The organism is Thalassovita aquimarina, from assembly GCF_018219815.1.
GTDB classification, from domain to species: domain Bacteria; phylum Pseudomonadota; class Alphaproteobacteria; order Rhodobacterales; family Rhodobacteraceae; genus Thalassobius; species Thalassobius aquimarinus.
Window position 1 is genome coordinate 57,672 of record NZ_JADMKU010000007.1, and the last position, 57,671, is coordinate 115,342.

A 57,671-nucleotide genomic window follows, 5' to 3' on the forward strand; every position below is an offset into this window, starting at 1 on the left:
AAGCGCCTTGAGCCTGTCGGCCATCGCGACGATCGGGGTGATCCCGATGCCGCCCGCGATCAGCACGTAGCTGGAAGCGTCTTCGTCGAGCTTGAAATGGTTGCGCGGCCCGGCGATCTGGACGCTGTCACCGGCCTTGAGCGTATCGCAGAAATGCTTCGATCCGTCGCGTCCGTCCTCTTCGCGCAGGATCGCGACTTCATAGCTGCTCGTATCATTCGCATCGCCGCACAGAGAGTATTTGCGGCGAAAACCGCCATCGACCAGGTCGATATGCGACCCGGCCGTGAAGGCCGGCAGCGGACGCCCGCGCGGGTCTTGCAGGACGATGTGTTTCACGCCGTCGCCGGTATCGGAGACCGCGCGCACCGTCACCCGGCGCAGGATATCATCCTTGACCGGCGCGCCGATCGCGAAGGACAGGGATTTGTCGAGGATCGCCGGATCGCGGCGTTCGGGATTTTGCGCCGGGTCCCATTCGACATGCAGCGAGGCCGGCCCGCGGAACGAGATGTTCACGAGGTTTTCGAATTTCTGCCCGGGTTTCAGCCGCATATGCGGCAGGCGCCGGGTGAATTCCTCGAGGAACACGCGCATTTCCATCCGGCCGATATTCTTGCCCATGCACTGATGCGCGCCGTAACCGAAGGTCATGTGTTCCGAGGCATTGTCCCGGTAGATGTCGAAATCGTCGGCGTTTTCCCAGTGCCGCGGGTCCTTGTTGGCGCTGGCCTGCACCAGCAGAAGGCGGCCGCCTTCGGGAATTTCGACGCCGCCGACGGCGGTGTCCGCGGTTGCGATGCGGCGCCAGGCCACGATCGATCCGGCGACGCGCAGGCATTCTTCGACCGCACTGGGGATCAGTGCCGGGTTCTGGCACAGCTCGTCCCAGGCTTCGGGATTGCTGAGCAAGGTCCAGAACGCGTTCGCCGTCGCGTTCGAGGTGGTTTCGTGCGCCGCCGCCAGGATCGCCATCATCATCGAGCGCAGGTAGCTTTCCGGCACGATGTCGGGGTGCTTGAAATGCTGGCGCACGGTTTCGTACATCCAGCCTTCGCCGTCGGGATTGGCGATCATCCGGTCCAGGATGCGGTTCGCCGTCTGCCAGAAGCGACCAACGTTTTCTGCGATTTCCAGCTGTTCCTCGGGCGTCGGGCGGCCCCAGGTGTTCAGCGTGTGCGCCACCGCGAATTCGCGCAGTTCGCTGGCGTCGTCTTCGGAGACGCCAAGGAAATGCAGCGCCACCGTCAACGGGATTTCATAGAAGATATCGGAGACCAGATCGGCATGGCCGCGGTCAATGAAGCGATCCATGTATCGCCGCGTCAGCGCGCGCACCGCCGGTTCGTGCTTGGCCAGGTTTTCCGGCAGGAAATCATCCAGCAGCAGCCGGCGCCGGGCCATGTGATCGGGTTCGTCTTCGTTCACCATGGTCCGTTGCATCGCGTAGCCGTATTTTTGCAGGATGCTCTGCGCCTCGGGGGTGGACGGCGTCATTTTCTCGAGCGCGACCGCGGGCGAAAACAGGATGTTGTCGCGGAAGACCGACTTGATGTCCTCATAGCGCGTCACCACCCAATAGCCGATTTCCGGGCTGTAGAAGACCGGTTCTTCCTCGCGCGCCCAACGCAGCGCTTCGGCCGGGTCGATCTGATACTCCCCCTCGAACGGGTTGAAGGCAGAAGCGCGTGCCGAAACCGGGCATCCGGTGGGTGAAGTTGCGTCTGTGGCAATAGGGCATTGTCCCGCCATGGTGATCCTCCCAACTGCGCGCGGGGCGCGCGGCGCTGTCGTTTGCCGCTTTCGGCACTTTTTACCTCTAAAAGCGTCGAACGGCATAAATTTACTTTTATCGCACACTATGTTGCGATATTGTTAACTTGTGTCCGATTCGACGCCTTCCGTCAACTCCGATGGGCGGCAGGGGATTGGCGCAGGCAGCAGGAGAATGCGCGGATGGCGACGCTTCAGACATTGGATCGGGGCATTAAGGCCTTGTTTCTCATCGGCTCTTCCGAGGACGGTCTGACCGTCGGCGAACTGGCCAAGGAACTTGGCGTTGACCGGGCCATCGCCTACCGAGTGGTTTCGACGCTGGAGGAAAACGGCCTCGTGTCGCGGCTGAAGCAGGGGCGGCTGTTTCTTGGCGCCGGGATTTTGCAGCTCGAGGCGCGGTTCCTGCCGCAGTTGCGCAGCCTGGCTGCCATAGAGTTGCAGGCGTTGGCGGACGCGGCGCAGGCGACGGCGTTCCTGTCGATGGCGGATGGCGATGATGGTGTGGCAATCGCGGTTGCCGAACACAGCACCGATTTCCTGCGCGTCAGCTATCGGGTCGGCAGCCGCCACCCGCTGAGCCGCGGCGCCGCCGGGATCGCGATCCTGTCCGGGCGGCCCGCCAAACCCGGCGACAGCGAAGAGGTGCGACAGGCGCGGGCCGATGGATACAGCGTGACGCACGGTGCCCTGCAAAAAGGCGCGGTGGGCGTTGCCGCGCCGCTTGCCCCGATTGACAGGACCGGACGCCCGATCGAATGTTCGATCGGGGTCGTGGCGATGGAAGACCTTGATGTCGACCTCGCGGCGTCTCTGGTCGTGGCCCATGCGCGCGACCTCAGCCGCGCGCTCACGGGCGGCGGCGCATAGGGACGCGGGAAAAACCGGGGCTAAACAAAGCAGGCGGGACGGGGTGAGGGCCCCGGCGCCTTGTGTTTGGACGCTGCGTGACTGTTGAGAACGCGGACTGCCGCAGTTAGCGTTTGCTTCGACATGCTGGAGGATACTACCTTGACCAATACGCCGACCCTTTTTCGCCCGATGACCCTGCGCGGGCTGACCCTGCGCAACCGGATCGTGATTTCGCCCATGTGCCAGTACACCGCGCATGAAGGCCACCTCGAGGACTGGCACATCGTCCATCTGGGGCGCTTCGCCACCGGCGGTGCCGGCGTGGTGTTCACCGAGGCCACGGCGGTGCAGAAATCCGGCCGCATCACGCATGGATGTGCCGGTCTTTGGGACGACAGTCAGATCCCCGGCCACGCGCGGATCGCCCAGTTCGTGCGGCGCAACGGCGCGGTTCCGGCGGTTCAGCTGGGCCATGCCGGCCGCAAGTCGGGCATGCAGCGCCCGTGGTTCGGCAACGGGCCGCTGAACGACGACGATTTCGCGCGCGGTGACATGCCCTGGACGCCGGTTGGCCCGTCCGCCATTCCCGTCGCCGAGGGCTGGCCGGTGCCGCATGAACTGAGCGTGTCGGAGATCGCCGACCTGATCGAAGACTACGCCGCCGCCGCGCGCCGCGCGCTGGCCGCGGGCTACCAGATCGCCGAGGTGCACGGCGCGCATGGCTACCTGATCCACAGCTTCCTGTCGCCGCTGTCGAACAAGCGCGACGATGCCTATGGCGGCGATCTTGCCGGTCGCATGCGGCTGGCGCTGGAAGTGACCGAGGCGGTGCGCGCGGTGTGGCCCGATGACCTGCCGCTGTTCTTTCGCACCTCGGCGGTCGATGGCGACCCCGAGGGCTGGACGCTGGACGACACCGTCGTTCTGGCGCGCGAACTGAAGGCGCGCGGGGTCGACGTGATGGATTGTTCTTCCAGCGGTATCGCCGGTGCGGCGACCGCAGGGGGCAAGCAGAAGCGGCAACCGGGGTTCCAGGTGCCCTACGCGACGCGGGTGCGGCAGGATGCCGAAATGGCCGCCATGGCCGTCGGCCTGATCACCCATCCCGAACAGGCCGAGGCGATCGTGGCCGAGGGGCGCGCCGATCTGGTCGCGATCGGACGGGAAGCCCTGGTCGACCCGTCCTGGCCGCTGCACGCGGCGACGGTGCTGGGCCATGATGTCGAGTTCAGGACCTGGCCGGAACAATACGGCTGGTGGCTTGCAGGCAGGCAGCGCACCTCGGATTTCTATCAGCCCGCCGACCGCGACTGATCCGGTTCGCGCTTGGTGCTGCGGGTGTCTGAGGTTCAGGCCGGACACCCGCTTGGCGAACTGCGGGTGCGATCATATCCGACCCGCGACCTGTTCGGTTACCCGTTGCCTTATTCCGGTCTGATCCGTGAAACCCTGCGGCAAGGCCCGGCCGGTGCGGAGCAGGGGTCATTGCCGAGCGGATTCGGCAATGCAGCGTGCGGGCGGTTCGGGCTGCATGGCAAGCAGATCGATCAGCCCGCAGTTGCCGCGCACCAGGTCTTCCAGCGTGACCATGTCAAGTTCGTGATAAAACGCTTCGACCGCGCGCTGCACATAGCCCCGCAGGCGACAGGTCTCGGTCAGTGGGCAGGTGTTGTTTTCGGTGTCGAAACATTCTGCAAAGGGGATGTCGGCTTCGAACAAACGGAACACGGCGCCGATCGAAACCTGATCCGCCTGCCGCGCCAGCCGCAACCCGCCGGAGCGCCCGCGCAAGGTGCTGAGATAGCCCTCGGCATGCAGCCGCTGGACCACGACCGCAACGTGGTGGGCCGAGGAATTGCAGATTCCCGCGATTTCCGCCGTCCGGATCAACCGGTCGGGGTTAGCAGCGCAGGCCATCAGCACCCGCGCAGCCAGGTTTGTCCGTGTCGTCAGTCGCATTGGCGCTCCTCTTTGGCGGGATTTCTTATGCCAAAAATGCGAAAATACCTTGAGCCAGGTCAAATCGACGCTGGCAGGTGCTTGCCTGGTGGCTGCATTGCGACTTGGATTTGCCGCATTTTGCCGACAACCGACATTTCCCGCTGGGATCATGCCCCGCGCCGTGAAAAGGTCTGGATCGCGCGGTTGGCTTCGCGGTGCCGGTCTATACCGTGCAATCGCTGATTTCGTCGCCGTCCTCGGGCAAGAAGCGGACCGCGCGCGAAACGCGCTGAAGCGGGCAGGGGGCTTCGGCCCCCGGGGCGAGACAAGGCCGGGCCCGCAAGGGGCCGTGCCTCAGCCTGGTTTGCGGAACAGGCGGGTCAGGTCGAACAGTTCGTCCAGCCGGTCGAACCTTTCGCGCGTTTCCGGCCAGCGTTGTTCCTGTGCCGCCGCGATCAGGGCTTCCAGTAGCATCATCGTCGACACGTTCGAATCCCAGGCCGACGGGATTTCCACCCAGCAGTTGAAGCTGTGGGTGGCGACCGAGGTGATCGGGCTGGACCACTGGTCGGTGATCAGAACCACGTTGATGCCGCGTTCGGCCGCCATTTCGGCAAGCCGTTGCAGGTTGGTTTCATAGCGCCGGATGTCGAACACCAGCAGCGTGTCGCCCTTTTCCATGTCCAGCAGGTAATGCGGCCAGGTGGCCGAGGACGAGGTCAGATGCGTGACCTTGGGCCGGACCGCCTGAAAATGGGTGAAGGCATAATCGGCAAGCGCCCGGGTGATGCGGCCGCCGACGACGTAAAGCGGGTGGCTGCTGTCGGCCAGCAGCCGTGCCGCGGCATCGAATCCTTCGCTGTCGACATTCGAAAAGGTGGTTTCGATATTGCGCGTCACGGCCTTGGCGAAGCGGTTGAGCAGATGCGATTCCGGCGCTTCGGAGGCCCAGTTCGCCCGCCGCTCGGTCGGACCCGATACCTTGGCCTGCAATTCCTTCAGCAATGCCTGGTGGAACTGCGGATAGCCCTTGAAGCCCAGTTTCTGCACCATCCGGGCGATGGTCGGGGTCGAAACGCCCGATTGCTCCGCCACGATGGTGATCGAGGCCAGCCCCGCCGCCGGGTAGTTTTCCAGCAGGGCATTGGCGAATTTGCGCTCTGACTGGGTCAGCGTGCTGTATTGCGCTCGGATCAGTTCTCGGACGGTGGCGGTGGGGTGGTTCAAGATCTCTTCCTGTGTGGGACGTCTATTTCTTCAGCATGCAAAGCGGTGGCGCAAGGGCATTTCGGATTCTATGTCGATCATGTGTGAAGAGATATTGACACAAACATAACCGGTGTGAAAAGAATTTTCCAAAACAGGGAGTGAGAGATGCTGAACAATCAGCATGGCGCGGAAGAAAGCGCGGTCGAGGTGATCAATCCCACCGGCCGGGGCGGCGTGTTGCTTATCTGCGAACACGCTTCCAGCGAAATACCCGCGCGTTATGGCGATCTCGGGCTGCGGCCCGAATGGCGGCAAAGTCATGCCGCATGGGACCCCGGTGCGCTTGCGCTGTCGAAAGCGCTCAGCGCCGCGCTGGACGCGCCGATCGTCGCCAGCCGGGTGTCGCGACTCGTGTACGACTGCAACCGCCCGCCGGAAGCCGAAAGCGCCATGCCGGTGCGCTCTGAAGTCGTCGAGGTGCCGGGCAATGTCGGGCTGACCGAGGCGCAACGCAAAGAGCGGACCGACAGTATCTATCGCCCGTTCTGCGCCGCGGTGACCGAGATGATCGCGAAGGGGCCGCGGGTGTTGATGTCCGTGCACAGCTTCACCCCGGTTTATTTCGGCGAGAGGCGGAAGACCGAGATCGGCATCCTACACGACAGCGACAGCCGCATGGCCGACCTGATGCTGGAAAACGCCGGGGCGCTGCCGCATCGCTGTATCGAGCGCAACCAGCCTTACGGGCCGGAAGACGGGGTGACCCATTCCTTGAAACTGCACGGAATCGCAAACGGCCTGGCCAACGTGATGCTGGAAATCCGAAACGACCTGATCCGTGATGAAGGGGACGTCACCACCATGTCACAAGAGTTGCTGAGCATGATCCGGCCCGCGTTGGAGGCGTTGCCCGGCGCCGGGGAAGGGGGGCGGAATGCCTAGGATCATAACCGGATACGTGCGCGGGATCGACGCGATGAACCGCTTTATCGGGCGGATCGCGATGTACATGATCTTCGTCCTCATCGGCGTGCTGCTGTGGTCGTCGGTTTCCAAGGTCGCCTTCACCCCGTCGCTTTGGACGCTGGAAACGGCGCAGTTCGTCATGGTGGCTTATTACATCCTCGGCGGGCCCTATTCGATACAGCTTGGATCGAACGTGCGGATGGACCTGTTCTATGGCGGCTGGTCGCACAAGACCAAGGCTTGGGTCGATGCCTTCACCGTGCTGTTCCTGATGTTCTACCTCGGGATCCTGCTGTACGGCGCGTTGGGGTCGCTGGCCTATGCGCTTGGCTATTTCGGCATGACGCCGCTGGAATACTTCCGCGACCTGTTCGGCGCGCTGTTCACCGGCGGGTTCGACGCGGCGGCGGAAAAGATCGGTTTCCTCGAACGCAGTTCGACCGCCTGGCGGCCGATGCTTTGGCCGGTCAAAACCCTTCTTACCTTCGGTATTTTTCTGATGCTGCTGCAAACACTTGCCGAATTCTTCCGGGATATCGGCCGCATTCGCGGAGTTGAAATCTGATGTCCTATGAAATGATCGCCATCTTGATGTTCGCCGGCATGATGCTGATGCTGATGACCGGCCAGCGCGTGTTCGCCGCCATCGGCTTCGTCGGCGCCTTCGCGGGGCTGATGCTATGGGGCACGGGGGGCGTCGACATGCCGTTCTCGGCCGCGATGAAGCTGATGAAATGGTATCCGCTGCTGACCCTGCCGATGTTCATCTTCATGGGCTATGTGCTGTCGGAGTCCAAGATCGCCGATGACCTCTACAAGATGTTCCACGTCTGGATGGGGCCGGTCAAAGGCGGACTTGCCATCGGGACGATCGGCCTGATGGTCCTGATCTCCGCCATGAACGGACTGAGCGTGGCCGGCATGGCCATCGGCGCCACCATCGCGTTGCCCGAACTGCTGCGCCGCGGCTACGACAAGATCATGGTCACCGGTGTGATCCAGGCCGGATCGTCGCTGGGTATCCTGGTGCCGCCCTCGGTGGTGCTGGTGCTTTACGCGATGATCGCGCGGCAGCCGGTCGGCCAGCTGTGGCTTGCCGGGGTGGTGCCGGGGCTGCTGATGGCGACGCTGTTCATCATCTACATCTATGTGCGCTGCCGGATCCAGCCCGAGCTCGGCCCGGTCCTGCCCGAAGAAGAACGCAACGTGCCGATGTCGGAAAAGCTGCGCCTTCTGCGCGCCGGGCTGCTGCCGCTGATCATCTTCGCCTCGATGATGTTTCCCTTCGTCAAGGGCTGGACCTCGCTTGTCGAAAGCTCGGCCATTGGCGCCATGGCCGCCTTCGTCGCCGCGATCCTGAAGGGGCGGATGACCAAGCAGGTGTTCGAAGTGTCGGTGCGCCAGACCTTGGCGGTGTCGTGCATGTTCATGTGGATCATCCTTGCCGCGCTTGGCTTCGGGGCGATCTTCGACGGGCTGGGTGCCGTGAAGGCGATCGAGAACCTGTTCACCGAACAGCTGGGCCTGAGCCCCTGGATGATCCTGATCCTGATGCAGCTGAGCTTCATCGTCATGGGCACCTTCCTTGACGATACCGCGATGCTGGTGATCGTGGCGCCGCTTTACGTGCCGCTGGTCGGCCATCTGGGCTTCGATCTGATCTGGTACGGCGTGCTTTACACCATCACCACCCAGATCGCCTATATGACGCCGCCCTTCGGCTACAACCTGTTCCTGATGCGCGCCATGGCGCCGCCTGAGATCGGGTTGCGCGACATCTACCGCTCGATCGTGCCTTTCGCGGCGGTGATGGTGCTGGCCCTGACGCTGGTGATGATCTTCCCCGAGATCGCGCTGTGGCTGCCGAACACGGTTTACGGAAAATAATCCACATAAGAGCCCCGTCAGGGGGCCATCCCATCCACAAGGAGACTATGAAATGACTAGCAGACGTAAGTTCCTGAAAACCGCCGGTATGGGCGTTGCCGCGGCACCGCTGGCCGCGCCGGCGCTGGCGCAATCCACCATCAAGTGGCGGATGCAGACCTATGCCGGCGCGGCGCTGGCCGAACACGTGGTCAAGCCCGCCATCGACACCTTCAACAAGATCGCCGGCGACCGGATGCAGATCGAACTGTACTATGCCGACCAGCTGGTCCCAACGGGCGAACTGTTCCGCGCCATGCAGCGCGGCACCATCGACGCGGTGCAGTCGGACGACGATTCGATGGCGTCGCCCACCGAAGTCACGGTGTTCGGCGGCTACTTCCCCTTCGCATCGCGCTATTCGCTCGACGTGCCGGTGCTGTTCAACCAGTACGGCCTGAACGAAATCTGGGCCGAGGAATACGCCAAGGTCGGGGTCAAGCACATCTCGGCCGGGTCGTGGGATCCGTGCCATTTCGCCACCAAGGACCCGATCAACAGCCTGGCTGACCTGAAGGGCAAGCGCGTCTTCACCTTCCCGACCGCCGGCCGCTTCCTGTCGCAGTTCGGCGTCGTGCCGGTCACCCTGCCGTGGGAAGACATCGAGGTCGCCGTGCAGACCGGTGAACTTGACGGCATCGCATGGTCGGGCATCACCGAAGACTACACCGTTGGCTGGGCCGACGTGACCAACTACTTCCTGACCAACAACATCTCGGGCGCCTGGATCGGTCACTTCTTCGCCAATATGGGCCGCTACGAGGAACTCCCCGAGGACCTGAAGCTGCTGCTGGCGACCTGCATGGAACAGTCGCATTATTACCGCCAGTGGTGGTATTGGGGCGGTGAGGCGAACCTGCGCGTCGACGGCACCAAGATGCAGCTGACCTCGATCCCCGACAACGAATGGGACCAGGTCGAAAGCGCCGCGCACAAGTTCTGGGATGAAATCGCCGCCGAAAGCCCGACCAAGGCCAAGGTTGTCGAGATCTTCAAGAAATACAATGCGGACATGGCCAAGGCCGGCCGCCCGTATCGTTACGGCTAATTTGTAAAGCAATAGCCCCGGCGCTTTTTCGTGCCGGGGCGCTACACAGGAAAGGATGCGCCCAATGGCCGGCACTCTCAGTTTTGATGATCTCAAGGCACAGGTTGCCTCGGGCGAGGTGGACACGGTCCTCGTCTGTCTCGTGGATATGCAGGGCCGCCTGATGGGCAAGCGGTTCCATGCCGGGCATTTCATCGCCAGCGCATGGGAAGAAACCCATTGCTGCAACTACCTTTTGGCGACCGATCTGATGATGGCAACGCCCGATGGCTATGCCTCGACCTCGTGGGAAAAGGGGTATGGCGATTACGTGATGAAGCCCGACCTCAGCACCCTGCGCCCGATGCCCTGGCTCGAAGGGACGGTGATGGTGCTGTGCGATGTGCTTGATCATCACACCCATGAAGAGGTGCCGCATTCGCCGCGCGCCATGTTGAAGAAACAGATCGCGCGCGCCAAGGCGATGGGCTTCACCCCGATGATGGCCAGCGAGCTGGAATTCTTCCTGTTCGCGAAAAGCGTCGATGAAATCCGCAAGGGCGGCTTCCGCAATCTCGAACCGATTTCGGCCTTCAACGAAGACTACAACATCTTACAGACCAGCCGCGAAGAACACGTGATGCGCCCGCTGCGCAATCACCTGTGGAACGCCGGTCTGCCGATCGAGAATTCCAAGGGCGAGGCCGAGACCGGCCAGGAAGAGCTGAACATCAAATACGCCGCCGCTCTGGATACCGCCGATTACCACACCATCGCCAAGCACGCGACCAAGGAAATCGCCTATCAGCAGGGCCACGCGGTGACCTTCCTGCCGAAATGGCACCACGACAAGGTCGGGTCGTCCAGCCACGTGCACCAGTCGCTTTGGAAGGATGGCGAGCCGGTGTTCTATGATCCGAACGATCCGCTGGGCATGTCGGACACGATGAAAAGCTACGTCGCGGGGATGCTGAAATACGCCGCCGACTACACCTATTTCTTGGCGCCCTACATCAACAGCTACAAGCGGTTCCAGAAGGGCAGCTTCGCGCCGACCCGCATCATCTGGTCGATCGACAACCGCACCGCCGGATTCCGGCTGTGCGGCGACGGCACCAAGGCGATCCGGATCGAATGCCGGGTCGGTGGATCGGACATCAATCCCTACCTCGCCATGGCCGCGATGCTGGCCGCCGGGCTGAAGGGGATCGAGGAAGGGCTGGAACTGCAACCGGCCTTCAGCGGCGATGCCTATGAGGGCGAAAACGCCCATATCCCGCACACGCTGCGCGACGCGCGTGAAACGCTGCTCGGTTCGGGCATGCTGCGCGAAGCCCTGGGCGATGACGTGATCGCCCATTACGCGCGCGCCGCCGAGTGGGAAATCGAAGACTTCAACCGCATCGTCACCGATTACGAAGTGGCGCGCGGGTTCGAACTGGCCTGATTTCGAGGATGAAATGACCAAGACTTTGCAATGCATCTCGCCGATCGACGGATCGGTATTCGCCGAGCGTCCGGTGCTGACACCGGACGAAGCGCGCGCCGCGACGGCACGCGGCAAGGCGGCGCAGGCCGCGTGGGCCGCGCGGCCCCTGCAGGAACGGATCGACCTGGTGATGGCCGGGGTCGCCGCCGTGGGGGACATGAACGACGTGATCGTGCCGGAACTGGCGGGCATGATGGGCCGCCCGGTCCGCTATGGCGGCGAATTCGGCGGTTTCAACGAACGCGCCAGCTATATGGCTGAAATCGCCGAACGTGCGCTGGCCGACATCGAGGTCGGCGAGGACGCCACCTTCAAGCGCTACATCAAGCGGGTTCCGCTTGGGTTGGTTTTCGTGGTGGCGCCGTGGAACTATCCCTACATGACGGCGATCAACACCGTCGCGCCCGCCCTTATCGCGGGCAACACGGTGATGCTGAAACACGCGACCCAGACGCTTGTGGTCGGCGAACGGATGGCCAAGGCGTTCCATTCCGCCGGCATTCCCGAGGACGTGTTCCAGAATGTTTTCCTCGACCACGACACCACCAGCGTGCTGATCTCGGAAAACGCCTTCGACTTCGTCAATTTCACCGGCTCGGTCGGCGGCGGTCAGGCGATGGAACGCGCCGCGGCGGGCACCTTCACTGGTGTCGGGCTGGAATTGGGCGGCAAGGATCCGGGATACGTGATGGAAGACGCCGATCTCGACGCTGCGGTGGCGACGCTGATCGACGCGGCGATGTTCAATTCCGGCCAGTGCTGCTGCGGGATCGAACGCATCTACGTGCATGAAAGCCTGTTCGACGCCTTCATCGAAAAGGCGGTCGCGGTGGTGAACGGCTACAAGCTGGGCAATCCGCTGGACGCCGAGACCACCATCGGCCCGATGGCCAACGTCCGTTTCGCGACCGAGGTCCGCGCCCAGATCGACGAGGCGCTGGCGATGGGCGCCAAGGCCCATATCGACACCTTCGCCGAAGACGACGGCGCCGCCTACCTGACGCCGCAGATCCTGACCAACGTGACCCACGACATGCGGGTGATGCGGGACGAAAGTTTCGGCCCCGTGGTGGGGATCATGCCGGTCAAGGATGACGAGGAAGCGATCGCGCTGATGAACGACAGCGATTTCGGCCTGACCGCATCTCTCTGGACCTCCGATCTGGACCGCGCCGAACGGGTGGGCGACCGGATCGAAACCGGTACCGTGTTCCTCAACCGGGCCGATTACCTCGATCCCGGCCTGTGCTGGACCGGCTGCAAGCAGACCGGGCGCGGCGGCGGGCTGTCCGTCATCGGCTATCACAACCTGACACGTCCGAAATCCTACCATCTCAAGAAGGTGACACAATGACACTGACTGGTAACTGGTCCTACCCGACCACGATCAAATTCGGCGCTGGCCGGATTACCGAACTGCCCGATGCCTGCGCGGCCGCCGGGATCAAGCGCCCGCTGCTGGTCACCGACCGGGGGCTGGCCGATCTGCCGATCACCGCGCAAACCCTCGACATCATGGAGGCCGCCGGCCTGGGCCGGGGCCTGTTCGCCGATGTCGATCCCAACCCGAACGAAAAGAACCTCGATGCCGGCGTCGCGGCCTACAAGGCGGGCGGCCATGACGGCGTGATCGCCTTCGGCGGCGGGTCCGGGCTCGATCTGGGCAAGATGGTGGCCTTCATGGCGGGGCAGACCCGTCCGGTGTGGGATTTCGAGGATATCGGCGACTGGTGGACCCGCGCCGATGCCGACGTGATCGCGCCGATCATCGCGGTACCCACCACCGCCGGCACCGGGTCGGAAGTGGGGCGCGCCAGCGTCATCACCAATTCCGAAACCCACGCCAAGAAAATCATCTTCCACCCCAAGGTGCTGCCCAGCGTCGTGATCTGCGACCCGGAACTGACCGTGGGCATGCCGCAATTCATCACCGCGGGCACCGGGCTCGATGCCTTCGCCCATTGCGTCGAGGCCTTCAGTTCGCCGCATTATCATCCGATGAGCCAGGGCATCGCGCTGGAAGGCATGCGGCTGGTCAAGGACTACCTGCCGCGCGCCTATGCCGACGGCACCGATATCGAGGCCCGCGCCCAGATGATGAGCGCGGCGATGATGGGGGCAACGGCGTTCCAGAAGGGGCTTGGCGCGATCCACGCGATGAGCCACCCGATCGGGGCGCATTTCAAAACCCACCACGGCACCACCAACGCCGTCTGCATGCCCGCCGTTCTGGACTTCAACGCGCCCGCGATCGCGGATCGTTTCGAACAGGCGGCGGCCTATCTGGGCATCGAGGGCGGCTTCGAGGGCTTCAAGACCTTCGTGCAGGAGCTCAACGACAGCCTGGGCATCCCCAAGCGTCTGTCCGATCTGGGCGTGACGGCGGAAAGCATCCCGGAACTGGTCAAGGGCGCGATCATCGACCCGTCCTGCGGCGGCAACCCGATCGAGCTGACCGAGACCAACCTGACCGAGCTGTTCAACGCGGCTCTCTGAGGCTTTGACAAAGAAAATGCGGGCGGCCCGGTCAGGGCCGTCCGTTGCCGTTCTTGGGGCAGGGGGCCTAGGAATAGGTGCGTTCGTCCATCGGTACGCTGAGGATTAGTTCATCGATAAGGGCGAGAAAGGCCGCCTCGGGTGGCGACAGGCTGCGCCTTGGATTGGTCAGCAGGTAGATTTCCACCATCGGCAATTGAGAATAGGGCGGCAACTGCCACAGCTGACCCAGTTGCACGTCGCGCTTGGCGACATGGACGGGCAGGGCGCCGATACCGATATTGGCCATGGTCAGGCGGCGCACCTCGGACAGGTTCGACGACACCCCGCGCAGATTGGCGGCCAGCCCGGCCCGGTCGCGCAGCTGCGCCACCGATCCTAGCGGACCGCCCTCGATTTCGGTCTGGAACGAAACCGAGGCCTCGCCTTTCAGGTCCGACAGGGCAATGTCGTTCCTGCCGAACAGGCGATGCCGGGGGCCGCAGTAAAGCGCGAAAAATTCCCGGCACATCACGCGGGCATCGATGTTCTTCGGCTGCTCGCTAAGCAGGCAGATCCCGAAACTCGCCTGGTTTTGCCGGATGCGCACCGCGACTTCTGTGCTTTCTTCGACGACCATGGAATAGGTCACTTTCGGGTGTCTTTGTGCGAATGTTTCCAACACCTTGTCGAAATGCGGCGACACCACGTGGCTGGTCATGACGATGCTGATATGGCCGCTCAATTCTTCCTCTTCGGCCGCCAGGAGTTGCGGTAATTGCGATACCGCGCCGAAGATGTTTGCGCATTCGGCATAAAGGGTCTGACCGGCATCGGTGACCGCGAAGCGGTTGGGTTTGCGGTCGATCAATTGCCGTCCGGTCGCGTCTTCCAGACGCTTCAGGGCGCTGCTGATCGTGGGCTGTTTCAGCCCCAGGAAATCCGCCGCCTTGGATATGCCGCGCTGTTCCACCACAACCATGAAGGTGCGCAGAAGGTTCCAGTCCAGGTTCCACGGAAAACGCTGTTCATAGGGTTTCAGCATAGATTTCATCAATCATTACAATTTTGTTTATCTATTTGCATGATGATTTAGCTCTATGCAAGCCTTCCCTCCAAGCGTCCGGCCCCATCGCCGGCGTGGTCTGAACACAGAGTCTAAAAAAGTGTAAGACAGGGAGCTTCACATGAATACGCGCAGGAAAGTCCTGACAACCGCAGTTATGGCCGGCGTGGCCGCCATGGCAACGTTCGGCGGGGCCAGCTTCGCCGCAGCCGAGGAACTGGACGCCATCAAGGAAAAGGGCGTGATCCGCATCGCGATGAGCGGCGCTTACCCTCCGTTCAACTTCGTCAATGAACAGAACGAAGTGGTCGGCTTCGACCCGGCCATCGGCACCGAGATCGCCAAGCGCATGGGGCTTGAGGTGGAAATCGTCACCACCGCATGGGACGGCATCATCGGCGGTCTTCTGGCCAACAAGTACGACGCCATCGTCGGGTCGATGACCATCACCGAGGAACGCGACGAAGTGGTCGATTTCGTTGGCCCTTACTACACCACCAAGCGCGCCGTCTTCACCAAGCCGGACAGCGGCATCACCAGCGTATCGCAGCTGGGCGACGTGAAAATGGGCGTGACCCTGGGCGAGACGCACGAGGAATGGGCCCGCGAGCAGGGCTACAACGTGCGCACCTACAAGGGCCTGCCCGAACTTCTGCTGGAATTGCAGAACGGCCGCGTCGACGTCATCGCCAACGACTCGATCGCCGCGATCCTGGCAATGAAGGAAAACGGCTATGACTTCGTGATGCTGCCCGATCTCGAGACCGAGGCCTTCGGCGCCGGCATCGCGATCCGCGAAGGCAGCCCCAAGCTGGCCGCCGAGATGCAGGCAGCGCTGGACGCGATGATGGAAGACGGCACCTACGTCAAGATCGCCGAAAAATGGGTCGGCGGCGACATCCGCTGAACTTCCTGAATTCAACTGGCAAACTTGTGGCACGCCGGATGTCCGGCGCGCCACGCGGACAGGTGTGGGCGAGATGCAAACAGACTATGGAAAACTGACTTGGGAAGAGGTGCGCGACGCCGACAAGGATCGCGTGGTGATCCTTAACGTGTCCGCCACCGAGGACCACGGGCCGCATATGCCGCTCGATACCGATACTGTGCTGGGCATGGCGGTGGCCAACGGCGTGGGGGAACTGGCGCCCGAAGAGGTGCTGGTCATGCCGCCCATCGCCTATGGGTTCAACGAACACCACAAGGATTTTCCCGGCGTCATCTGGATTCAGCCCGAAACCCTGATCGCCTTCGTCACCGACGTGACCAAATCGCTGGCCCATCACGGGTTCCGCCGCATCCTTTTGCTGAATTCGCACGGGTCCAACCACCCGGTGCTGGATCTGGCGGCGCGCAAGACGGTGATCGAGAATGAAATCATCTGCGTTTCGGCCTCCTACTGGAATCTGTGCGGCGACCGGATCAACGAGCTGCGCAATTCCGAGGTCGGCGGCATCGCCCATGCCGGCGAGTTCGAGGCCGCGATGTACATGCATCTGCACCCCGAACTGGTCGATCTCAGCAAGGCAACGAACCAGAACCTGCACGATCCGAATACCAAGTTTTTCAACCTCGACCTGGCCAAGGGCGGTGGCAAGGCGATGCTGATGCGCTGGTGGTCCGAGGCCTCGCCCGACGGCACGATGGGCGACCCTACGGTTGCCGATGCCGAAACCGGGCGCAAGTTTCTTGAAGCCGCGGTCGAGGAAACCACGGCGCTGGTGCGCGAAATCCGCGCCCTGCCGATCCTCGAACGCAAAGATCACCACTGAAAAAGAAGGACGGGCCGATGGATGTCGAACTGATGCTTAAAGTCTACCCCTTCTTCGTGAAGGCGGCCTGGGTGACGATCCAGCTTTCGGTGCTGACCACGATACTGGGACTGATCTGCGGATCCCTTGGCGCCGCGGCGCGGCTGTCGCGACTGCGGTTGTTTCGCATCATCGGCGCCGCCTATGTCAGTTTCATCCGCGGCACCCCGGCGCTGATCCAGCTGTTCATCCTGTATTTCGGCGGTCCCCAGGTGGGCATTCAGCTTGACGCCTTCGAGGCGGGGGTGATCGGGCTGGGCGTGAATATCGGCGCCTACATGACCGAAACCATCCGCGGCGCGATCATCGCCATCGACAAAGGCCAGGCCGAGGCGGCGCGCACGCTGGGCATGAGCCGTTACCAAAGCATGCGCTACGTGATCCTGCCCCAGGCCGCCAGGCTGATGATCCGGCCGCTGGGCGTCAACATCAACGCGCTGATCAAGGGCACCGCTCTGGTCGCGGCGATCTCGGTGATCGAACTGACCTACACCGCGCAACGCTATATCGGGTCGACCTACAAGCCCTTCGAGATGTTCCTGATCTCGGGCGTTCTTTACATGATCATCATCTACGTCACCGGCCGCGGCATCGCCTGGCTAGACCGCAAGGCGCGCATCGTCTGAGCGCCGCGAAGGAGAGGATAAAACGACATGGGTCTGGATTTCTCAGTCATCCCAAAATACCTCGATGTGGTCATGCTGGGCGCGTTGTGGACCATTGCGATCACCGTCGCCGCGGCCTTGTTGAGCTTTTTCGGCGGCATCTTCCTGGCCGTGGTCGCGCTTTACGCCCCGGCGATCATCCGGCTGCCGTTCCGCTTGTTCGCATGGCTGTTCATGGGCACGCCGCTGCTGCTGCAACTGTTCCTGATCTATTTCGGGCTGGTGCAGATCGGTATCGACCTGCCGGCCTTCGTGGCGGGCGTGATCGGGCTGGGGCTGCATTTCGCGGTCTACAATTCCGAACTGATCCAGACCAGCATTCTGGCCGTCGACAAGGGCCAGATGGAGGCGGCCCGCACGCTTGGTCTCAGCCGGGGGCAGGCCTTGCGCAAGGTCGTCGTGCCGCAGGCGGTGCGCGACGTGATCCCGCCGATTGGTAACAACATGATCGCGCTGCTGAAGGACTCGGCGCTGGTGTCGGTGATCGGGGTGTCGGAACTGACCCTGTCGGCGCAGCTTGCCATCGGGCGGACCTACCGGCCGTTTGAATTCTACGTCCTCGCCGCCGTGTTCTACTACATCATCAACCTCGGGATGGAGGCCGTTCTGCGGCGCATCGAACGTAAGGTTCAGGCCGCCCGCTGATGCCGAAGGAGATTATACAGATGACCGAACAGAAACCCTTCGTCGATATCCGTCATGCGCAGAAGAGCTATGGCGCTCTTGAGGTGCTGAAGGATATCAGCCTGCAGGTCCACCGGGGCGAAATCGTCGCCATCATCGGACCATCGGGATCGGGCAAGAGCACGCTTTTGCGCGCGATCAACGACCTCGATCCGCTGTCGGGCGGCGAGGTCTGGCTTGAGGACACCCAGGTCAACAAGACGCTGCCGCATCGTCAGTATGAAAAGCACATCAACCAGGTGCGTCAGAACATCGGCATGGTGTTCCAGCACTTCAACCTGTTTCACCACCTGACCGTGCGTGAAAACATCACGCTGGCGCCGAAGCTGCTGAAAGGGATCAGCGACGAGGAAGCCAACAAGCTGGCCGAGGAACAGCTCAACAAGGTCGGGATGATCGAACGCATCGATTACTACCCGTCGCAGCTGTCCGGCGGGCAGAAACAGCGCGTCGCGATCGCTCGCGCGCTGGCGATGAAACCCAAGGTGATGCTGTTCGACGAGGCGACCTCGGCGCTCGACCCGGAACTGGTCGAGGAAGTGAACCAGGTGATGAAGGCGCTGGCCGAGGAACACATGACGATGATCATCGTCACCCACGAAATGGGGTTTGCCGAAAGCGTCTGCGACCGGGTCCTGTTCATGGATCAGGGCGTGGTGGTCGAGGAAGGCCCGCCCGAGGTGATGTTCCGCAACCCGCAGAACGAACGCACCAAGAATTTCCTTCGCAAACATCTGGCCGACGCCAACAAGTGAGCCGCAGAATGTCCCACCTCTTCTATCAGTCCAAATCGCCGCGACCGTTCCTGGAACGGGGCGAAGGCATCTACATGTATGACGTGAACGGGCGCCGTTACCTTGACGGGTCGTCGGGTGCGATGGTGTCCAACATTGGCCATTCAAACCCCGCGGTTCTGGCCGCGATGCGGGCACAGATGGACAAGTCGACCTTCGGTTACCGGCTGCACTTCCAGACCGAGGCGTCCGAGGCACTGGCCACCAAGTCCGCGGAACTGAGCCCGGCGGGGCTGGACCGGGTGTTCTTCGTTTCCGGCGGATCGGAAGCGGTGGAAAGCGCGCTGAAACTGGCGCGCCAGTACAAGCTGTCCATCGGGCAGGGCAGCCGGTTCAAGGTGATTTCGCGGATGCCGTCCTACCACGGTTCGACCCTGGGGGCGCTGGCGGTGACCGGATACGACCCGCTGACCGTGCCGTTCGCGCCGATGATGCATGAGATGCCGAAAATCCCGGCGCCGCGTGCCTATCTTGACGGGCTGAACGCCGACGATCCCGCGACCGGTCTGCATTATGCCAACATGCTGGAACAGAAGATCATCGAGGAAGGCCCCGAAACCGTGCTGGCCTTCATCGTCGAACCGGTCGGTGGCGCCTCGACCGGGGCGCTGGTGCCGCCGGCAGGCTACATGCAGCGCATCCGCGAGATATGCGACGCTTACGACATCCTGCTGATCCATGACGAGGTGATGTCGGGCGGCGGCCGCACCGGCAGGTTCTGGGGCGCCGAACACTGGGACGTCAAACCCGATGTGATTTCGATCTCTAAGGGCTTCGGCGGCGGTTACGTGCCGCTTGGCGCGATGATCGCGCGCGGCGACATGGTCGAGGCGGTGCTGGAAACGGGCGGTTTCCAGCACGGTCACACCTATGCCGGCAACCCGCTGGCCTGTGCCGCGGGGCTGGCGCTGATCGGAGAGATCGAGCGCAACGACCTGATCGCCAACGCCGCTGCGATGGGGGATCTGCTGAAATCGCGGCTGTCCGGGTTGATGGACCGCTATCCCTTCATTGGCGATGTGCGCGGCAAGGGATTGCTGCTGGCGTTCGAACTGGTCTCGGACCGGGCCACGATGGCCCCGCTGCCCAAGGGCCTGTCGGCGTTTCAGCGGTTGGTCGACATCGCCTATGACGAGGGGCTGATCATCTATTCCCGCCGTACCCGTGGCGGGCTCGAGGGGGATCATTTCCTGGTCTGCCCGCCGATGATCATCGGCAAGGACGGGATCGAGGAAATCATGCAAGGCCTGACTCGCGCGCTGGACAAGTTCGCGGCCGAGGCCGGGCTGGACGTGGACAGCGCGGCATGAGACTGCCCGACAAGACAACCTCGATGGAAGAGGCGGTGTCGCAGATCGAAAGCGGTGCCACCGTCATGCTGGGCGGTTTCGGCGTGCCCGGCACGCCGTTTGCGCTGATCCGCGAACTGCTGCGGCAGGGGCAGCGCGATCTGACCATCATCAAGAACGACGCCAACGAAACCGGGCTCGGGGTCGATCACCTGCTGGCCGAAGGCCGGGTGAAACGTCTGATCACCACCCATATCGGCCTCAATCCCCGCGCCATCCAGATGATGAACGACGGCGAGATCGAGGTTGAATTCTGCGCCCAGGGCATATTGGCCGAACGGGTCCGCGCCGGCGGGGCGGGATTGCAGGCGATCGTCACCGATATCGGGCTGGACACGGAACTGGCCCGGGGCAAGGCGACGGTCGACATCGATGGCAAACCCGCGATGATCGAAACCGCTTTGCGTGCCGACGCCGCCTTTGTCCATGCCGCAAAGGCGGATGTGTTCGGCAATCTCGGCTACTGCGCCACGGCGCGGAACTTCAATCCGATGATGGCGATGGCCGCTGACCTGGTCATTGCCGAGGCCGAAACGGTGCTGCCGCTTGGCGGCGTGGCCCCCGACGAGGTGCATACGCCGGGTCCCTTCGTCGATCACGTGGTGGAACTGGGCGAACTGAGCGAGGAGTATGACATTGTCCGGCGCTAAGGAAAGAATGGTCGCCCGCGCCGCGCGGGAAATCCGCCCCGGCATGGTGGTCAATCTGGGCATCGGGTTGCCGACAAGGGTGGTGAACCACCTGGCCGCCGATTTCCCGGTCTGCCTGCATACCGAAAACGGCCTGTCGGGGATCGGTCCGACGCTGCCCGCTGAGCAGGCCGACCGCAACCTGATCGATGCCGGCGGCGCCTATGTGTCGACCGTACCGGGCAGCGCCTTTTTCGACAGCGCTGCGTCCTTCGCGCTGGTGCGCAGTGGGCGGCTCGACATGACCATGCTGGGTGCGTTCGAGGTAGCCCAGAACGGCGATCTGGCGAACTGGAAGATTCCGGGGCGGTTTTCCCCCGGTGCGGGCGGCGGGATCGAACTGGCGCAGAAGGCGCGCCGGGTTCTGGTGCTGTCGACCCATACCGACCGGCAGGGCAAGCCCAAGCTGGTCGAACGCTGCAGCCTGCCGCTGACCGCCGCCGGTTGCGTCGACCGGATCTTCACCGACATGGCCGTGATCGACGTCACACCCGAAGGATTTGCCCTGCGCGAAATCGCCGACGGGCTGGCGGTTGACGACGTGATCAAGGCCACCGGCGCGCCGCTGATCCTGCCCGAGGGCGAAATTCCCGTTTTCTGAGCCGAGTGATCCCATGGATAAAGACCTGCAAACCCGCATCCTGAACGCCGTCGATGCCCGTTTCGATGCGCAGACCGAATTCCTCAGCGAACTGACCGCGCATCCTTCGACGCGCGGCAACGAACAGGGCGCGCAGGATTTCATGGCGTCGGAACTGGCGGATCGCGGCTACAAAGTCGACCGCTGGGAAATCGACGTCGACGACATCCGCCACATGCCCGGCTTTTCCCCGGTGATCGGCACGTACGAAGAGGCCGTGAACGTCGTCGGCGCGCATGAAAGCGCGACCAGGAAGGGCCGGTCGCTGATCTTGAACGGCCATATCGACGTGGTGCCCGAAGGGCCGCTCGACATGTGGGACACGCCGCCCTACGACCCGCGCGTCGATGACGGCTGGATGTACGGGCGCGGCGCGGGCGACATGAAGGCGGGTTTGGCCTCGAACCTGTTCGCGCTGGATGCGATCCGCGATTGCGGTTTCGCGCCTGCGGCGGACGTCTATTTCCAGTCGGTGGTCGAGGAGGAATGCACCGGCAACGGCGCGCTGGCCTGCCTGCAGCGCGGGTATCGCGCCGATGCTGCATTGATCCCCGAACCCTTCGCCGAAAGCCTTGTGACCGCGCAGGTCGGCGTGTTGTGGTTCCAGGTGCACCTGCAGGGGCTGCCTACCCACGTGGCCTATGCCGGCAGCGGCGCCAACGCGATCGAGGCCGCCGTGCCGCTGATCGCCGCCCTGCACGAGATGGAGGCGCGCTGGAACACCGATCAGGCCAAGCACCCGGAATACGGCCATGTGCATCACCCGCTGAACCTCAATGTCGGCAAGATCGAGGGCGGCGACTGGACCAGTTCGGTGCCCGCCTGGTGCGTGTTCGACGTGCGCATGGGGCTGTTCCCGGGGCAGGATATCGACGCCGCCAAGGCGGAAATCGAAACCGTGCTGACCGACGCCGCGCAAAAGAACGAATTCCTGCGCAACAACATGCCGCAGGTGATCTATAACGGCTTCCAGGCCGAAGGATACGCCCTGGCCGAGGATGGAAGCGACACCGCGACACGGGCGATTTCGGCGCTGGAACTGGCCCATGGCGCGGTGACTGGCGGGGAACTCGACAAGGTGTCGATAACGGCCACCACCGACGCGCGGTTCTTCGGGCTTTATGCCGACACGCCCGCGCTGGTTTACGGCCCCAAGGCCGAGGCGATCCACGGCTTCAATGAACGGGTCGATCTGGAAAGCGTGCGCCGCGTTACCCAGACCACGGCGCTGTTCATCGCCCGGTGGTGCCAACTCGAATCCCTCTGAAGGACATGGACATGAAACAGGCCGTCATCGTTTCCACCGCACGCACACCCATCGGCAAGGCCTATCGCGGCGCGTTCAACAACCTCGAAGCGCCCAGCCTTGCCGCCCTTGCGGTCCGCGCGGCGGTAGAACGCGCCGGGATCGAGACGGGCGAGATCGAGGACGTCACCTTCGGGTCGGCGCTGACGCAGGGCAGCGCCGGGGTGAACGTCGCGCGCCATATCGCGCTGGCCTCTGGCCTGCGGGACAGCGTGGCGGGGGCGACGATCGACCGGCAATGCGCCGCCGGGTTGAACGCCATCGCCATCGCGGCGCACGCGATCACGGCCGAGGGCGCCAAGGTAACGCTGGCGGGCGGGCTGGACAGCATTTCGCTGGTCCAGAACGAACACTGGAATGGCCACCGCTACCGCGATCCGGCCGTGGGCGACAATTACTACCTGTCGATGCTCGAAACGGCCGAGGTCGTGGCGGAACGCTACGGCGTGTCGCGCACGGCGCAGGATGCCTATGCGCTGCAAAGCCAGCAGCGCACCGCCGCCGCGCAGGCGGCCGGGCGGTTCGACGGCGAAATCGTGCCGGTCGAGGCGGTCAAGCTGATCACCGAGCGCGCAACCGGCGTGGTCAGCGAACAGGCGGTGCGGATCGAACGCGATGAATGCAACCGACCATCCACGACGCTGGAAGGGCTGGCGGGGCTGAAACCGGTGCTGGGGGCGGATAAATGCGTCACCGCCGGCAATGCGAGCCAGTTGTCCGACGGCGCCTCGGCCTGCGTGCTGATGGAGGCGGGCGAAGCGGAACGGCGCGGGCTGGAACCCCTGGGCATCTTCCGCGGTTTCGCCGTGGCCGGCTGCGCGCCCGAGGAAATGGGAATTGGCCCGGTCTTCGCCATCCCACGCCTGCTGGAACGCCACGGTCTGGGGATCGACGATATCGGGCTGTGGGAAATCAACGAAGCCTTCGCCTCGCAGCTGCTTTATTGCCGCGACAAGCTGGGCATTCCCGACGACCGGCTGAACGTCAACGGCGGGGCGATTTCCATCGGTCACCCCTATGGCATGTCCGGCGCCCGCATGGCCGGTCACGTGCTGATCGAAGGCCGCCGTCGCGGTGTCCGCTATGGCGTGGTCAGCATGTGCATCGGCGGCGGTCAGGGCGCGGCGGGGCTGTTCGAAATCCTCTGAACGGGGGGATTGCCAAAACGTGGCATCCGCCCGGAAGCGGCACGGATGCCTCTTCGTTTCCATCTCCTTGATCCCGTGCAGACCTGTGGACAACACGTCACTGCCTGCGTCAATGTGAAGCACGGGCCGCGCAGATGACCATCGGGCCGGGGCGCGGATTTACCCGCCCGGCCAAAGGTAGCAAGGGAGATCACCATGATTGTCGTCCTGAAAACCATTCACTTCCTGTCGCTCTGGGCCGCGGGGGGCATCGGGGCAGGCGGGTGGATCATCCAGAGCGTGCACGCCCGCAAGGGCGCAAGGCCGAGTGCCGAAGTGGTGCAATCGTTGCGCTTCATGGGGCTGCTTGCGCTGATTTCCGTGACCCTGCTCTGGATCAGCGGCTACGCCCTTGCCCATGCGATCCATGGCGGGTTGCCGACCGGCTTGGCCTTTCACGTGAAGCTCGTCGCCGCCGCCGCGATCCTGCTGGCGTCGCTCGGCACCAATCTCGAAATGCTGCGATCGATGCGGGCCGCAACTCCGCCCCGGGCCAAGGTCATGTCGACGCTGGCCTGGATTGTCCGGATCGGCCTGGTGATCGTTCTTGTCTCGGCCGCGATTACGTTTTCGGGCAGCGCGTAAGACGGGAACCGGGCCGGCCGTGCCTGCCACCGTGGAAACCTGAATACCCCGGCGCGTGAAGGCCGGCCGCCGATGCGGGGGCAAGACGTGTTGCGGACCCCGCGCATTCCCCCCGACGTGGTGTTGATCGATATCGACAACCCCACCCGCGACGTGCCGAAGGAAACGACGCGCGCCTCGGGGCGCTGGAACGGCCGGTGGCGCTGTTCAACCAACTGCTATGCGAGATTGGCGAGCCCTCGAGGACGGATCGTGAATTTATCAATGATACCAGTGGTTTTGATGGTGTTCGTCAGGGTGTGCTTCGAGGTGATGCCCGGCTCAGCCCGTGCCCGCGGTCCGGCCCGGTGCCGTGTCCGCGCTTCAGGTTGCACATTAATTATATCTCTCAATTTATTGATAAAAAATATTTATTGGCGCATAGTCTATGGCCGCCGCAAGCGGGGACCAAACGAGGATCCTGCCGTACGGAAATCGCGGCCCTTCTGAACGCGGTGCAGCAGCGCGAAGCCGATGAGTGTTTTTACCCGAACAGACCGCGCCGCGAAGAGTTTTCCGTTCTCCAACATTTGTTCATGGCCGGGCTGTGACATGTCCGCCGGCGACCGCTGGCGCGTTGTCCCGGCTGCTTGACCGGTGGATGGCATGGCGCGCTCCGGGGCTTGGCGTGATGAATGAGTTAGTCCGCGTAGTAGTTTGAAAATAAATGAAAAACGGGGCTCTTTCGGGGCCCCGTTTTCGTTGGTGAACTGTCTGTGTGGTCTTGGCGCCTCAGCCGAGGATTTCCTTGACGGCATCGCCCAGCTTGGCGGCGATTTCCTCCGCTTCGGCCCGGGTCAGGCAGAAAGGAGGCGCAAAGCCGAGGGTGTCGCCTTGCGGCATGGCGCGGCTGATGATGCCCCGGTCAAGCAGCGCGGCGTTCACCTTAGCCCCCACGGTGCGGGACGGGTCGAAATAGGTCCGGCTGTCGCGGTCCTCGACGAATTCCACCGCGCAAAGCAAACCTTCGCCGCGCACCTCGCCGACATGAGGGTGATCGCCGACCGCGTCGATCAGCGCCTGTTTGAAATGGGCGCCCATGTCGCGGGCGTTGTCGACCAGCCTCAAGTCGTCCAGCAGCTTCAGGTTGGCCACCCCGGCGGCGGCCCCGATCGGATGCGCCGAATAGGTCCAGCCGTGGCCGATGGCGCCGTTTTCGTCGGTGCCGCGCTCCAAAACCTTCCACACCTTGTCCGACAGGATCGAGCCGGACAGCGGCGCATAGGCCGAGGTCAGTCCCTTGGCGATGGTGATGATGTCGGGCTTGATGCCGTAGTGATCGGACCCGAACATGCTGCCCAGCCGGCCGAACCCGGTCACCACTTCGTCGGCGATCAGCAGGATGTCATGCTTGTTCAGCACGGTCTGGATCGCGTCCCAGTAGCCCGCGGGCGGCGGCACCAGCCCGCCGGTGCCAAGCGCGGGTTCGCCGATGAAGGCGGCGATGGTGTCAGCGCCTTCGCGTTCGATCAGCGCCTCCAGCTCGGCGGCGCAATGGGCGACGAACTGTTCCTCGCTCTGGTCGAGGTTGACGCGGCGATAGTAATACGGCGCCTCGGTATGGATCACCTGGGTCAGCGGCAGGTCGAACTTGCGGTGGAACAGGTCCAGCCCGGTCAGCGACCCGGTCATCAATCCCGACCCGTGATAGCCGCGCCAGCGCGAGATGATCTTCTTCTTCTCGGGGCGGCCGAGGATGTTGTTGTAATACCAGACCAGCTTGATGTTGGTTTCGTTGGCGTCCGAGCCCGAAAGCCCGAAATAGACCTTGGACATGTGATCGGGCGCGCGGTCCAGAACCATCTTGGCCAGCGTGATCGACGCCTCGGTGCCGTGGCCGACATAGGCGTGGTAATAGGCCAGTTCGCGCGCCTGATCCGCGATCGCCTCGGCGATCTCCTGCCGGCCATAGCCGACGTTGACGCAGTAAAGCCCGGAAAACGCGTCGAGCAGCCGGTTGCCGTTGCGATCCTCGATATGGCAGCCGTTGCCGCCGGTCACCACGCGGTTGGGCAGATTGCCCCGCGCGAATTCGGCAAGATGGGTCGAGGGGTGGAAGAAGTTTTCCCGGTCCCACGCGTCCATCTGATCGTTTCTGAGCATTTCATTGTCCTTCATTTTTCTATCCCCAATCCCGGCAGATGTATTTGAGTTCCATGAATTCCTGCATTCCCAGCCGCGCCCCTTCGCGGCCCAGCCCCGATTGCTTGGTGCCGCCGAACGGGATCGGCGCGCCGGTGACCTTGGTGCGGTTCACCGCCACCATGCCGTATTGCAGCGCGCGCGACAGGCGGTAGATGCGGCGCGGATCCTGGCTGTGGACATAGGCGACCAGCCCGTATTCGGTGTCGTTGGCCTTGGCGATCACCTCCTCCTCGGTATCGAAGGGGGCGATGGGGGCGACGGGGCCGAAGGTTTCTTCGCGCATGATCGCGGCATTGTCGGGCACGTCGGTCAACACGGTGGGCTCAAAAAACAGCGGCCCCAAAGTGTGGCGCTTGCCGCCGCAGGCCAGTTTCGCGCCCTTCTCCAGCGCGTCGGCGACGTGTTCTTCCTGCTTGGCGACGGCCTTTTCGTTCATCAGTGGCCCGATATCGGGATCGTCGAAGCCCCGCCCGACGCTCAGCGCCTTGGTCGCCGCAACGAACTTGGCGCAGAAGTCGTCGTAGATGGGCCGTTCCACGAAGATGCGGTTGGCGCCAAGGCAATCCTGTCCCGAGGTGGCGAACTTGGCCTTGATCACCTCGGCCACCGCGTGGTCCAGATCGGCGCCCTTGAAGACGATGACCGGGGCGTGGCCGCCCAGCTCCATCACCAGTTTCTTCACCGTGGCGGCGCTGTCGCGGTAGAGGATGCGCCCCACCTCGGTCGAACCGGTGAAGGACAGGGCGCGCACGTGCGCGTCTGAGGTCCATGGCGGCACCACCGTCGACGCCTGACCGGTAACGACGTTGAACGCGCCAGCGGGGAACCCCGCGCGTTCGGCCAGTTCCGCCAGCGCGGTCGCCGAATATGGCGTTTCCGAGGATGGGTGCGCGACGACCGTGCAGCCGGCGGCCAGTGCGGCGGCGGCCTTGCGGGTCAGCATCGCTGTGGGGAAATTCCACGGTGTGATCAGGGCGACCACGCCCACCGGTTCCAGCCACAGTTCGACCTCGGCATCGGGCAGGTGGCTGGTGACGCCCTCGACATTGGGGCGCTTGGCTTCCTCGGCGTAATATTCCACGAACCCGGCGGCGTAATCGATTTCGCCGCGCGCCTCGGACAGGGGCTTGCCCTGTTCGGCGACCATGATCCGCGCCAGGTCTTCCTTGTTGGCAACGATCAATTCGAACCAGCGGCGCAGGATGGTTGACCGATCCTGCGGCAGACGCCCGGCCCAGTCGGCAAAGGCCACCTGCGCGGCGTCCACTGCGCCGGCGCTTTCCGCGGCCGACAGGCGGGCGACCTCGCCCACAAGCGATCCGTCGGCCGGGTTGGTCACCGGCAGGGTGGTGGCGTCGGACGCGGCGACCCATTTGCCGCCGATATAGGAAAAGCTGCGAAACAGCTTGGGGTCGGCGATATCGACCCCGGTCACGATCCGATCCTGTTTCATGGCAGCCCTCCGTTTTCCTGCGATGCGTTACGGGAAAGCTAACGCCGGAGGGGCGGTGTTTGGGGCTGTTCTGAGGGCCCAAAGCAGAGGATTTTTTCGAAATTCCGCCCTCGGGCAGAAGAAATATCGGATCAGTGTTCGGGGATCGGGTCGGCGGTGTTTTTCACCGTCTTGGTCACGATATAGCCGAAATAGCGTTCGATCCCCGCGCTGCCATCCAGCAGATCGTCCATGAAGCGCTGATAGGCATCGACATCTGACACCACAAGCCGCAGCAGGTAATCGACCCCGCCGCCAAGCGCCCAGCAGGCCTGCACCTCTGTCCGGGCCTGTACTTCCGCCTCGAACCGGCGGAAATCCTCGGCCTTGTGGCCCGACAGGGTGATTTCGACCAGAACTTCCGTCACCGGGGCGATGCGGCGGATGTCGACCATCGCGCGGTAGCCGGTGATCAGTCCGGATTTTTCCAGCTTTTTCAACCGTTCCCAGCATGGGCTGGGCGACAGGTTCACCGCTTCGGCCAGCGCGACCTTGGTCATCCGGCCGTTATCCTGCAACGCGCGCAGGATGGCGAAATCGTAGCTGTCGAGTTTCGGGCTTCTTGCCATCGTGGTTCGGGCTGTCTTTTGCTTTCGGTGATCTGGCGCAACAGAAAGCAAGCCGCGGTCCATGTCAACGGCACCGGCATCGGTACTGGCGCGGGGGCAGGTGCTAACTATTCCCTTGCCTTCGCGCGGGAATGCGGCCAATCGAAGGTCATGCGCAGGCTGTCCTATATCGCGCCGGTCCTTGCCACGCTCGTCATCGCGACCAGCGTGTTCAGGGGAGCCTATGGCTATTTCAGGTCCGAGGAACTGGCCAGGGCCGGGGGGCGTCTGTCGCTTTACCAAAGCTCGGTCCGGGCCGAATTCGAACGGTTTTCGCATCTCTCCTATGTTCTGGCGCGTGATCCCTTCGTGATCGCTGCCGCCGCCGGTGGCGGTACCGGCGATCTGAATCCGCGGCTTGAAGATTTCACCGAAAGGGCCGGGTTGGACGCGATTTACCTGATGGGCACGGACGGTTCGACGATCGCCGCGTCGAACCATGCCGAGCCCAGCAGTTTCGTGGGGCAGAATTACGCTTTCCGCCCTTATTTCGCCACTGCCATGGAGGGGGAACAGGGCCGGTTCTATGCCATCGGGGCGACCACCGGTTTGCCGGGCTATTTCATTGCCGACCCGGTGCACGGGGCGGGCGATGCTGTGGCCGGCGTCATCGCGATCAAGATCGACCTGTCCGGTCTGGAGCAAAGCTGGCGCGGGTCCGGCGAACAGGTGTTCCTGGCCAATGACGACGGGGTTGTCCTGCTGTCGTCGGACCCGGATTGGCAATACCGGGTGCTGTCCCCGCTCTCCGCGGATCAGCGGGATAGGATCGTCGCGGCACGGCAGTTTCCGGGACAGGCGCTTGATCCCTTGGATTGGCAGGACTTGACGGAACAAAGGGTGCGGATCGCGGGGGAGGAACGGCTGCACCTGACCGCCACAGATCTGCCGCATGGCTGGGCGTTACACTACTTTGCGCCCGATGACCGCGCGGTGGCCCGGGCCTGGCTGGTCACCGCCTTGCTGGCGCTGGCGGCCGGGCTGGCCTTGATCTTTTACCAGATTCAGCGCGCCCGCCGGGTCGGGGCCGCATTGGCGCGGTCGGAACGCGAAGAGGCCGAACTGCGCGAGGCCAACAAGCGGCTGGCCCGCGAGATCGAGGATCGCCGCCGCGCCGAACGGCGGCTGAAACGGACCCAGGACGAACTGGAACGCGCCAGCCGCCTTGCCGCCCTTGGGCAGCTCGCGGCCTCGGTCACCCATGAACTGGGCCAGCCGATCGCCGCGATGCGCAACCACCTGACGGCGGCCGAAATCGGCGGTCGGGACGCGGGCGGGCTGACCGGCAGGATCGGCGCGCTGGTCGACCGGATGGAAGGCATCACCCGGCAGCTGAAATTCTTCGCCCGCTCGGAAAGCGAAGCCTTCGACGCGGTTGATCTGCGCGATGCTATGCGGGCCTCGGTGGCGCTGGTCGAACCGAACCTGGCCGAGATCAACGCCGATCTGCGGGTGGAGCTGCCGGAGGCCCCGGTGCAGGTGCGCGGCAACCGGCTGCGGATCGAACAGGTGATGACCAACCTGTTGCGCAATGCGGTGGATTCCGTCGACGACAGTGCCGAACCGCAGATCCGGGCGCAGGTCGGCCAGACGGGCGGCGAAAGCTGGTTCGAGGTGCGCGACAACGGTCACGGGCTGGGACAGGCGACACTGGCCGAGCTGCAGGAACCCTTCGTCACCACCCGCGAAAGCGGCCGGGGCATGGGGCTGGGGCTGGCCATATCCGCCAGCATCGTCAAGGATCACGGTGCGGTCATGACGGCCCGCAACCGCAACGACGGGGGCGCCGTGTTCCGCGTGACTTTCCCCGAAGACAACCCGGAGGAAGACCCGGCATGATCGCGAATTCCCCCTTCAGCATTCTGATCGTGGATGACGACAAATCGATGCGCCAATCCTTGGTCGACCTGATGGAGGCCGCCGGCTGGCGCGCCGAGGCGGTGGCGCGCGCCAGCCAGGTCGCCGATATCCTGAAAGGCGGGCTGCCCGACGTGATCCTGTCCGACGTGCGGATGCCGGGCATGTCGGGGCTAGACCTGCTGGACAGCCTGGGCACGAACGGCGCGCCGCCCCTGGTGCTGATCTCGGCCCATGGCGATATCCCGATGGCGGTGCAGGCGATCCAGCGCGGCGCCTATAGTTTCGTCGAAAAACCCTACGAGCCGCGACGGTTGCTGACCATCCTCACCCATGCCGCCGAACGGCACCGGATGCGGCAAAGCAACGAGCGGCTGAAGGAACGGCTGTATAAACTCTCCGGGCTTGACCGTATCCTGCTGGGCCAGACCGATGCGGTGGCGGCACTGCGCCGCGATATCCTCGACCTGGCCGAAACCGACGCAACGATCCTGATCGAGGGCGAAACCGGCACCGGCAAGGAACTGGTGGCCCGCGCGCTGCACGATCTGGGCGCCGATCCGGACGCGCCCTTCCTGGCGCTGAACTGCGCCGCGCTGTCGCCCGACACGTTTGAGGCGGAAATGTTCGGCGTGGCGGGCGAAGCGGACGGGCGGCTGGTGGCGGCTTCGGGCGGGACACTGTTTCTGGATGAAATCTGTTCCTGCCCCTTGCCGGTGCAGGCCAAGCTGTTGCGGGTGATCGAGGATCGGCAGGTGCTGCCGGTGGGTGGCGCGCAGCCGCGTCCCGTCGCGTTCCGTGTCATTTCGGCCACCAATGAAGACGTGCAACAGGCCGTCGCGCAAAACCGGTTGCGGCAGGATCTTCTGTTCCGGTTGAACGCGGTTATGCTGTCCCTGCCGCCATTGCGGCAGCGCCGCGATGACCTGACGCTGCTGGTGACGCATTTCCTCGAGGATTACGCCCGGATCTACGAAACGCCGGTCCCCGCGATCACGCAGGATGACCTGGCGGCGCTGCTGGCGCATGACTGGCCGGGCAATGTGCGCGAGCTGCGCAATGCGTGTCAGCGGCGGGTGCTGGCGGCACGGCGCGGCACCGGGTCGATGGCGCAGGCGATGCGCGCCGATCAGCAGATCGAAGACGTGCCCGGCACATTGCGCGAAGCGGTGGCGGCGTTCGAGCGTGAAGTCATCGGCAAGGCGATAAAGGCCCATGAGGGCCGGATGGACGCCGCCGCCGAAGCCCTGGGCATCGGGCGGCGCACGCTGAACGAAAAGATCGTCAAGCTGGGGCTCGACAAGGACGCCTTGCTGTAATCGGAATGCCCTGCGGAAATCCGCAGGGCTGCCGCTCTTCGCCATGCATTTTCCTTCATAGGCAAGCCGCATCCGTTTGCGGATGCTTGCGCTCATCTGGAAAAGACCAAAGTCTCTGGGAGGAGCCCAATGCGTAAACTTATGAACCGGACGGCGATCGCCGCCCTGTCGCTGGCCTTTGCAACCGAAGCGATGGCGACCGAATGGAACGTGTCGCTGTGGGGCAAGCGCCGCGCCTTTACCGAACATGTCGAAAAGTTGGCCGAGCTGGTCTCGGAAAAGACCAACGGCGAATTCACCCTGAACATCAGCTATGGCGGCCTGTCGAAGAACAAGGAAAACCTCGACGGGATTTCAATCGGTGCCTTCGAGATGGCGCAGTTCTGCGCCGGCTATCACCGCGACAAGAACCCCTCGATCACCGTCCTGGAACTGCCGTTCCTCGGCGTGTCGTCACTGCAGCAGGAAATCGAAATGTCGCTGGCGGTGTACCAGCATCCGGCGGTCGTCGCCGATCTGGCGCGCTGGAATGCTACCCTGCTGATGCCGTCGCCGCTGCCGCAATACAACCTTGTCGGTGTCGGGGACGCCCCGACGATGCTGGAAGACTTCGAGGGCCTGACCGTGCGCGCCACCGGCGGTATCGGCGCCGCGATGGAAACCATCGGCGCTGTACCGACCTCGATGTCGGCCTCCGAAGTGCGTCAGGCGCTGGACAGCGGCATCGTCAAGGCGGTCAGCTTCGCGCCGCACGCCCACATGTCCTTCGGTACGGTCGAGAACGGTGCCTGGTGGACCACCAACCTGAACCCCGGCACGGTGAACTGCCCGGTGGTGGTGAACACCGACGCGCTGAACGACCTGCCCGATGACCAGCGCGAGGCGCTGCTGGGCTCGGTCGATGAAGCGCTGGATTACTACGTGGATTTCTACGAGACCAAGACGATGGACGCCTGGGGCCCGGCGCTGGACGAGCGCGGGATCGAACGCATCACCTTCAGCGACGAAGAAGTCGCCGCGTTCAAGGACGCCGCCGCGGCACCCGCGGCACAGGCCTGGATCGAAGACAACACTGCGCGGGGCCTGCCCGCCCAGGAACTCTATGATCTTGTCACCGGCATGATTGCTGCCCAAAGCAAGTGACCCTGTCGCCCTGTGCCTGTTCCCTTCGGGCGCAGGGCTGACGGTTTTCAGACATCCTGCGGAGAACCATTATGGCCGGATCATCCCTCGTGCTGTCCGACGACAGCCGGTTGAGCGCGCTTGACCAGACCCTTTACAAACTCGAACGCGTGATGGCGCTGATCAGCGGGCTGGCGGTGTTTTCGCTGATGGTGCTGGCGGTGGTATCGGTCGGTGGCCGCAACATCGCCAACGCGCCATTGCCGGGCTACGTTGACTGGATCGAACAGGCGATGCCGCTGATCGCCTTCATGGGCATTTCCTTCACGCAGCGCGATGGCGGCCATATCCGCATGGATATGCTGGTCGGCGCACTGAAGGGGCGGGCGCTGTGGCTGGTGGAATTCATCACCACGGCCACGGTCCTGTTGCTGATGGTGCTGCTTGTCTGGGGCAGCTGGGCACATTTCCAGCGCAGCTTCGATTTCGCCGCCCCGCTTTGGAGCCGCGACAGTTCCATCGATATCGGGTTGCCGATCTGGCCGGCCAAGCTGCTCGCCCCGCTGGCATTCTCGGTGCTGTGCCTGCGGCTGGTGCTGCAGCTTTGGGCCTATGGCCAGGCTTTCGTGAAAAATATCGCCCGCCCGGTCGCCGTGCCGATGGTGGCCGACGCCGCCACACAGGCGGTGATGGAAGCCGAGCATGTCTCGGGTCACGACGATTAAGGAATACAGATATGGAACCGATTGATATTGGCCTTGCCGTTTCCGGCGGTCTTCTCGTTCTCGTCGTGCTGGGGATGCGGGTGGCGTTTGCCGCCGGGTTTGCCGGGCTGGTCGGGCTGGTGTGGATCTTCTGGGCCAAGTTCGACTATGACGGCGCACGTTTCGCCAAGGCGCTGACCATCGCGGTCAAAACCGCCGGGCAGGTGCCGCATTCCAAGGTGTCGAGCCAGGCGTTGTCGCTGATCCCCACCTTCATCCTGATCGGCTACCTAGCCTATTATGCCGGTCTGACCAAGGCGCTGTTCGAAGCCGCCAAGCGCTGGCTGGCCTGGGTGCCGGGCGGATTGGCGGTGTCGACCGTTTTTGCCACCGCCGGTTTCGCCGCCGTGTCCGGCGCCTCGGTCGCGACCTCGGCCGTGTTCGCCCGCATCGCGATCCCCGAGATGCTGAAGATCGGTTACGACAAGCGCTTCGCCGCAGGTGTCGTGGCGGCGGGCGGCACGCTGGCGTCGCTGATCCCGCCCTCGGCGATCCTGGTGATCTACGCGATCATCGTCGAACAGGACGTCGGCAAACTGCTGCTGGCGGGATTCATTCCCGGCGCGTTCTCGGCGGTGATCTACGGATTGCTGATCATCGGCATGGCGATGACGATCAAGGGCTTCGGACCTGCGGTCACCGGCTTCACCTGGAAGGAACGGTTCGTATCGCTGCCACCGGCGCTTCCTATCGTCTTTGTCGTCGTGACGATCATTTTCTTCGTCTACAACCCGTTCGGCGGCGATGCCTGGGGCACGCCCACCGAGGGCGGTGCAATTGGGGCTTTCGTGGTGTTCCTGATGGCGCTTTACAAGGGCATGCGCTGGGCCGAACTGAAGGATGCACTGCTGGAAACCGCCAAGCTGAGCGTGATGATCTTCACCATCATCTGGGGCGTGCTGATCTATGTCCGGTTCCTCGGTTTCGCGCAATTGCCGGCGGCGTTTTCCGATTGGATCACATCGCTCACCCTGTCGCCGATGCTGATCCTGATCTGCATCCTGCTGGCCTATGCCGTTCTGGGCATGTTCATGGATGCCATCGGGATGCTGCTGCTGACCTTGCCGGTGGTCTACCCGGCGGTGATGGCGCTCAATGGTGGTGAATTCGTGTCCGCTGCCGACAGCACCTTCGGCATGTCTGGCCCGATGTGCGCGATCTGGTTCGGCATCCTGGTTGTGAAGATGGCCGAGTTTTGCCTGATCACGCCGCCGATCGGTCTGAACTGCTTCGTGGTGGCGGGCGTGCGCGACGATCTGAGCGTGCAGGACGTGTTCAAGGGGGTGACGCCGTTCTTCATAGCCGATGCCGTCACCATAGCGCTTCTTGTTGCCTTCCCGGCCATCGTGCTGTGGCTGCCGGGGCAGGCGTAACGGCGCGCATCCCGAGGCGAAGTTCGCCCTGAATATTGGAAAATACCGCCTGCCCCCCGGGGCGGGCGGTTTGTCTTTTAGGAGGCATGTGCGGGGCGGATAGGGGATATTGCGGGATGGGATGATATCGGTATACATATGTATACCGATATCGCGAGGTAAGTGACAGATGAGCATAGAGGCGCTTTTCGGCGGGTTCGAACCCCTTGTGCTGCTGGTGTTGCTCGCCACCTCCTTCCTGGGGTCGTTCATCACGGTTTCGCTGGGGATCGGCGGCGGGGCGCTTCTGCTGGCGGTGATGGCAAGCCTGCTTCCGCCCGTGGCGCTGATCCCGGTGCATGGCGTGATCCAGTTCGGATCGAACGTGTTCCGCGCCGCGATCCTGTTCAAGCACACCTATTGGCCACCCTTCGTCGCCTTCGCGCTTGGCACCGGTTTCGGCGCGGCGGTGGGCGGATCGGTGGTGGTCAACCTGCCGCCCGCCATCGTGCAGATCGGTGTCGGCGGTTTCGTGATTTTCAGCGTTCTGTCGCGCCCGCCGGCCTGGCTGTCGCGGTTGCCCTTCGTGACCGCCACGATTTCCAGTTTCCTGACGATGTTCTTTGGTGCCACCGGGGTTTTCGTCGCCAATTTCACCAAGTCGCTGCAGTTGCCGCGCGAACGGCATGTCGCGACACATGCCGGGTTCATGACGTTGCAACATGTCCTGAAGGTGGTGGTCTTCGGGGTCCTGGGAATTCATTTCGGGCCGTGGATCGGTTTCATCGCGGCGATGATTTTCACCGGGCTTCTGGGCACGATCCTGGGACGGCAGGTGCTGGTCCGGATCGGCGACAAGGGGTTCAAGCGCGCGCTCGATATCATCCTCGTGCTGGTGTCGCTGCGGCTGATCTGGCAGGGCGCAGGCAGTTTCCTGTAACGGCGGGGAAACGAATTTTGCCTTGCTTCCGCGGGCTTGCTCTGGCTTGCTCGGGTGCGAAAGGACGAACCCTTGATGCCCGATCTGACCGGCTATTCGATGCCTTCGGTGCTTGCGCTGTTCCTGCTGGCGGCGCTGCTGGTCTGGATTTCCGGAACGCGGCTGGCCCAGTATGGTGACGAAATCGCCGAACGGTTGCAGCTTACCCGTGAATTCATCGGGCTGATTTTCCTCGCGACCGTCACCGAACTGCCCGAGATCGTGACCACCTTCACCGCGGCGCAGGTGGAAAACGCTGCGCTGGTGCTGGGTAACATGTTCGGCGGCATCACCATGCAGACCGCGATCCTGGCGGTGGCCGATTTCTTCGCGGTGCGCCACGCGCTGACGTCGTGGCCGCGCAAACCTACCCATGCGCTCGTGGCGGTGATGCTGATCGTTTTGCTGAGCGCTTTGCTGGCGGTGACCTTCATCGGCGACAGGGCCCTGTTTTCTCATGTGGGGATCGGCGCGATCTGCCTGTCGCTGGGCTTCCCGGTGGTGATCGCCCTGCAGCGCGGTTTCGACCAGAAAGCGAGCTGGGCGCCGGTCGACCTACCCGACGAGGACCGGCCAAGCAAGGCGCGCCAACGTGCCGATGGAACGCTGTCTGAATGCCGAACACAGGTGCTGGTCCTGCGTGCCGGGTTGTTCAGCCTGCTGATCCTCGGGGCCGGCATGGTTCTGGCGCTGTCGGCCGACGCGCTGGCGCAAAAGACGTCGCTGGGGGGATCTTTTATCGGGGCAAGCCTGCTGGCCGCCGCGACCTCGCTGCCCGAACTCAGCACCACGCTGGCGGCGGCGCGGCTCGGGGCCTACACGATGGCGATCGCCAATATCTTCGGCAGCAACCTGATCATGCTGGCGCTGATCCTGCCGGCCGACCTGGCCTATGAGCCGGGGCCGATCCTGTCGCAGGCCGACGCCAGCGCTCAGTTCAGCATCGCCACCGGCATTATGGTGACCGCGATCTATGTCGCCGGAATCCTGATCCGCCGTACGCCGAACCTGCTGGGCGCGGGGCTGGATTCCTGGCTGGTGATGGGGGTTTATCTTGCCTCGCTGGCGGGTCTTTACCTCATGAACTGAGCGACAGGGTGCCGTCCGGCGCCAGTGTGACCGCGCCGTCGAAACGGCCGCATTCGCGGTTCATGCGCCCGGCCAGCCACCGCGCGTCCTCGTCCCCGGCGCGCTGCAGCCGGAAGGCGTGGATGCGGTAGGGGATCATCGACAGGGCAACAAGCGTTCCGTCGGCGGGGTTCAGATCGGCGATACAGGCCAGCGCCAGGGCGGGGCGATAGCCATCGTGCCCGCCGATGCCTTCGTAATCGTTGATCAGGTCGCCGCAGCCGTAGAGGATCAGCTTGCCGTCATGCAACTCTACCGCCTTGGGGTGGTGCGAGGAATGGCCGAAGACGACATCCGCCCCGGCCTCGTCGATCAGCGCATGGGCCAGCGCCCGGTCCTCCGGGGCGATGTCATAGCCCCAGTTGCCGCCCCAATGCAGCGACACCACCAGGATGTCGCCCGGCCGCCGCACCGGATCGATCCGGTCGCGGACGACTTCAGCGGTGTCCTCTGCCCGGTCGGGCATGACCGCCACCCCCGGCATCAGCGGCCCGGCGGCCCAGCTGTCGGGCACGCCGCTGTCCCAACGTCCGAAGGCCAGTAACAGAAGCCGCTGGCCGTTGGGCAGCGGGATGACCAGCGGCGCCTCGGCCTGTTCAATGGTTTCGCCCGCGCCGACCTGCGCCAGCCCGGCCCGCGACAGGGTTTGCAGCGTTTCCAGCAACCCCTCGCGGCCCCAGTCGAGCACATGGTTGTTGGCCAGGATGCAGGCGTCCGGCTGCAGCGCTTGCAGAGCCGCGATATTGCCCGGGTGCATCCGGTAATGGATGCCCTTCGGGGCCGGGTGGCTGGCTGTGGTGACGGCGGTTTCCAGATTGAGCAGCCGCGCATCGCAGCCGCGATCGGCAAGATCGCTCAGCAGATCGCCCCAGACATAATCGGCCGCCACCGGCGCGGGGATCTTGCCGCAGTGTCGTTCGGCCAGATCGACATAGCCCTTGGCCGAACGCATGTAGCCTTCGTAAAGCACCGGATCGGATGGCTGCGGCAGGATCTGGTCGATCCCGCGTCCAAGCATCACGTCACCGGCGAGGAACAGCCGGATACGGTTGGCGGAAGGGGGCGCGATCGTCATGCCAAAAGGATAGCGCAGCCGGTGCGGGGCCGACTTGACGGGTATCAAGTGCCGCGCATTCCTGCCCTTTAGGCGGCGCCGCACCACGGGCGGGCCGGATTTGACAGGTGCGTGATTGAGCTATGTCAAAGAAAACCAATACAGTTTGTGTGTTCCTGTCCGGGCGAACAGATATGTTTACCAACTGACAGGTCAGGCTGCCGGAAAGGGGGCCACATGCGTGCATTTGATACCTCACGGGGGAAAACCGTGACCGGGAAACCGGGTTATTTTCTGACCCGGACACCGATGATCGCCGCGGCGGTCCTTGGCGTCTGGGCGTTTTCGGCCACGGCCCAGACCACCACGGCAACAGATACAGATACCGATACCGGCGCGGCGCAGGTCGATGTGGCGCCGGATAGCATAACCCCGGCGGTTCTTAAACAGGCCGATATATTGCTCTGGAAACAGCCCGGCCCGACCGCCCGGCTGCAGGCGCGCGGCGTTCTCGAAATCGCGGCCGCCGATGGAAATCCGGAGGCGCAGTTGATCCTTGGCCGCCACCTGCTGCACGGCTGGATTCTGGAACGGAACGTCGCCCGAGGGATTGCCCTGCTGGAACAGGCGGTCGCGGCGGGACATGCCGGGGCGCAAGTGGAACTGGGTCAGGCCGTCCTGTCGGGGAACGGCATGGACGCCGATCCCGAAAGGGCGCAAGCGCTGCTGGAACAGGCGGTGTCGCAGGGCAACCGCGACGCGATGCGGGTGCTGGGCAAGCAGCTGGTGGGCGGCTGGGATCTGACCCGCGACGTGGAACGCGGCCGCGCATTGCTGGACAAGGCGATTGCCGAAGGCGACGAAAAGGCCCGCGTGGCGCGTGGTGAACTGATGCTGTACGGCATCGGGCTGGAACAGGACCGCGCGCGGGCGCTGGAACTGTTCGAAGCGGCGGCGGAAAACGGCAATGGCGAAGGTCTGGCGATCTATGGCGAAGACCTGATGTGGAGCCTGCGCGACTGGTCCCGCGCCGAAGCGATGCTGACCCGCGCGGCGGAACTGGGTGCGACCGAGGCCTGGGTCACGCTGGCGCATGGGGCGATGTACGGCTATCTCGGCGGTGGCCGTCGGTCGCGGGCCAAGTTCGATGGCTTTGCCGAAAAGGCGCACGCGGCCGGCGAAGAGGGTATCGCGGCGCTGGAAGCCACCCGCAACATGTGGGGCATCAACATGCGCGCCAGCGGTCCCGAAACCATCGCCCGCCTGCGCAAGGATGCCGATGCGGGCAATGCGGCGGCGGCCCGGTTCCTGATCGGGCTTCTGCGCGATGGCAACGGGTTGAACCTGCGCCGCAGGCCGGAGGACGCGGCCGAGGCGCTGGAAACCTATCGCGACCTGTTTGACGAAAAGACGGTGGCGCAGTTGGAGATTACCCTTGCGGCGGCCAAGGCGTGGGTGCCCAAGGCCTGGGCGGAAGTGGCCGAAGCTTATGCCGCGCGGCCCGATCTGAAATCGATCTGGTTCGGCAAGGAGTTGTACAAGGCCAATGAAAACGTGGCTTTCTACATCCTGCAGCAAAGGTTCCGCGAGGAAGGGCTGTATCGGGGACCGATCAACGGTTACGCGACGCGCAGCACGTTGCGGGCCACCAACATCGCCTGCCGCACGCTCGACAAGACCGCAGCCTGCTATGACAGCGTGATGCGCCCCGACGTGATCGGGGCCTTGTTGGCGCAATAGGGCAATAGGCAAGACAGGCCAGATGAACGCAATTTCCTCCTTGGACAACACGCCCGCGGCCGCTGGCCGGAACCTGCGCTTCGTGTTCTGGACCGGAGCGGTTCTGGGACTGATCCTGGCGCTGGCGCGCGGCTTTGCGCTGCGCGACGGGCTGGCCGATGCCGGGCTTGGCGACGGGTTGAGCCTGATGGTGCGGGGGCTGGGCCAGGACTGGCTGATCGTGCTGGTTCTGACGCTTGTGATCGCCGCCCTTGTGCGGGCGTTCGAGAACCGGGTCGTCGCTTCGATGTGCACGTTTCTGTTCGCCGTGACGGCGGTTCTGGTGATGCTGGCGGGGTTGGCCAACCTGGTGGCCTTGCGGATGCTGGGCGCGCCGCTGACGATGGAATGGCTGGCCTATTCCGACCTGGGCAATACCGACGTTGCGCTGGACTACATGCGCCGCCTCGTCACCGTGCAGGTGATCGCGGTCGGGGCGGTGGCCATCGCGGCGTTGCTGGGCGGCGCGGCGCTAATGGCGCGGCGCCGGCAATTGGCCACACCGTTGATGATGCTGAGCCTGATGGGTTTCACCGTCGTCGTCAGCTTTGCCCAGCAGGGCAGGCCGGTCAACGTCGCCGCCGCCCGGCTGGAAAACCCGATCGTCGCCTTTGCCAACTCGCTCGGGGGCGAAGGCGGACTGGACGGGCTGGGCGGCGAATATGCGGGTTACCAGATGCCATTCGGTCCGGCCGATCCGTTGCCGCGCCCGGCGGAACCGGCGAAACCGATCCGAAACGCCATCGTATTCGCCTATGAATCGACACCGGCCAAGCAGGTGCAGGGGTGGGGCGGGACCCTGCCGGTAACGCCGCATCTGGCCGCGTCTTTGAAGCATGCGCTCGCCTTCGATCGAGCCTATGCGCATGTGCCGGCGTCCAACTATTTCCTGGTCTCGATCTTCTCCGCCATCGCGCCGGAGCTGTCGCCGGTGTCGATGCTGGCCAGCTGGCCGGATCTTGACGCGACCTACCTGCCCGAGGTGATGGGGCTGAACGGGTTGCGCACGGCGTTCTTCAATTCTTCCGACAACCGGTTCCAGAACACCGAGGGACTGGTCCAGGCCACCGGGTTCGACCAGATCGGCGATTACCGCGACTGGGATTGCGAAACCGGCGTCTACGAATTCGAAAGCGTGACGGACAAGTACCTCAACACCTCCAGCGACCTGTGCACCATCGACGAGATCGTCAAATGGATCGAAAAGCGCCCCGACGACCCGTTCTTCTTGGCGTTCCGGACCGGGATGACCCATTATCCCTATTTCCCCGGCGAAGACCCGCAGGATTACGTCGAGGACGAAACCTATAACGACTATCTCAACGCGCTGCGGGTCGGCGACGAAGCCTTCGGCAAGCTGATGGCCTATCTCGACGAAAGCGGGCTGGCGGAGGAAACGCTGGTCGTGGTGCTGGGCGATCACGGCGAAGCCTTCGGCGAACACGGTACCTATGTGCACGCCGCCGGCATCAACGAGGAAAACGTGCACATCCCGATGGCGCTGATCAATCCGCAGCTGTTCGATGGCACCCGCAGCGACCTGATCGTGGGGATCGCCGATATCGGTCCGACGATCGCCGATCTTCTTGGGTTCCCGATCCCGTCCGCCTGGCAGGGAAAATCGGTGTTCGCCGACAACCGCAAGAACGGCGTTCTGTTCTTTTCGCCCTGGAACGGGTTCTTGGTCGGCTACCGCGAAGGCGACGAGAAGTTCATCTATAACGGTCATTCCGGCGAAATGGCGCTGTACGACCTGGCCAGTGATCCAGAGGAACAAAACAACCTTGCCGACGCTGATCCGGCGGCGACCTCGGCGGCCCGCGACAAGCTTGGCGCGGTGGTGTCCGCCCATAGCAAGTATATCGACTGGCTGCTGAAACAGGCCGGCGCCCGGAAACAACAGAAGGCCGACGCCTCGCTGATCGAGATCGTCGCCACGGGCACCAGCTACAAATCCGCACCCGAGGGCTGGGTCATGCTGGACGGCGAAAATGTCGGCGGCTTCAAGCTGACTTCGGCGCCGTCGAATGCAGACCGCGCCGTCACCCGGGACGAGATCGACGCGGCGCTCACCACGTTCCGCATGCCGGTCAATGCCGGGGCCTGCCCGCGCCGGATCGAGATATTCTTTCTCAACGACGAATGGGAAGGCGACGGTCAGACCGGGGACACCGATCTCTACATCCGCTCGGTCAGCTTTGCCGGGACGACCTACTATTTCAACCGCTTTTCGTCGCTCGAACAGGGAACCGGGAAAGTGTCGGGGGACTATTTCCATCTGTGGCGAAAGGGCGGAATGCGGATCGATCTCGACCTTGATCAGAGCTGCCTGAGCGCCGAGTTGATCGAGAAATGAACAAGCACCACGGGAGGTTGAAGAGCATCCCGGGAGCTTGGATTGAACATGTTTTCTTTGTTTTGTGGCCCGAAAATGATAAGTCTTATCCTCAGGATGTTATATTTTGAGCCATATCAAAGATTATGATTGTACGAATTTTATTAATGTTTTCGTGTCCGAATGCCACCCGCCGTTCCGGGCGGAACAAAGATCCGGCGACAGGGCGGCACGGGGCGTAGTGATGGTGGAGCATGAGTGAATTGCAGATCTACAGGCCGCGGTTTCTTTCCATGCGCCCTTATGAAAACGGACGTACCGTGCTTGTTGCCGGCGGGGCCGGTTTCATAGGATCGAACCTCAGTGCCCGCTTGTTGGCCGACGGCGACAGGGTGATCTGCATCGACAACCTTGAAACCGGGCGGCAGGAAAATATCGCCGAATTGCACGACAATCCGAACTTCGCCTTTTTTCTGCATGATGTCATCGAACCTTTCGGAATCGGCGGGCCGATCGACCGGATCTATAATCTGGCCTGCCCGGGATCGCCGATAAAATATCAGCGCGACCCGGTGCATACCTTCAAGACCTCCGTGATCGGGGGCCTCAACCTGCTTGAACTGGCCCAGAAGAAAAACGCCCGCATTCTGCAAAGCTCGACATCCGAAGTCTACGGCGACCCCGATATTTCGCCGCAGCACGAAAATTACTGGGGCCTGGTCAACACGGTGGGGCCGCGTGCCTGTTACGACGAAGGCAAGCGCGGCGCAGAGACGCTGTTTCACGAAATGCACGAACGGGAAGGGATCGACACCCGGATTGCCCGGATCTTCAACACCTATGGCCCGAACATGGATCCCGAAGACGGCCGCGTCATTTCGAATTTCATCGTGCAGGCGCTGACAGGGGATGATCTGACCATCTACGGCGATGGCAGCCAGACCCGGTCCTTCTGCTATATCACCGACATGCTCGACGGGCTGACCGCGCTGATGGAAACCGAGGATAATTTCGGCTCCATCGACGATCCGGTCAACCTGGGAAATCCGGGTGAATTCACCGTGTTCGAACTGGCCGAAATCGTTCTGGAAATGACCGGTGCGGATTGCGGGATCAGCTATCAGGACCTGCCCGTGGATGATCCGCGGCAGCGCCGCCCGGACATTACGCGCGCCGGCCGGCTTCTGGGCTGGGCGCCGAAAATCGCGCTGCGTGACGGGCTGGCGCCGACGATCGCCTATTTCCGCGATGAACTCGGCAAGCAGCGACGCCTGAAAGGTCAGGTTGCGTGATCGTGTCTGAGGGGCGCAACATCCTTGTAACCGGCGGCGCCGGGTATATCGGCAGCCATGCCTGCAAGGCCCTGGCGCTGGCGGGGCACCGGCCGGTGGTGATAGACAATCTGTCGCGCGGCCATGCCGACGCGGTGAAGTGGGGGCCGCTGGTCAAGTCGGACCTGCGCGACACGGACCGGGTTCGGGCGGCGCTGCGCGCGCACCGGATCGAGGCGGTGATACACTTTGCCGCCTTCGCCTATGTCGGTGAAAGCACGCAAAATCCGGGCCTGTATTACGACAACAACCTGCGCGGCATGATCTCGTTGCTTGATGCGATGCAGGCCGAAGCCGTCAATCAGATCGTGTTTTCGTCCAGTTGTGCGACCTACGGCATCCCGGATCAGCTGCCGATCACCGAGGCCGCGCCGCAGAACCCCATCAATCCCTATGGCCGCAGCAAGCTGGTCTGCGAATGGATGATGCAGGATGCCGCCACCGCCTGGGGCCTGCGCTATGCGGCGCTGCGCTATTTCAACGCGGCAGGTTCCGATCCCGAGGGCGAGATCGGCGAACGGCACGACCCCGAAACGCACATCATTCCGCTGGCGCTGCTGGCGGCGGCGGGGCAGGGCGAACTTAAGCTGTTCGGCGACGATTACCCCACCCCCGACGGCACCTGCTTCCGCGATTACATCCACGTGACCGATCTGGCCCGGGCGCATGTGCTGGCGCTGGATCACTTGTCGGGCGGCGCCGACAGCCTTGCGGTGAACTTGGGCACCGGCACCGGCCATTCGGTGCGCGAAGTCGTCGATGCAGTGGCGCGCGTCACCGGGCGCGAAGTGCCGGTCGTAGTCGCGCCCCGCCGCGCTGGAGACCCGCCTGTTCTCACCGCCGATCCGTCGCTCGCGGCCGATCTGCTTGGCTTTCGCGCCGATTATACCGATCTCGACAGGATCGTGGCCGACGCGGCGCCTTGGTTCGGCCATCCGGGACCTGAATGACCAAGAAACGCCATCCCGCGCTTGATCCGCGCCCTAATCTCGTGCCGATGCTCACCGGGTGGCGGGCACTGAAATACTATATCATCGCGGGGCTGTGGTTCCTTGCCGCCGGATGGTTCTGGGCGTGGTGGCTTCAGCCGGTCCACGTTATCGGATCGGCGCGCTACTGGATCGTGACGGCGGGGATGCTGTGGATCTGGGGCATGCAGCTTTATTTCGTGCTCGTCTTCCTGCAGGCGCGTAAACCCTCGGCACCGGATCCCGAACCGGGACAATGGCGGGTGGCGATGGTGACCACCAAAACCCCGTCCGAGCCGTTCGAACTGGTGCGCGATACGCTCGAGGCGATGCTGGCGCAGGATTATCCCCACGACACCTGGCTGGCCGACGAAGATCCGAGCGACGAAACCAAGAGGTGGTGCATCGCCCACGGGGTGAAGGTATCGACCCGCAAGGGGGTCGAGGCCTATCACCGCACCGAATGGCCGCGCCGCACCCGCTGCAAGGAAGGCAACCTTGCCTATTTCTACGATCACTGGGGCTATCGCGATTACGACATCGTCAGTCAGCTCGATGCCGACCATGTGCCGCAGCCGGGATACCTGCGAGAAATGCTGCGGCCCTTCGCGGACGATGCGGTGGGTTATGTTTCAGCGCCGTCGATCTGCGCCGCCAATGCCGATCACAGCTGGGCCGCGCGCACCCGGCTGTTTTCCGAAGCGGCGTTTCACGGCGTGTTTCAGGCCGGTTATTCGGCGGTGCTGACCCCGATGTGCATCGGGTCGCATTACACGGTACGCACAAAGGCGTTGAAAAGCGCGGGTGGGCTTGGCCCCGAACTGGCCGAGGACCATTCGACCACGATGCTGATTTCATCGGCAGGCTGGCGCGGCGTGCATGCCCCCGACGCCATTGCGGTCGGGCAGGGGCCCGAAACGCTGGCCGATCTGGTAACGCAGGAATTCCAGTGGTCGCGGTCGCTGTTGTCGCTGCTATTGCGCTACACGCCGCGCTACCTGCGTACCATGCCGCTGCGGCTGACGTTTTTATTCCTGCTGTGCCAGACCTGGTACGTGTTCTTCGCGGTATCGATGGCGATGATGTATCTGGTGCCGATCATCGCTGTGACATGGGATGTGCGGTTCGCCGATGTCACCTATCCGGCCTTCCTGGGGCATTCCATGCCAGCGGTGGGAGCGATGATCCTGTTTGCCTATGCGATGAAGCGGGACGGTTTTTTTCGGCCCCGATGGGCGAAGGTCCTGGCATGGGAAAAGGCGCTGTTCGTCATGCTACAATGGCCTTGGGTGTTCTGGGGCTGCGCGATGGCGATACGCGACAGGATCACCGGCCATTTTGTCGATTTCCGCATCACGCCGAAGGGGGGCAATATCGGCCACCCGCTGCCGGGCAAGGTCATTGCCGTCTATGCGGCGCTGGCGATCGGTGCGCTGTTTCCCGTCCTGACCGTGTCCGGGATCGTGGAGGCGCGGGGGTTTTACCTCCTGTCGCTGATAAATGCCGTACTTTACTGTATACTCCTGAGCGTTGCGCTGACCGCCCAGCTGAAGCGGGCGGGAAAACAAAAGGCATTAAAACGAAAAATTTTGGTCCGTGACCTCTCGATATTGAGCTTGATCATGTTTTTGCTCATCACGGCAGGTATTCTTAAGGGCAGAGAAAGCCTCTACGCGCTGGCCTTCGGGCTGGAACCGCTGAGGTTGGTTGAAGTGCAATATGTTGTGTCCGGTGCGGGCAGGGGCGGAGCTGGCGACGTCCGGATCATTCTGCTGCCCGATTTGACTGAAAGATTTACGAGTTTCCGACAATAAAAAAGGAAATTGAGATGAAAAGAAAAACCTCAAAGCTACTCGCTGCGTTGACCGCAGGTATTACTGCGGCCGTGATAAACGTCACCCCGACAATGGCGGCCCCACCGGGCGAGCTTCCTTTCGGAGTCTACGATCCCGATGGTGATTTCGCCAGCGACGGCGAGGTCGTGATCGAGGAGCTCTTCCTGCCGTGGGAAGACGTCTATCTGCAGGCGCTCTACGATGCCGATGAATATGCGATGGAACGCAACCGGTCGCTTCTGGTGACGGTTGAACCCTGGACCTGGTCGCGCAGCGAACGCAACACCGCGCGCTACCTGCAGCGTGGCATCGAAAACGGCACCTACGATCCCAACATGAAGGCGATCTGCGATATTCTGGGTACGCTGAAAAGCCCGGTGACCCTTCGCTGGGCGCATGAGATGGAAGACAAGAGCGGTCAGTTCATCTGGGCCGACTGGGAACCGGAAACCTATATTTCCGCCTATCGCCACATGATCGACCTGTGCCGCGCCGCGGCGCCCAACATCAACGTCATGTGGTCGCCGCTGGGGTATGACAACATGGACGAATACTATCCCGGCGACGACTATGTCGATCTGGTCGGGTTGTCGGTGTTCGGGCTGCAGGCTTGGGACCAGTACAAGTTCGGTCGTGACCAGACCTTCGACGAAATCTTCGCGCCGCGTTACGAACGTGCGGCCAAGTATGGCAAGCCCGTCGTTGTCGCGGAACTGGGCTATGTCGGCAAGGAAGCCTATGTCAAGGATTGGGAAAACTCGGTCCGTCAGGTCAAAGAGCAATATCCCAGCCTCGTCGGTGTCGTCTATTTCAACTACCCCGAGGTCTATCCGTGGCCCGAAGGATTCGGCCGGCCGGACTGGAGGGTCAAGAACCAGATCCTGAAATAAGTCCTGTTGACGCCGTTCGGCGGAAATATGCCGCCGAACGAATGTGGATTTAGAGAATTGATAACGCTCGGGAGTTTTGCTCGGGCGTTATTTTTTTGACGGTGTCAAACTCGCCTGTGGAAGTGCCATGAAAATGCCCATGTTGACCGGTAACCTGCTTTCCATCCATAAAACTCACCGTTCGGGTGCCTTTTCAAAAACAATAGGGCACGCGGTGATTGGTGAATGTTTTCGTGAGGTCAAATCGAATGGGCAAGGCAGTGAACATACGAAATATATCTTTCGCAGTAATGGCAGCCGGCATGATCGGTCTGGCCCCGGCGGCGCAGGCCGATATGGCGGTGACGCCGAAGCAACCCGTTGCGCAGATCGTCAAGTCCAGCGCGGGCAAAGGGGCGGCACGTTTCGACTGGATGGCAAAGGCCGGCATGAACAAATCCAAACGCATCGGGCGGATCGTCCTGTACGGTCGCGGCAGCTGGGTCTGTTCACCCGCAGGCTTCGGCAAGAAGTCGAGCTGCTACAGCCGCTGAACCGGCGCGCTCCGTGGCCTTGATCGCTTCTGTTCGGCCACGATCCCGAAATGACGAAGGCATCCGTTTTTTCAGGTGATGCCTTCGAACCCGTATGTGGCTGCGCTGCGAACAGCGGGAAACATCATCTGGCCAGCAGCCGGTTCACGATTTGGGCGTGGTTGCGAAGGATCGCGAACTGACGCCCGCGGCCTTCATATGCGCCTCGTGTTCGGCAATGGCCCGGTCCAGTTCGGTCCGGTCCTTGCAGCCCGAAAAATTGTCGGCAGTGGCGAGTTCTTCCGCAAAGAACAGGTATCGGTCCCCCGCGACATCCAGCAGCCGCCTCAGTTCCTCCAGCGGATCGGCGTGATCGTCGGCACGCAGGTCGATCCAGGGGTAGGCTTGGCCCCGGTGAATGCGTAGCGCGGCGGCCTGACGGCCGCGCTTGTCGCCGCCGGCATCCTCGCCCGCTTGCATCGCCAGCAGCAGTCGTTCCGCGAACGGCTTGTCCAGATTGTCGAGGTAGCACACGAGCGTGTCATCGATCACCTGCGGACCGGTCAGCATGTTGCCGGCGACGGACACACCGTCGGCGCTGCAATGGCTGGCCCAGTCGATACAGGCTGTGCCGGTATGGGCCGCGATGCGGCCCTTGGCGTCGATCATATGTGCCTGCCGCTGCGCCTGACCGTCGTCGCGGCCAATCAGATCGGCGATCACGTCCTCGGCGGCTTCGCCGGCTTGCAAACGGGCCGATCCCTCGATGCCCCACAGCGGGTTGATGAAGGCCTGTGTCGCCACGGCGGCGTTGGGGTGGATATGCGGCACCAGCGCGCCAACCGCGAAGAAGCGGCTGGCAACGGCGATGCCCAGGTGCCCGGTTGCAGGATCACGGGCAACGATGGAATAGGTCATGGCTCCTCCTTACCGGCCAACGGCGTAGGCTTGCATCAGGCGCGGGGTGGCGGCGGCGCGCAGCAACCCGTCGGGATCGCGGGCGGCGGCGGTCAGCCGTCCGATGGACCACGGATCGGACACGTCCACATCGTGGCCGCGCGCGCGCAGATCGGCGATGGTGGCCTCACCCGCCGAGGGTTCGATCATCATCCGGCCCGGAATGGCCTGACGGGGATAGAACGACCCGGTGAAATGCTGCGAATGGAACAGCGGGGCGTCGATCACTTCCTGCATGTTCTGTTGCCCATGCACCAGACGCAGGAAGAAGATCAGCTGCCACTGGTCCTGCTGGTCGCCGCCGGGCGTGCCAAAGGCCAGATGCGGCTTGCCGTCCCTGAGCGCCAGCGACGGCGTCAGCGTGGTGCGCGGACGGTGGCCCGGCGCGAGGCTGGAGGGCAGGCCCTCGTCGAGCCAGAACATCTGCGCCCGGGAATTGAGCGCGAAGCCGAGCCCCGGTATAATGGGGGAGGATTGCAGCCAGCCACCCGAGGGCGTGGCCGATACCATGTTGCCCCAGCGGTCGATCACGTCGATATGCACGGTGTCGCCGCGCCGATTGGCCCGTTTGGTCAGATGCTCCATCGTCGGTTCGCCCGCATCCGCGCCCACCGCGTGTTTGCCGACGCCGCTGGCACGGTCGATCGCGGCCTGAGCCAGATGTTCCAGCCCCTTGATCTGCCCCGGGCGCTGTTCCAGCGACGCGGCCGTGCCGATCAGTGCGGCACGCTTGGCGGCGTAATCGGCCGACAGCAGTTCATCCATCGGGATGTCGAAGAAGTTCGGATCGCCGTAATAGGCTTCGCGGTCGGCATAGGACAGTTTCATCGCCTCGATGACGGTATGGATGAAATCCGGTCCCATCAGATCCATGTCGGCGATGCCGGCCTGTTTCAGCAGTTGCAGGTTCTGCAGCAGAACCGGCCCCTGGCTCCACGGGCCGGTCTTGCAGACGGTCCAGTTGTTGTAGTCGAGGGTCAGCGGGTCTTCCCAATGGGCGCTCCAGCCGGCCATGTCCTCGGCGGTCAGCACGCCCTTGCGGCGGGTGCCGGTGCCGTCCATGACGCAGGCCTCGGACAGGTAGGCGCCGATCTTTTCTGCGATGAAGCCGCGATAGAAGCAGTCGCGCGCCTTTTCGATCTGCGCCTCGCGCCCGGTGACGCTCTCGGACTCGCTCAGCAGGCGTTCCCAGGTGTCGGCCAGATCGGGATTGCGGAACATTTCGCCCGGGGCAGGGGCCTTGCCGCCCGGCATCCAGACCGCGGCGGAACTTGGCCATTCCTTGGTGAACAGCTCTTCAAGGCTCTGGATGGCGAGCGACACGCGCTCCAGCACCGGGTGACCGTGGCGGGCGTAGTAGATCGCCGGTTCCAGCACCTCGCGCAGCGTCATCGTGCCCTGATCGCGCAGCATCAGCATCCAGCCGTCGAAGGCCCCGGGGATCACCGTGGCGAGCAGGCCAGATCCGGGGATCAGGTCGATCCCTTCGTCGCGGTACTTTTCAATCGTCGCGCCCTGCGGCGCCGTGCCCTGGCCGCAAAGGACCTGCACCTTGTCGTCCTTGGCCGAATAGGTGATGGCGGGAAATTCGCCGCCGGGGCCATTCAGGTGCGGTTCGACCACCTGCAGCACGAAGCCCATCGCCGCGGCCGCATCAAAGGCATTGCCGCCCTTTTCCAGCACCCCGAAACCGACCGAGGATGCGATCCAGTGAGTCGAGGCCGCGACACCGAAAGTGCCGGTTATTTCCGGGCGCGTCGTAAAAGAAACCATTCGGGACTCCGCATTGTGCAAGATGGTTGTGTTTGATTATTTCCGCAGGCTGCTGAACACGGCCGGCCCCACCGCTTCATAAAGCGACGGTGTCCAGCGGTTCAGAACATGGGCAAGGTGGGACGATATGGCCTGTTCGGCCTGATCCGGGTCGCCGCAGCACAGATCCTCCAACAGTGTGCGGTGCTCGGCATCGACCCCCGCTTCCTGGAAGAAGGTCCGTGGCACCTCGACATTGCCGAGCGTGAAGCGGTGGATATGAAGGGCGCAGCGCTGCAGCAGAGGCGATAACAGTTCCATCCCCGCCGCATTGGCCAGTGCGCAGTGAAATGCCCGGTCCAGTTCGCTGCCGCGATAAAGATCGTCCTGCCGGTGTGCCTCGGCCATTTGCTTGATCAGGTCATCCAGCGTGTCGCGATGCTGCGAAATATCGGCCGTTGCGATTTTCCGGGCCACGCCGCGTTCAATGGACAGGCGGATGCGCACCATTTCGACCGCCTCATCAAGGCTGGTTTCGGTGACCCGTGTGCCCCGGTAGCCCGATCGCCGGACCAAGCCGTCATCATCAAGCCGCAGCAGCGCCTCGCGAACGGTGCCCTGGCTGCAGCCGAAACGCCCGGCCAGTTCCGTTTCCAGCAGTTGCGAATCCGGCGGAAGCAGGCGGAACAGGATCGCCTTCTTCAGTGCGGCGTAGACCAGATCTGACTTTTTTCCGCGCACTTTCGGCAGGTCGTTCATGAGTTCGTCGAGGGAAGTGGTGCTAGATATTGACATTCAAAAATTCCAACTCTTAGTATCAATATTGATAATGATAAAATTGTCTGATGTCCAGACGATAGTAACGGAAAGCAGCAAAGAAATGACGCTTCTACGCGTTGAAAATCTGGCTATTGATGTGGCGCGTGATGGCGGAACATGCCGTTTGGTCCATGATGCTCATTTTTCGGTCGACCGGGGGGAAACTATTGCAATCGTTGGTGAATCGGGGTCGGGAAAATCGCTGACCGCACTTGCGGTGATGGATTTGCTGGGCGAGGGCCTGTCGGTTTCCGGAGGGCGGATCCTGTTCGACGACCAAGACCTGACAGCCCTTTCCCCGCGCGAACGCAATGCCCTGCGCGGCAGCAAGGTCGCGATGATCTTTCAGGAACCGATGACGTCGCTGAATCCGGTCCGGTCGATCGAACATCAGCTGACCGAAGGTATGCGCCTGAAGATGAAGCTCAGCCGCAAGGCGGCCCGCGCCCGTGCGCTGGAACTGCTGAACGAGGTCGGGATTTCGGATCCCGTGCGACGGCTGAAACAGTATCCGCACCAATTGTCCGGCGGTATGCGCCAGCGGGTGATGATCGCCATCGCGCTGTCCTGCGAACCCGACCTGATCCTGGCGGATGAACCCACCACCGCGCTGGACGTGACGATCCAGGCGCAGATCCTTGCGCTGACCTCGCGCCTGTGCCGCGATCACGGGGTCGGGCTGGTGCTGATCACCCACAACCTCGGCATCGTGGCGCGCTATGCGCAGAACGTGGCGGTCATGTATGGCGGACGGGTCGTCGAACGTGCAACCGCGCGGCAGCTCTATCGCGATCCGCAGCATCCCTATACCCGGGGGCTTCTGGCGTCGGTGCCGCGTCTCGACCTGCCGCGCGATACACCTTTGCGCCCGATCCCGGGCGCGCCGCCCGATCCGACGGTGGAATTGCCGGGCTGCCGGTTCCATCCGCGTTGCCCCAAAGCGACCGATATCTGCGCCAGGCAGGTGCCGGAGTTTTCCGTCACAGACGGGCACGAGGTCGCGTGCTGGAACGCGGCTGTCGACCATACCGAGGGCAAGGGGGCCGTGGCATGACCAATGAAGCGCCATTGCTGGAAGTGGAAAACCTTCAGGTCGATTTCGCGATCCGCAAGGGGCTGATGCAACGCACCGTCGGTGTTGTCCGGGCGGTCAGCGGGGTGTCGTTCTCGATCCCGCGCGGCACCTCCTTCGGTCTGGTCGGCGAATCCGGCTGCGGCAAGACCACCGTGGCCCGCGCCGTGCTGCAGCTGGTCGAAGCCAGCGCCGGCACGATCCGTTTCGATGGCGAAGACATTGCCGGGATGGACGCCCCGGCATTGCAGAAATTCCGAAGCCGGGTGCAGGCGGTGTTCCAGGACCCGTTTTCGTCGCTCAATCCGCGGATGAGCACGGGACGGATCCTTTCCGAACCGCTGCGGGTGCACCGGCTGAAACCGGACAGTGAAATCAAGGCCGAGGTCGCCCGCCTGCTGGATATCTGCGGTCTGCCGGCGCGGTTCGCCGACCTGTATCCGCATGAGATGTCCGGCGGTCAGCGGCAGCGCGTCGGCATCGCCCGGGCGCTGGCGATGAACCCCGAACTGATCGTCTGCGACGAAGCGGTTTCGGCGCTCGACGTGTCGATCCAGGCACAGATCATCAATCTGCTGGAAGACCTGCAGAAGGAACTGGGGCTGACCTACCTGTTCATCGGTCACGACCTGTCGGTGGTGCGCCATATCTGCGACCAGGTGGGGGTGATGTATCTGGGCCGGATGGCCGAAACCGCGCCCTCAGATCCGCTGTTCGCCAAGCCGCGCCATCCTTACACCCGGGCGCTGATCGACGCGGTGCCCAACCCCGACCCGGATTATGAGCAGGGACGCGAGATCGCGCCGCTCGAAGGTGAGGTGCCCAGCCCCGCCAATCCGCCTTCGGGATGCTTTTTCCACCCGCGCTGCCGGCTCGCGACAGAGCGTTGCCGGCGCGAGGTGCCGGTTCTCGACCCGGTCGAACCAGGCCATCTGGCGGCCTGCTGGGAAACCGGTGTGACCGTTCCAAGTGGCTGAATTTCAACTCATTAAACAAAACCACAACAGGGAAAAAGAAATGACCGATACCAAGAACTTCAGCAAAGAAATGCGCCGGATGTGGGAGGACGCCCACGACTACGATCCGAAAGATTCCATGCTGGGCCTGACCGGCAAGGATCTGTCCGGTCCGAAACTGTCGCGCCGCACCACCCTGCGGCTGCTGGCGGCGGGCGGTGCCCTGACGGCGGCGCATCTGACGCCCGGTTTCTCGGGCATGGCGCGCGCATCGGGGGCGGCCGGTGGCACGCTGCGCTGCGGCTGGGCCGGCGTGGCGGAAATCCAGACCTTGGACCCGGCCAAGATCAACCAGGTGTTGCAGTTCCAGATCACCTCGAACGTGCTGTCGGGTCTGATGCATATCGATGCGGACTTGGTGGCGCGGGGCGACCTGGCCGAAACCTGGGCCGTGTCGGATGACGGTCTGGAATATACCTTCAAGCTGCGCGAAGGCGTGACTTTCCACAATGGCGATCCGTTCACCGCCGACGATGTGATGTTCACCTACGAGCGTTCCTCGAACCCGGACCTCTCGATCCACTCCAAGGTTCTGGGCAATGTCGCCAGCCTCGAAAAGCTGGGCGATTACGAAGTGAAGTTCACCCTGAAGAAGCCGCAGGCGTCGTTCCTGACCAAGACGCTGGAACGCGCTTCGGGCCGGGCCATGACCATCGTGTCCAAAGGCGCGCTGGAACAGATGGGCGAAGCCCAGTACGGCCTGACCCCGGTCGGTACCGGCCCATTCAAGGTGACCGAACACGTTCTGGGCCAGGGCGTCGTGCTGGAAAAATTCGCCGATTACTACGATCCCGAACGTCCCAAGCTGGACAAGGTGATCATCAAGCCGATCGACGGTGTCGAACCGCTGGCCGCCGCGATGGAAGCGGGCGACATCCAGTATATCGGCGGCAACCCGCTGGCGGCGCAGCTGATCGACCGGTTCAAGGCCAATTCCGATCTGGTCGTCGACATCAAGCCGGCACCGGGGTTCCAGTCGGTCTGGATGAACCCGTGGCGCGAGCCGATGAAGGTGACCGATTTCGACAAACCGATGGAAGAGTTGCTGAAGGACAAGGGCTTCATGGTCCGACTGGCGCTGGCCAAGGCGCTGGACCGCGAAACCTACGTCAAGGCGGCGCATTTCGGTTATGCCGAACCGGGCTATGGCACCATCAACCCGGCGATGGCGTTCTATTATGACGAAGGTATCGCGGACAAATCCATGCAGGCCTTCGATCCCGAAGGCGCCCGCAAGCTGTTTGCCGATGCCGGTTTCCCGGGCGGCAAGGGGTTCCCGGAACTGGAACTGATCACCACCCCGTCGCAGAAGCGCAACGGCCTAGTCATTGCCAATATCTACAAGCAGGTGCTGGGCATCACGATCAAGGTCGTGCCGAAGGAATTCTCGGTCGGTATCCAGGACTTCGACAGCTGTGAATACGACATGCGCCTTGGCGGGTCGGGCGGCGACTACGATCCCGATGACGGTGTCGTCGACTGGATGAAGACCACGTCGAAGTTCAACGGCCGCACCCGCGACACGGCAAAATACGCCTTCGGTTACTTCAGCAATGCCGAGGCCGACGCGCTGATCGACGAACAGTCGGTGACCGCCGATCTCGAGACCCGCAAGGACCTGGTTCAGAAGGCCAACCAGATCACCTCGGACCGGGTGGCCTGTGGCTTCCTCTACCACCCCGTCGACGTTCAGGTGCGCCACAAGTCGGTGAACTTCCCGGCCGAAAGCCGCATTCCCGGCCTGCACGACCTTGATCGCGTGACGCTGGGCTAAGGCGGAACCAGTCCTGCCGGACCGGGAGGCACCGGCCCGGCGGGGCATTCATTCCTGAAAGGACTAGCTCCAGTGGCAAGTTACATGCTTCGCAGGTTGATCGGGTCCGTCATCGTCATGTGGGCGGTGGCGACCCTGGTCTTTTTCATGCTGCGCCTCGTTCCGGGGGATCCGATCGCCGCGATGCTGGCGGATGCGGGCGGACCGGATGAAATCGAGGCGATGAAGCGCAGCCTCGGCCTCGACCGGTCGGTCTTCGTGCAATACGTGATCTGGTTCCAGAACATGCTGCAGGGGGACTTGGGCAATTCGATCTATGGCAGCCGCGTCGCGGTCACTAGTGTCTTGTCCGAAGCGATCCCGAGGACCTTGTCGCTGTCGCTCCTGGCCTTCGTCATCGCCCTCGCCATCGCCGTTCCGGCCGGTATCCTGTCGGCCACGCGGCGCAACTCGGCGACCGATACCACCGTTTCGCTGTTCGCCTTCCTTGGGCTGTCGATGCCAGATTTCTGGCTGGCGATCCTGCTGATCATCGTTTTCGCGGCCAACCTTCAATGGCTTCCGGCGATCGGCTACGTGCCGCTGGCCGAAGGATTCTGGCCATGGCTCCGGCACCTGATCCTGCCTGCGATCGCCATCGGCACCGCCTTTTCGGCGATCATCGCGCGGATGATCCGGTCGTCGCTGCTGGAGGTGCTGAAGGCCGATTACATGCGCACCGCACGCGCCAAGGGGCTGACGCCCTGGATGGTGATGTTCGGCCATGCGCTGCCCAATGCGATGATCCCGGTGATCACCGTGATCGGGATTGCCTTCGCGCTGCTGATCTCGGGCGCGGTGGTGGTTGAAAACGTCTTTGCCATCAAGGGGCTGGGGCGTGTCCTGATCGAAGGCATCCTGAACCGCGACTACCCGGTAGTACAGGGCGCCGTTCTGGTCGTGTCCGCGATCTTTGTCTTTTCCAACTTAATCGTCGATCTGCTCTATGGCGTGATCGACCCCAGAATCCGGTTGAACTGATGGTCGATACCTCTCAAGCCCTTGAAATGGTGCAACCCAAGCGCCGGTCGCGGTTCCATGCCACGCTGGCGCAGGACCGCAAGGCACAGGCCGGTTTGCTGGTGCTGGCACTGTTCGTGATCGGGGCGATCTTCGCGCCGCTGCTGGCGCCGTTCGATCCGAACGCGATGACGCTCGACATGATGTCGGGGCTGTCCTGGACGCATCCCCTGGGCACCGACGATCTGGGCCGCGACCTGCTGAGCCGGATTCTGCACGGCACAAGGGTATCGCTGTTCATCGGCGTGTCCACCGTGGCCATCGCGCTGGCGATCGGGATCGTTCTGGGGCTGGTCGCGGGGTATTTCGGCGGTTGGCTCGATTTCGTGATCATGCGCTATATCGACCTGCAATGGGCCTTCCCGAACTTCATCATCGCGGTCTACCTCGTCGCCGTCTTCGGCACCGGGTTGCTGAACGTGATCGTGGCGCTGTCGCTGGCCTTCGTCGATGACTTCGCCCGCGTCGCCCGGTCGATGACCCTGACCCTGCGCGAGGAACAATATGTCGATGCCGCGCGCACGTTGGGCTTTTCCAAGGCACGGACCCTGTTCATCCACATCCTGCCCAACGCGGTGGCCCCGATCATCGTGCAGGCCACGGTCAGCGTGTCCTACGCCATCCTGGGCGAGGCGAGCCTGTCTTTCCTCGGCCTCGGCGTCGACGCCTATACGCCCACCTGGGGGCTGATCTTGGCCGACGGGCGCGGCTTCATCACCCAGGCGTGGTGGCTGGGCGTGTTCCCGGGGCTGGCGATCATGCTGGTGGTGCTGGCGATCAACTTCGTCGGCGACTGGCTGCGCGACGCGCTGGACGTGCGCCAGGCGCTGGATGGCTGAAACTAGGCGGCGGGATGTCCCCGCCGCCTTTTCCCTTTTCGAATTTTAAGCCGGCGTTGCGGCTTTCGCCCGTTCAGGTGCGTTGTAAATGAGGGGGCATCGAGAATGACAGCATTCCGAGGCCGGCGCGATGGGCGCGCTGATCGGCGATTAACCCGGTGGCGGCATGCCGCGAATTTTGAGTGAAATGAGGCCCTTAAAATGACCCATCTTCTGAAAGCCAGCCCGGAAACCTGCGCCTGGGGCTATTTCGATGCTACGCTGAAACCGGCGCTCGAGGTGGATAGCGGCGATGTCGTGACCATCGAAACCGTGTCGGGCGGTCCCGACCAGATCCCGGCGCAGGACGCCGGTTTCCACATCCCGCCCGAACTGTTCGATATCCACGCGCGATCCGAACGGCAGTTGCCGGGGCATATCCTGACCGGGCCGGTGGCGGT

The 57,671-nt window shown here is 63.2% G+C and carries 52 protein-coding genes (2 of these 52 cut by a window edge); 41 read left to right on the forward strand and 11 right to left on the reverse strand.

Annotated elements, in window-relative coordinates:
- Nucleotides 1-1,752 carry the 5' portion of a cytochrome P450/oxidoreductase gene (locus IT775_RS09830; RefSeq protein WP_246525450.1) on the reverse strand. 558 nt of this gene lie to the left of the window's left edge, so the window shows 1,752 of its 2,310 coding nt (coding positions 1-1,752); the start codon lies at nt 1,750-1,752; its stop codon lies off the left edge, out of view.
- A 204-nt stretch (nt 1,753-1,956) separates the two neighbouring features.
- Here IT775_RS09830 and IT775_RS09835 point away from each other — a divergent pair, with 204 nt between their 5' ends.
- Nucleotides 1,957-2,643: an IclR family transcriptional regulator gene (locus IT775_RS09835; protein ID WP_212700935.1), complete on the forward strand. Its 687-nt coding sequence runs from the start codon at nt 1,957-1,959 to the stop codon at nt 2,641-2,643.
- A gap of 141 nt (nt 2,644-2,784) precedes the next feature.
- Nucleotides 2,785-3,939 carry an NADH:flavin oxidoreductase/NADH oxidase gene (locus IT775_RS09840; protein ID WP_212700936.1) on the forward strand — a complete coding sequence of 385 codons (1,155 nt, stop codon included), beginning with the start codon at nt 2,785-2,787 and terminating at the stop codon, nt 3,937-3,939.
- A gap of 168 nt (nt 3,940-4,107) precedes the next feature.
- On the opposite strand, the gene IT775_RS09845 is transcribed toward IT775_RS09840, so the two are convergent.
- Nucleotides 4,108-4,584, reverse strand: coding sequence for an RrF2 family transcriptional regulator (locus tag IT775_RS09845; RefSeq protein WP_212700937.1), 477 nt, complete (start codon nt 4,582-4,584; stop codon nt 4,108-4,110).
- A gap of 336 nt (nt 4,585-4,920) precedes the next feature.
- A complete protein-coding gene (locus IT775_RS09850) occupies nt 4,921-5,793 on the reverse strand; it encodes a MurR/RpiR family transcriptional regulator (RefSeq protein ID WP_212700938.1) in 873 nt (290 codons plus the stop codon).
- A 147-nt stretch (nt 5,794-5,940) separates the two neighbouring features.
- On the opposite strand from IT775_RS09850, the gene IT775_RS09855 reads away from it, so the two are divergent.
- The 7 genes from IT775_RS09855 (at nt 5,941) to IT775_RS09885 (ending at nt 13,679) form a co-directional block, all read left to right on the forward strand.
- Nucleotides 5,941-6,717: an N-formylglutamate amidohydrolase gene (locus IT775_RS09855; RefSeq protein WP_212700939.1), complete on the forward strand. Its 777-nt coding sequence runs from the start codon at nt 5,941-5,943 to the stop codon at nt 6,715-6,717.
- Nucleotides 6,710-7,306, forward strand: a complete 597-nt coding sequence (locus IT775_RS09860; RefSeq protein ID WP_212700940.1) for a TRAP transporter small permease subunit — start codon at nt 6,710-6,712, stop codon at nt 7,304-7,306. Before IT775_RS09855 ends, IT775_RS09860 begins: the two co-directional genes overlap by 8 nt.
- A complete protein-coding gene (locus tag IT775_RS09865) occupies nt 7,306-8,628 on the forward strand; it encodes a TRAP transporter large permease (protein WP_212700941.1) in 1,323 nt (440 codons plus the stop codon). The genes IT775_RS09860 and IT775_RS09865 overlap by 1 nt, the downstream gene beginning before the upstream one ends.
- A 52-nt stretch (nt 8,629-8,680) precedes the next feature.
- The gene (locus IT775_RS09870; RefSeq protein ID WP_212700942.1) at nt 8,681-9,715 is read left to right on the forward strand and encodes a TRAP transporter substrate-binding protein; all 1,035 of its coding nucleotides are present in this window, start codon (nt 8,681-8,683) and stop codon (nt 9,713-9,715) included.
- A gap of 64 nt (nt 9,716-9,779) precedes the next feature.
- Nucleotides 9,780-11,141 (forward strand): glutamine synthetase family protein, encoded by a 1,362-nt coding sequence (locus IT775_RS09875; RefSeq protein WP_212700943.1) that lies wholly within the window; start codon nt 9,780-9,782, stop codon nt 11,139-11,141.
- Between the two features lie 13 nt (nt 11,142-11,154).
- On the forward strand, nt 11,155-12,537 hold the full coding sequence (locus tag IT775_RS09880; RefSeq protein ID WP_212700944.1) for an aldehyde dehydrogenase family protein: 1,383 nt from the start codon (nt 11,155-11,157) through the stop codon (nt 12,535-12,537).
- Nucleotides 12,534-13,679 (forward strand): iron-containing alcohol dehydrogenase, encoded by a 1,146-nt coding sequence (locus tag IT775_RS09885; protein WP_212700945.1) that lies wholly within the window; start codon nt 12,534-12,536, stop codon nt 13,677-13,679. Before IT775_RS09880 ends, IT775_RS09885 begins: the two co-directional genes overlap by 4 nt.
- Before the next feature lie 67 nt (nt 13,680-13,746).
- Here the strand turns inward: IT775_RS09885 and IT775_RS09890 are convergent, their stop codons facing one another.
- On the reverse strand, nt 13,747-14,712 hold the full coding sequence (locus IT775_RS09890; protein WP_246525452.1) for a LysR family transcriptional regulator: 966 nt from the start codon (nt 14,710-14,712) through the stop codon (nt 13,747-13,749).
- Nucleotides 14,713-14,845: 133 nt separating this feature from the next.
- Between IT775_RS09890 and IT775_RS09895 the strand changes: the two genes are divergently transcribed.
- The 12 genes from IT775_RS09895 to IT775_RS09955 all read left to right on the forward strand — a co-directional run bounded on the left by IT775_RS09895 (nt 14,846) and on the right by IT775_RS09955 (nt 25,024).
- Nucleotides 14,846-15,631: a transporter substrate-binding domain-containing protein gene (locus IT775_RS09895; protein WP_212700946.1), complete on the forward strand. Its 786-nt coding sequence runs from the start codon at nt 14,846-14,848 to the stop codon at nt 15,629-15,631.
- A gap of 73 nt (nt 15,632-15,704) precedes the next feature.
- Nucleotides 15,705-16,496 (forward strand): creatininase family protein, encoded by a 792-nt coding sequence (locus IT775_RS09900; RefSeq protein WP_212700947.1) that lies wholly within the window; start codon nt 15,705-15,707, stop codon nt 16,494-16,496.
- Nucleotides 16,497-16,528: 32 nt separating this feature from the next.
- Nucleotides 16,529-17,161 (forward strand): amino acid ABC transporter permease, encoded by a 633-nt coding sequence (locus IT775_RS09905; RefSeq protein WP_246525453.1) that lies wholly within the window; start codon nt 16,529-16,531, stop codon nt 17,159-17,161.
- Between the two features lie 27 nt (nt 17,162-17,188).
- Nucleotides 17,189-17,845, forward strand: coding sequence for an amino acid ABC transporter permease (locus IT775_RS09910; protein WP_212700949.1), 657 nt, complete (start codon nt 17,189-17,191; stop codon nt 17,843-17,845).
- Between the two features lie 20 nt (nt 17,846-17,865).
- Complete coding sequence (locus IT775_RS09915) at nt 17,866-18,639, forward strand: amino acid ABC transporter ATP-binding protein (protein ID WP_212700950.1); 774 nt, start codon at nt 17,866-17,868, stop codon at nt 18,637-18,639.
- An 8-nt stretch (nt 18,640-18,647) separates the two neighbouring features.
- Complete coding sequence (locus IT775_RS09920) at nt 18,648-19,988, forward strand: aminotransferase family protein (RefSeq protein ID WP_212700951.1); 1,341 nt, start codon at nt 18,648-18,650, stop codon at nt 19,986-19,988.
- Nucleotides 19,985-20,677: a CoA transferase subunit A gene (locus tag IT775_RS09925; protein WP_212700952.1), complete on the forward strand. Its 693-nt coding sequence runs from the start codon at nt 19,985-19,987 to the stop codon at nt 20,675-20,677. Before IT775_RS09920 ends, IT775_RS09925 begins: the two co-directional genes overlap by 4 nt.
- Before the next feature lie 7 nt (nt 20,678-20,684).
- Nucleotides 20,685-21,317: a 3-oxoacid CoA-transferase subunit B gene (locus tag IT775_RS09930; RefSeq protein WP_246525455.1), complete on the forward strand. Its 633-nt coding sequence runs from the start codon at nt 20,685-20,687 to the stop codon at nt 21,315-21,317.
- A gap of 13 nt (nt 21,318-21,330) precedes the next feature.
- On the forward strand, nt 21,331-22,623 hold the full coding sequence (locus IT775_RS09935) for an ArgE/DapE family deacylase (protein ID WP_212700954.1): 1,293 nt from the start codon (nt 21,331-21,333) through the stop codon (nt 22,621-22,623).
- A gap of 11 nt (nt 22,624-22,634) precedes the next feature.
- On the forward strand, nt 22,635-23,810 hold the full coding sequence (locus IT775_RS09940; RefSeq protein WP_212700955.1) for an acetyl-CoA C-acyltransferase: 1,176 nt from the start codon (nt 22,635-22,637) through the stop codon (nt 23,808-23,810).
- A gap of 195 nt (nt 23,811-24,005) precedes the next feature.
- Nucleotides 24,006-24,434 (forward strand): hypothetical protein, encoded by a 429-nt coding sequence (locus IT775_RS09945; RefSeq protein WP_212700956.1) that lies wholly within the window; start codon nt 24,006-24,008, stop codon nt 24,432-24,434.
- A 197-nt stretch (nt 24,435-24,631) separates the two neighbouring features.
- Entirely contained in the window at nt 24,632-25,024 is a 393-nt protein-coding gene (locus tag IT775_RS09955) for a hypothetical protein (protein ID WP_212701028.1), read from the forward strand.
- 181 nt (nt 25,025-25,205) lie between these two features.
- On the opposite strand, the gene IT775_RS09960 is transcribed toward IT775_RS09955, so the two are convergent.
- The 3 genes from IT775_RS09960 to IT775_RS09970 all read right to left on the reverse strand — a co-directional run bounded on the left by IT775_RS09960 (nt 25,206) and on the right by IT775_RS09970 (nt 28,679).
- The gene (locus tag IT775_RS09960) at nt 25,206-26,576 is read right to left on the reverse strand and encodes an aspartate aminotransferase family protein (RefSeq protein ID WP_212700957.1); all 1,371 of its coding nucleotides are present in this window, start codon (nt 26,574-26,576) and stop codon (nt 25,206-25,208) included.
- A gap of 19 nt (nt 26,577-26,595) precedes the next feature.
- The gene (locus IT775_RS09965; protein ID WP_212700958.1) at nt 26,596-28,071 is read right to left on the reverse strand and encodes an NAD-dependent succinate-semialdehyde dehydrogenase; all 1,476 of its coding nucleotides are present in this window, start codon (nt 28,069-28,071) and stop codon (nt 26,596-26,598) included.
- 131 nt (nt 28,072-28,202) lie between these two features.
- Nucleotides 28,203-28,679, reverse strand: a complete 477-nt coding sequence (locus IT775_RS09970) for an Lrp/AsnC family transcriptional regulator (protein ID WP_212700959.1) — start codon at nt 28,677-28,679, stop codon at nt 28,203-28,205.
- Nucleotides 28,680-28,706: 27 nt separating this feature from the next.
- Between IT775_RS09970 and IT775_RS09975 the strand changes: the two genes are divergently transcribed.
- The 7 genes from IT775_RS09975 to IT775_RS10005 all read left to right on the forward strand — a co-directional run bounded on the left by IT775_RS09975 (nt 28,707) and on the right by IT775_RS10005 (nt 37,200).
- Nucleotides 28,707-30,557 (forward strand): sensor histidine kinase, encoded by a 1,851-nt coding sequence (locus tag IT775_RS09975; RefSeq protein ID WP_343231127.1) that lies wholly within the window; start codon nt 28,707-28,709, stop codon nt 30,555-30,557.
- Nucleotides 30,554-31,894: a sigma-54-dependent transcriptional regulator gene (locus IT775_RS09980; protein ID WP_212700960.1), complete on the forward strand. Its 1,341-nt coding sequence runs from the start codon at nt 30,554-30,556 to the stop codon at nt 31,892-31,894. Before IT775_RS09975 ends, IT775_RS09980 begins: the two co-directional genes overlap by 4 nt.
- 129 nt (nt 31,895-32,023) lie before the next feature.
- Nucleotides 32,024-33,037: a C4-dicarboxylate TRAP transporter substrate-binding protein gene (locus IT775_RS09985; protein WP_212700961.1), complete on the forward strand. Its 1,014-nt coding sequence runs from the start codon at nt 32,024-32,026 to the stop codon at nt 33,035-33,037.
- A 71-nt stretch (nt 33,038-33,108) separates the two neighbouring features.
- On the forward strand, nt 33,109-33,741 hold the full coding sequence (locus IT775_RS09990; protein WP_212700962.1) for a TRAP transporter small permease subunit: 633 nt from the start codon (nt 33,109-33,111) through the stop codon (nt 33,739-33,741).
- Between the two features lie 11 nt (nt 33,742-33,752).
- Nucleotides 33,753-35,153, forward strand: coding sequence for a TRAP transporter large permease (locus IT775_RS09995; RefSeq protein WP_212700963.1), 1,401 nt, complete (start codon nt 33,753-33,755; stop codon nt 35,151-35,153).
- 169 nt (nt 35,154-35,322) lie between these two features.
- Nucleotides 35,323-36,072, forward strand: a complete 750-nt coding sequence (locus IT775_RS10000) for a TSUP family transporter (RefSeq protein ID WP_212700964.1) — start codon at nt 35,323-35,325, stop codon at nt 36,070-36,072.
- Between the two features lie 75 nt (nt 36,073-36,147).
- Entirely contained in the window at nt 36,148-37,200 is a 1,053-nt protein-coding gene (locus tag IT775_RS10005; protein WP_212700965.1) for a sodium:calcium antiporter, read from the forward strand.
- On the opposite strand, the gene IT775_RS10010 is transcribed toward IT775_RS10005, so the two are convergent.
- On the reverse strand, nt 37,190-38,362 hold the full coding sequence (locus IT775_RS10010) for a CapA family protein (protein ID WP_246525457.1): 1,173 nt from the start codon (nt 38,360-38,362) through the stop codon (nt 37,190-37,192). The genes IT775_RS10005 and IT775_RS10010 overlap by 11 nt on opposite strands.
- Nucleotides 38,363-38,563: 201 nt before the next feature.
- Here IT775_RS10010 and IT775_RS10015 point away from each other — a divergent pair, with 201 nt between their 5' ends.
- The 7 genes from IT775_RS10015 (at nt 38,564) to IT775_RS10045 (ending at nt 47,964) form a co-directional block, all read left to right on the forward strand.
- The gene (locus tag IT775_RS10015; RefSeq protein WP_212700966.1) at nt 38,564-40,033 is read left to right on the forward strand and encodes a tetratricopeptide repeat protein; all 1,470 of its coding nucleotides are present in this window, start codon (nt 38,564-38,566) and stop codon (nt 40,031-40,033) included.
- Nucleotides 40,034-40,055: 22 nt separating this feature from the next.
- Complete coding sequence (locus IT775_RS10020; RefSeq protein ID WP_212700967.1) at nt 40,056-42,428, forward strand: sulfatase-like hydrolase/transferase; 2,373 nt, start codon at nt 40,056-40,058, stop codon at nt 42,426-42,428.
- Between the two features lie 233 nt (nt 42,429-42,661).
- Nucleotides 42,662-43,699 (forward strand): UDP-glucuronic acid decarboxylase family protein, encoded by a 1,038-nt coding sequence (locus IT775_RS10025; protein ID WP_212700968.1) that lies wholly within the window; start codon nt 42,662-42,664, stop codon nt 43,697-43,699.
- A 2-nt stretch (nt 43,700-43,701) separates the two neighbouring features.
- On the forward strand, nt 43,702-44,688 hold the full coding sequence (gene galE, locus IT775_RS10030) for a UDP-glucose 4-epimerase GalE (protein WP_212701022.1): 987 nt from the start codon (nt 43,702-43,704) through the stop codon (nt 44,686-44,688).
- On the forward strand, nt 44,685-46,520 hold the full coding sequence (locus IT775_RS10035) for a glycosyltransferase family 2 protein (protein ID WP_212700969.1): 1,836 nt from the start codon (nt 44,685-44,687) through the stop codon (nt 46,518-46,520). Before galE ends, IT775_RS10035 begins: the two co-directional genes overlap by 4 nt.
- 14 nt (nt 46,521-46,534) lie before the next feature.
- Entirely contained in the window at nt 46,535-47,431 is an 897-nt protein-coding gene (locus IT775_RS10040; RefSeq protein ID WP_212700970.1) for a glycoside hydrolase family 26 protein, read from the forward strand.
- Between the two features lie 290 nt (nt 47,432-47,721).
- Nucleotides 47,722-47,964, forward strand: coding sequence for a hypothetical protein (locus tag IT775_RS10045; protein WP_212700971.1), 243 nt, complete (start codon nt 47,722-47,724; stop codon nt 47,962-47,964).
- A 144-nt stretch (nt 47,965-48,108) separates the two neighbouring features.
- Here IT775_RS10045 and IT775_RS10050 read toward each other — a convergent pair whose 3' ends face one another.
- From IT775_RS10050 to IT775_RS10060, 3 genes are read right to left on the reverse strand one after another with little or no spacing between them, the layout of a single operon-like run.
- The gene (locus IT775_RS10050) at nt 48,109-48,861 is read right to left on the reverse strand and encodes a DUF1028 domain-containing protein (protein ID WP_212700972.1); all 753 of its coding nucleotides are present in this window, start codon (nt 48,859-48,861) and stop codon (nt 48,109-48,111) included.
- A gap of 9 nt (nt 48,862-48,870) precedes the next feature.
- Nucleotides 48,871-50,673 carry a gamma-glutamyltransferase family protein gene (locus IT775_RS10055; protein ID WP_212700973.1) on the reverse strand — a complete coding sequence of 601 codons (1,803 nt, stop codon included), beginning with the start codon at nt 50,671-50,673 and terminating at the stop codon, nt 48,871-48,873.
- Between the two features lie 36 nt (nt 50,674-50,709).
- Nucleotides 50,710-51,447 (reverse strand): GntR family transcriptional regulator, encoded by a 738-nt coding sequence (locus tag IT775_RS10060; RefSeq protein WP_212700974.1) that lies wholly within the window; start codon nt 51,445-51,447, stop codon nt 50,710-50,712.
- An 85-nt stretch (nt 51,448-51,532) separates the two neighbouring features.
- On the opposite strand from IT775_RS10060, the gene IT775_RS10065 reads away from it, so the two are divergent.
- The 6 genes from IT775_RS10065 to IT775_RS10090 all read left to right on the forward strand — a co-directional run.
- On the forward strand, nt 51,533-52,525 hold the full coding sequence (locus IT775_RS10065; protein ID WP_212700975.1) for an ABC transporter ATP-binding protein: 993 nt from the start codon (nt 51,533-51,535) through the stop codon (nt 52,523-52,525).
- Nucleotides 52,522-53,520, forward strand: a complete 999-nt coding sequence (locus IT775_RS10070) for an ABC transporter ATP-binding protein (RefSeq protein WP_212700976.1) — start codon at nt 52,522-52,524, stop codon at nt 53,518-53,520. Before IT775_RS10065 ends, IT775_RS10070 begins: the two co-directional genes overlap by 4 nt.
- A gap of 40 nt (nt 53,521-53,560) precedes the next feature.
- Entirely contained in the window at nt 53,561-55,333 is a 1,773-nt protein-coding gene (locus IT775_RS10075) for an ABC transporter substrate-binding protein (RefSeq protein ID WP_212700977.1), read from the forward strand.
- 72 nt (nt 55,334-55,405) lie between these two features.
- Nucleotides 55,406-56,353, forward strand: a complete 948-nt coding sequence (locus IT775_RS10080; protein ID WP_212700978.1) for an ABC transporter permease — start codon at nt 55,406-55,408, stop codon at nt 56,351-56,353.
- Complete coding sequence (locus tag IT775_RS10085; protein WP_212700979.1) at nt 56,353-57,231, forward strand: ABC transporter permease; 879 nt, start codon at nt 56,353-56,355, stop codon at nt 57,229-57,231. Before IT775_RS10080 ends, IT775_RS10085 begins: the two co-directional genes overlap by 1 nt.
- A gap of 201 nt (nt 57,232-57,432) precedes the next feature.
- Nucleotides 57,433-57,671, forward strand: the 5' end (the start) of a protein-coding gene (locus tag IT775_RS10090) for an acetamidase/formamidase family protein (RefSeq protein WP_212700980.1). It continues 712 nt past the right edge of the window; only the first 239 of its 951 coding nucleotides appear in the window; the start codon lies at nt 57,433-57,435; the stop codon falls past the right edge of the window.

What these genes read in the sequence shown, in the direction of transcription:
- IT775_RS09835 (WP_212700935.1), top strand. Translation starts at nt 1,957, where the DNA reads ATGGCGACGCTTCAGACATTGGATCGGGGCATTAAGGCCTTGTTTCTC.
- IT775_RS09845 (WP_212700937.1), bottom strand. Translation starts at nt 4,584, where the DNA reads ATGCGACTGACGACACGGACAAACCTGGCTGCGCGGGTGCTGATGGCC.
- IT775_RS09855 (WP_212700939.1), top strand. Translation starts at nt 5,941, where the DNA reads ATGCTGAACAATCAGCATGGCGCGGAAGAAAGCGCGGTCGAGGTGATC.
- IT775_RS09860 (WP_212700940.1), top strand. Translation starts at nt 6,710, where the DNA reads ATGCCTAGGATCATAACCGGATACGTGCGCGGGATCGACGCGATGAAC.
- IT775_RS09865 (WP_212700941.1), top strand. Translation starts at nt 7,306, where the DNA reads ATGTCCTATGAAATGATCGCCATCTTGATGTTCGCCGGCATGATGCTG.
- IT775_RS09870 (WP_212700942.1), top strand. Translation starts at nt 8,681, where the DNA reads ATGACTAGCAGACGTAAGTTCCTGAAAACCGCCGGTATGGGCGTTGCC.
- IT775_RS09875 (WP_212700943.1), top strand. Translation starts at nt 9,780, where the DNA reads ATGGCCGGCACTCTCAGTTTTGATGATCTCAAGGCACAGGTTGCCTCG.
- IT775_RS09880 (WP_212700944.1), top strand. Translation starts at nt 11,155, where the DNA reads ATGACCAAGACTTTGCAATGCATCTCGCCGATCGACGGATCGGTATTC.
- IT775_RS09885 (WP_212700945.1), top strand. Translation starts at nt 12,534, where the DNA reads ATGACACTGACTGGTAACTGGTCCTACCCGACCACGATCAAATTCGGC.
- IT775_RS09890 (WP_246525452.1), bottom strand. Translation starts at nt 14,712, where the DNA reads ATGAAATCTATGCTGAAACCCTATGAACAGCGTTTTCCGTGGAACCTG.
- IT775_RS09895 (WP_212700946.1), top strand. Translation starts at nt 14,846, where the DNA reads ATGAATACGCGCAGGAAAGTCCTGACAACCGCAGTTATGGCCGGCGTG.
- IT775_RS09900 (WP_212700947.1), top strand. Translation starts at nt 15,705, where the DNA reads ATGCAAACAGACTATGGAAAACTGACTTGGGAAGAGGTGCGCGACGCC.
- IT775_RS09905 (WP_246525453.1), top strand. Translation starts at nt 16,529, where the DNA reads ATGCTTAAAGTCTACCCCTTCTTCGTGAAGGCGGCCTGGGTGACGATC.
- IT775_RS09910 (WP_212700949.1), top strand. Translation starts at nt 17,189, where the DNA reads ATGGGTCTGGATTTCTCAGTCATCCCAAAATACCTCGATGTGGTCATG.
- IT775_RS09915 (WP_212700950.1), top strand. Translation starts at nt 17,866, where the DNA reads ATGACCGAACAGAAACCCTTCGTCGATATCCGTCATGCGCAGAAGAGC.
- IT775_RS09920 (WP_212700951.1), top strand. Translation starts at nt 18,648, where the DNA reads ATGTCCCACCTCTTCTATCAGTCCAAATCGCCGCGACCGTTCCTGGAA.
- IT775_RS09925 (WP_212700952.1), top strand. Translation starts at nt 19,985, where the DNA reads ATGAGACTGCCCGACAAGACAACCTCGATGGAAGAGGCGGTGTCGCAG.
- IT775_RS09930 (WP_246525455.1), top strand. Translation starts at nt 20,685, where the DNA reads ATGGTCGCCCGCGCCGCGCGGGAAATCCGCCCCGGCATGGTGGTCAAT.
- IT775_RS09935 (WP_212700954.1), top strand. Translation starts at nt 21,331, where the DNA reads ATGGATAAAGACCTGCAAACCCGCATCCTGAACGCCGTCGATGCCCGT.
- IT775_RS09940 (WP_212700955.1), top strand. Translation starts at nt 22,635, where the DNA reads ATGAAACAGGCCGTCATCGTTTCCACCGCACGCACACCCATCGGCAAG.
- IT775_RS09945 (WP_212700956.1), top strand. Translation starts at nt 24,006, where the DNA reads ATGATTGTCGTCCTGAAAACCATTCACTTCCTGTCGCTCTGGGCCGCG.
- IT775_RS09960 (WP_212700957.1), bottom strand. Translation starts at nt 26,576, where the DNA reads ATGCTCAGAAACGATCAGATGGACGCGTGGGACCGGGAAAACTTCTTC.
- IT775_RS09965 (WP_212700958.1), bottom strand. Translation starts at nt 28,071, where the DNA reads ATGAAACAGGATCGGATCGTGACCGGGGTCGATATCGCCGACCCCAAG.
- IT775_RS09970 (WP_212700959.1), bottom strand. Translation starts at nt 28,679, where the DNA reads ATGGCAAGAAGCCCGAAACTCGACAGCTACGATTTCGCCATCCTGCGC.
- IT775_RS09980 (WP_212700960.1), top strand. Translation starts at nt 30,554, where the DNA reads ATGATCGCGAATTCCCCCTTCAGCATTCTGATCGTGGATGACGACAAA.
- IT775_RS09985 (WP_212700961.1), top strand. Translation starts at nt 32,024, where the DNA reads ATGCGTAAACTTATGAACCGGACGGCGATCGCCGCCCTGTCGCTGGCC.
- IT775_RS09990 (WP_212700962.1), top strand. Translation starts at nt 33,109, where the DNA reads ATGGCCGGATCATCCCTCGTGCTGTCCGACGACAGCCGGTTGAGCGCG.
- IT775_RS09995 (WP_212700963.1), top strand. Translation starts at nt 33,753, where the DNA reads ATGGAACCGATTGATATTGGCCTTGCCGTTTCCGGCGGTCTTCTCGTT.
- IT775_RS10000 (WP_212700964.1), top strand. Translation starts at nt 35,323, where the DNA reads ATGAGCATAGAGGCGCTTTTCGGCGGGTTCGAACCCCTTGTGCTGCTG.
- IT775_RS10005 (WP_212700965.1), top strand. Translation starts at nt 36,148, where the DNA reads ATGCCCGATCTGACCGGCTATTCGATGCCTTCGGTGCTTGCGCTGTTC.
- IT775_RS10020 (WP_212700967.1), top strand. Translation starts at nt 40,056, where the DNA reads ATGAACGCAATTTCCTCCTTGGACAACACGCCCGCGGCCGCTGGCCGG.
- IT775_RS10025 (WP_212700968.1), top strand. Translation starts at nt 42,662, where the DNA reads ATGAGTGAATTGCAGATCTACAGGCCGCGGTTTCTTTCCATGCGCCCT.
- IT775_RS10035 (WP_212700969.1), top strand. Translation starts at nt 44,685, where the DNA reads ATGACCAAGAAACGCCATCCCGCGCTTGATCCGCGCCCTAATCTCGTG.
- IT775_RS10040 (WP_212700970.1), top strand. Translation starts at nt 46,535, where the DNA reads ATGAAAAGAAAAACCTCAAAGCTACTCGCTGCGTTGACCGCAGGTATT.
- IT775_RS10045 (WP_212700971.1), top strand. Translation starts at nt 47,722, where the DNA reads ATGGCAGCCGGCATGATCGGTCTGGCCCCGGCGGCGCAGGCCGATATG.
- IT775_RS10050 (WP_212700972.1), bottom strand. Translation starts at nt 48,861, where the DNA reads ATGACCTATTCCATCGTTGCCCGTGATCCTGCAACCGGGCACCTGGGC.
- IT775_RS10055 (WP_212700973.1), bottom strand. Translation starts at nt 50,673, where the DNA reads ATGGTTTCTTTTACGACGCGCCCGGAAATAACCGGCACTTTCGGTGTC.
- IT775_RS10060 (WP_212700974.1), bottom strand. Translation starts at nt 51,447, where the DNA reads ATGTCAATATCTAGCACCACTTCCCTCGACGAACTCATGAACGACCTG.
- IT775_RS10065 (WP_212700975.1), top strand. Translation starts at nt 51,533, where the DNA reads ATGACGCTTCTACGCGTTGAAAATCTGGCTATTGATGTGGCGCGTGAT.
- IT775_RS10070 (WP_212700976.1), top strand. Translation starts at nt 52,522, where the DNA reads ATGACCAATGAAGCGCCATTGCTGGAAGTGGAAAACCTTCAGGTCGAT.
- IT775_RS10075 (WP_212700977.1), top strand. Translation starts at nt 53,561, where the DNA reads ATGACCGATACCAAGAACTTCAGCAAAGAAATGCGCCGGATGTGGGAG.
- IT775_RS10085 (WP_212700979.1), top strand. Translation starts at nt 56,353, where the DNA reads ATGGTCGATACCTCTCAAGCCCTTGAAATGGTGCAACCCAAGCGCCGG.